A 57,671-nucleotide genomic window follows, 5' to 3' on the forward strand; every position below is an offset into this window, starting at 1 on the left:
TTCTTACCATCCTCAGGGGCCTCCGGCGGCGTCATGTTCATCAGAACCTTGTCGGTGGGCGGTTTATGCGCTCAGCGACTTGCGGCCGCGTGCGCGGCGTGCGTTCAGGATCTTGCGGCCGGCCTTGGTGGCCATGCGCGCGCGGAAACCGTGGCGGCGTTTGCGAACCAGGTTCGAAGGCTGATAGGTGCGTTTCATCGCTCCGTCTCCAATCTATATCGGTCGGGTGCGGCGCGGATTCGCCTGCCCGTAGTGTTCGAAGCCCGTCCTCTACTGCTAAGCGGGGGGTAAGTCAAACCCCAAGAGCCGGGTTTTCGCTGCTTTTGCAACAATTCTGTAGTCGAGGCTGACAAAAGGTTTCAAAAACCGGATTTGATGCGGAAAACTCTCACATTCACAGCCACAAACATCAAGGCCACGTGAGGTCCCTGTTGCCGACTGCCCCGGCAGCGCATGTTGTGGGCAGGATGATTCATAAGAAACCGGAAAGTCAGATGAGTGACACAACACCGGCGCCGCGGGGCGGGCTGGCGCGACATATACCATTGCTTGTGATCCTGGGCGTTGCTGCAGCAGGGTTCTTTACGCTTGGCGACTACCTGACTTTTGAGACTTTGCGCGACAATCGTGAGGCGCTGCTGGCATGGCGTGATGCGAACTACTGGGCGATGGCGGCAGCATTCATCGCGATCTACATCGTGATTGTTGCCTTTTCCCTGCCCGGTGCGGCCATCGCCTCGATGACCGGAGGATTTCTGTTCGGGTTGTTTGCCGGGACGGTTTTCAACGTTGTCGCGGCGACGATCGGAGCTTCGGCGATCTTTCTGGCAGCGCGCTGGGGCTTGGGAGAGACGCTGACCCGGCGGCTGGAATCATCTGAAGGGACGATCAAAAGGCTTAAGGATGGTTTACGCGAGAACGAGATTTCAGTGCTGTTCCTGTTGCGCCTTGTTCCGGTGGTGCCTTTCTTTGTGGCCAATCTGGTTCCGGCATTGGTTGGCGTGAAATTCCGCAACTTTCTGCTGACCACCGCGCTGGGCATAATCCCGGGTGGCATTGTCTACACATGGATAGGCGTTGGCTTGGGTGGTGTATTTGATCGCGGCGAAACCCCTGATGTATCGCTGCTGTGGGAACCGTTTGTGATCGGGCCGATCCTTGGCTTATGTGTTCTCGCGGCACTGCCCATCATCATCAAATCCCTGCGTGGCCGAAAGGACGTCTGACAGATGCAAGAGCTGAAAACCGACATCCTCGTGATCGGGGCCGGGTCCGGTGGTTTGTCCGTTGCCGCAGGTGCAAGTCAGATGGGGGCTGATGTCATCCTTCTGGAAGGGCACAAAATGGGTGGCGACTGCCTGAATTTCGGCTGCGTCCCTTCCAAGGCTTTGATTGCCAGCGGCAAGGCGGCATATGCGCAGGCGCATTCTTCGGCCTTTGGCGTCGCTGATGCTACCCCTCAGGTGAACTATGCCTCAGCAATGGAACATGTGCGGGATGTTATCGCGCAGATCGAACCGATGGACAGCCAGGAACGGTTTGAAGGGTTCGGCGTGCGAGTGATCCGGGAATACGGCACTTTCATATCGCCAACGCAGGTACAGGCGGGAAACAACGTGATCACCGCGCGGCGCGTTGTTGTTGCGACCGGGTCTTCACCGTTGGTGCCTCCGATCCCGGGACTGGATCAGGTGCCGCATTTCACCAACGAGACGATCTTTGATCTGCGGGACAAGCCTGAGCATCTGCTGATCATAGGTGCGGGCCCGATCGGGATGGAGATGGCGCAGGCGCATATCCGTCTCGGATGTAAGGTAACCGTGATCGAAGGCATGACTGCGCTAGGCAAGGATGACCCGGAAGCGGCAGCAATCGTGATCGATTCTCTGCGCGTCGAAGGTGTTGAAATTCACGAAAAGGAAATGGTTGCGCAAATTCGCGGCACTGCAGGGGCGGTTGAAGTTGTCACTGAAAATGGTGATATCTACGCGGGATCTCATTTGCTGATAGCAGCGGGCCGAAAGGCAAACATCGAACGCCTGAACCTCGAAGCGGCTGGGATTGACCGGACGCGGACAGGCATCAAAACGGATGCCTCATTGCGCACATCGAATCGCAGGGTCTATGCGATTGGCGATGTGGCGGGTGGAATGCAGTTCACCCATGTTGCGGGTTATCAGGCAGGGGTTATCATCCGCTCGGCGTTGTTTGGTTTGCCATCCAAGGCCAAAACCTCTCATATTCCGTGGGCCACATATACCGACCCCGAGTTGGCCCAGGTGGGTCTGACCGAAGCGCAGGCGCGTGAGCAGCACGGCGACAAGCTGGAAATTGCTCGCTTTGACTATCACCACAATGACCGTGCTGTGGCAGAACGAAAAACCAAAGGTTTCATTAAGGCTATGGTCGTAAAAGGCCGTCCCGTCGGCGTCACAATCGTGGGGCATCAGGCTGGGGAACTGATCAACTTGTGGTCGCTGGCATTGGCCAATAACCTGAAGATGGGCCAGATCGCTGCGATGGTATCGCCATATCCGACGATCGGAGAGCTTAACAAACGTGTGGCGGGAGCCTATTTCTCGCCAAGGCTGTTTGAGAATCAGACAGTTAAACGAGTGGTCAGGTTCGTCCAGCGCTGGATCCCCTGACCGGGAAAGGAGCGCCATTTGAACTCGCTGTCGGGCCGTTTCCTGATCCTGACGACGGTCTTCGTTATGTTGGCCGAAGTGCTGATCTTTGTTCCTTCGATCGCCCGCTTTCGTGAGGATTTCCTGTTGAACCGGCTGGAGCGTGCCCAGATCGCGTCCCTTGCCCTGTTGGCCGATGATATGCTGGCCGAGGATCTTGAAGCCGAGTTGTTGGCAAATGCAGGGGTCTACAACGTTGTGTTGCGTCGGGACGAAGTGCGCCAACTGATGTTGTCATCACCTATCCCCGAGCAAATCACCAAGACCTATGATTTGCGCGATGCAGGTCCGTGGATATTGATCCGGGATGCAATGATCCGGTTCTTCACTGTGGATGATGAAGTCATTCGCGTGATCGGCGAGCCGGTCAAAGGTGCTGGTCTGCTGATCGAAGTCACGATGGACAGCGCACCGCTGCGCATGGCGATGACAGACTATGGCCTGCGTATTCTAGGCCTGTCGTTTGTCATTTCGATCATCACCGCCTTTTTCCTGTTTCTGGCCGTGCGCGTGGTGCTTGTGCGCCCCATCAAGGGCGTTGTGGGATACATGCAGCGTTACGCCAGTGCCCCCGAGGATGCGCGCGGCATCATCTCGCCAAACTCCAAGGTAACGGAGTTGCGCGAGGCGGAAGAGGCGCTTCAGATGCTGCAGACCGATTTGACACAGGCGCTCAAGCAGCGGGAACGCCTTGCGCAGCTTGGAGGGGCCGTTGCCAAGGTCAGCCATGACCTGCGCAACATTCTGACGTCAGCACAGCTGTTCACTGACCGGATCGAGGTCAGCGACGATCCACTGGTCCGGCGCATGGCACCAAAGCTGGTGAATTCGATCACGCGTGCGGTTTCGTTGTGTGAAAGCACGCTCGCCTTTGGTCGTGCCGAGGAGCCTGCGCCAACACTGACAATGGTTAATCTGCGTGACATTGCGAGTGATGTTGCTGCCAGCGAGCAGTTGGCGGTAGCTGATGCTTGCGTCGAAATCGTCAACGAAGTGCCCGAGGATCTGGTCGCCCGCGCCGATCCGGAACAGATGTTTCGCGTCATCCTCAATCTCGTGCGCAACGCGCGCCAGGCTCTGGTGGCGTCGGGAAAACCTGGACGTATCACAATTGCAGGCGGTGAAAATGATGCGAACTGGTGCGTCGAGATTCGGGATACAGGCCCCGGCTTGCCGCCAAAGGCGCGCGAAAATCTCTTTACCCCTTTTCAGGGCGGTGTTCGCAAAGGCGGATCTGGCCTTGGTCTGGCAATTTCGCAGGAATTGGTGCGCGGTCATGGCGGGGAACTGGTGTTGAAGAACACCGGGTCTGACGGAACCACCTTTGAAATAAGGCTTCCGCGCGGAGATGGGACTTTTTGAATTTTTTTTGAAGAATCGCCTTGCACGTCCTCGGACCTGGGTCTAAATACCGCCTCACCAACGCGGACCGATAGCTCAGCTGGATAGAGTACTTGACTACGAATCAAGGGGTCGGGGGTTCGAATCCTCCTCGGTCCGCCATTGGTATCCTTGTAGGGCGACACATAGTTCTGCCACCAGCGACAGAACCTTGCCATTTTCGCCTTACTTCCTTCATCCAGCACCTAGACCGGTTTCAATGATCCTGACTTCTCCATTGGGAAAATCAGGGCTGATTAACAGATCAGACGCCGAAGGCGCTTGTTCCTGCTGATCTGCCACGTGGCGAACACGGATGGGGGCGAGGCAATGCTATTCGACAATAGTGGTGCGGCCCGCAGGCACAGCCGAGGACACGGTTTTGTCTAATAGGGTTGGGTCCGCTGGGACGCTGATCACTCAACCAGAGATCGCTTCACATAAAACCGCTTCTTAAGCGATGTTTGCAGTTGTGTCTGACGTCAGCACCTGTGTGCCTAATCTCATCAATACGGCCTCCACCTTTGGGTGGGCCATATTTGATCGAAGCGCTTACGTTGAATCAGAGGTGTTTCAGAGGAGTTCATGCATTTCCCTTCATTTGTGCACCCGAACAGTCACGGAGATTTCCGTGTCGAGTGCGAAAACAAGGAAAACGACTAAGGTACGGTAACAGCTGGCATGTCCGCTGGACGTCGTCAGTCCCGTCGTGGGCTTTACTTGCCCAAAATTCGATGTGGTTTTCGAATGTACTGAGGTCGTTTTTTGTTGTGAATATTCAAGTGTCCGTTGTAGCACGAAATCTAGCCATTTACGCGTTCCGTCCGATTTGATGAAGAAATCCATCACAGCGTACCCAATCGATGCGCAAGAATGGGGAAACAGCGAGCATCAGCCTTAACGTGCAGCTAGCTAATTTGCACTATTTTGTCTGCTCGGTAAAACCCAAGCCATATCGAATAGGACAACCCCGGTCGATATGTTGGGGAAATCTTGTTCCAATTCTTCAAAGTAACCTTCAAGGTCGGCGACTTTCACCACATGCACTCCATCTTCGATGGGTTTAAACAAATTGTCGTAGTGGATCGGCACTACGAAGCGCGGTTCCACCGTGTCCAGGACCTCGTAAATGTACCGCTCATTGCGGCCGACTAGCGATAGGATCACAACGTCAACCCTGCCTTTCAGATGATCAAAGGATTTGGGAACGATGGCAGCGGTACCAATGTGAAGCACGTTGCCTTGTTTATGTTCAACTAAAAATGTGACAACTTCTCCCAATCCAAAGTCGTTTACAGCGGCGGGTAAATTGAATTGATCTGCTACGACTTCTTCCAAAGGATCTATACAGAGAGAACCTAGACAGGCTGGCGGTTGACCATGTGCACCTGGTAAAACTGTTACCTTGAAACCGCCTTGGATGTGGTATGTTTGAAATTCTTTCTGCACGATAAATTCCAGATCTTGGCTGTTCCTGTGCGCCTTTAGGATTCTCTTCATACTAGGCGAGCCATAGATTGGAACCTGCAACAGATTGGCAAAATCTGAGACGTCCAAGCTGTGATCGTAGTGAGTGTGCCCTACAAAAATCGCTTTTGCCCGCGCGATTTCTGGTCGCTGAACTCGATTTGATATCGCCGCAACATTAACTTCGGCTTTTCTGCGTAATGCAATGTCCAAAGCGTTGTTCTCTTTCCGCGAGACGAAGGGATCAATAAGAATGGAGTTTTTTCCATCGTCAACAACAATAGACGCGGCACCCGACCAATATAGTGTCAGGCCAGTGGTCGGCATATTTTCCGATCTAAATATCTTGTTTGAGTAGCGCTTTTCGATTGGTTCTGAGCATCCAAATAGGAGCATTGGTCCGACCAGAACTAAGACTGACGAGAGTCGAAAGTTCATTTTTGTATTCCTCAGTTAGTCAGAAGGTCATATTGACAAATGACACAGCCAAAAGCGGATAGACGTGATGTCAATGAAACCGAAATAGCTTTCAGTGGTTTTCGCGACATGACCTAGTCAGGTTCGGGCAGTGATCGAAGTAGATACCCTGCTTCTGACAAATTGATGCCATGTCTTGAAAGATCTGAGAGAATGCTATCCATCCAAACGGCTTTGTTGTGGTTGCCTCTGGGTCCTGCGACCGGTGTACAATCGTGAGAGTTTAGATCGAATCCAAGATGGTGCAATGCACGTACATTTCCGTCATCATCCAAAAATGGTGCACCGGAGCTTCCCCCTTCTGTGTCGCAGCGATGCAGAAATTCGCTATCTGCGTGACCACCGACCCACCCTTCCACGGCCTCATCTGTAACCATTCTGCAGTCGAGGCTTATCTTCTTTGACATTGCTCGGGGATGGTGGATCAGGTGAATTGGTGCGTACTGCGGTAAGCGGTCAGGCACGATGCGCAGGGGTTGGACCGATGCAGTTCCATTCACACTTTCAATCTCAAGCAATGCGTAGTCGAGCGATTTGCTTTGTGCCGGTACGCTGACGCAACTGAAGTCATCGCTGATTGCATCATCGTCCCAGGAGAAATCAATCAGAGCATTATTGCAAACTGCGGCTTCGTCCCAATAGGCGTCTTCGATTGTGTCGCCGCCATGCGCAAGGGCACCACAGTGCCAGTTAGTTAGGAATAGACCTTCGCCGACCATCGCTCCTGTGCAGGTTGATGCCTTCCCTGCGGCGCGGCTGATCAAAATCCCAATCGAGTCTCCAAGATACCGCCACCGGTCCGATGGTGCCTGATCATGGAGATCGCCCCAGGCGGGACGATCGGGATCAACAGCGGAATAAAAATGGAACTCGCCAACGGTCGGCATGGCGAAGTATGACGTCACGATAACTTTGACGTCACCGGGGTCGGCATTTTCGGGGCCGATTGGCTCGAAGGTGACGAGTACTTCTGAAAGCTGCAACCGATCTGACCAAACAGATTTCCCGGGCTCCAGATCAGAAGGCCCAAACCGCTGCAGGACTCTTCCAGTGTTAGGCTCTCGAAGATGAACCCTCCAATCTGCAGGTTCGCTCCCATTTCGGGTCAGTTGTAATCGCATATAGCGCAACGTTCCAGCGGCAGCCGGATGACGCTTTACATCGGTTTTTGTTTGAGCAGAAACTTGGGTGTCGGTGACGGTATATACGGTTCCCAGTTCGGTGATGAGTGAACCGCTGCATTCCGCTCCTGCTAGCTCTGTTGGGTATGGCGCTAGCGTGACAAGTGCTGCCAAAATGCTCAAAGTTCGCATCGCTGTTCACCTTCCGGCAATACGTCCAAGGGAAGAAATGGCAGAATAACTTCCTCGATATCAGAGAGCGACAATGCGTTATCGCCGGTAAAGAACAGTGGTTCGGCAGCGACCGCGTCGTCGATCAGAACGGGCCCGACGATGTCGACATTCCAACTTGCCGCCTCACCGCTGCTGACATCGGGATCGATGGTATAGATATAGAAGCGGTCACCATCGAACGGCCCACCATCAAGAGCTTTGGGCACTCGTAATATTCGGCGGGTATTGGTCAGCGATACACTGCCTGACTTACGGCTTCCGCTAGCTTCGTCGAAAACGAAGAAGTGGAGCCTGGATGTGGGACAAATCTCTGGGTCTGCAAGTGATTGGTACCCTTCGCCGCGTTGGCCAACTGGCACTAACCAAGCTTTCTCGGGGTCCTTTAGGAGCGCAGATGGGTTAATCACACCGGGCACTTGTCCCGCCTGGTCTTCTGGGACAAGACGCGGCGTACTAGTGAGAATAATTCGACGCTTGACGCGCTCAACACGCACCACGTTTGTTTCGTCAACATAGGCTTCGGGATTGCAGCGTAGCATAGCGGTAGTCACACCACCGACAAAAGCAGTAGCCTGACTTGTACCGCCGTGAATACTTGAGAGGGTCGCTGCGTCCACATGATAGGTATAGCCGTCTCCGGGTGCTGCGATAGTTACCGCGCGACTGGAGTGGGGCGAGTCCTCGTCGCTTGCGCCGCGATTGGCAGTTTCACTAATCGTGATGTCGGGCCATTTGCATTTATCGCATGCTGTCACAACTATCACGTTTTCCTGGTCGCCCAAGTTCATTGGCGCTACGGGTGCCCGTGATGAAAGTGGCCAAGCTTTTTCGGGACTCGCTCCCTGTCCCGCCGCTGTTATCCACAACACAGGAGCACGTGCGACCTGCTGTGCCGGGGCCTGATCAACTCGTACATTTGGACTGCTTAGTTCATGTCGCTGCATCCATTTACCTGGATACGAATGCGCGTCGTGTCCACGAGGGTCGCCACCCTTACAGTCTTTGTGCGTTACTCCAATCTCGCAACGTGGAATTGGAAACTTGCTGGCGAACACAAACACCTGCGGACCGTTGAACTTCTGATATAGCTTGTTGGCGCGCTCAGTTATGAGCCGCGCCAATTCGCCCGAACTTGCATGTTCCCAGTCATAGACATTGATTGGTGCATTTGGAGAGAGACCTACCAAACCCAATTCATTTGCCTTCGAGGAGATAATGCTGGCCATGGAGGTTGTATGGTCGCACGTTGGGTTAAACTCGCGTACTTTACAGGATCCATCTGCTGGATTGGCGGCGGCCACTGAGTAAGGCTCGCATGCGTCGTAGCGCCCCAGAGCAGCCTCGTAGCTTATTTCGGCACCGGTTTTGTCGAGGAAAGTTAGGACTGAGTCGAGGTCTTGTTGCGGGTGTGCAATGGCATCGGGTAGCACGACCTGCGGGCAATTTGGACCACTACAGCTTTGCGCGCAACTTGGCCACTCGTTCGGGTCTCCAAGCATTGTCCAGTAAGAGCCGTCCAAGTTCATGGAAACCTGTTCTTCTTGGCAGCTGCTCACAACCTCTGGGATGGTGGCGAAGAAGTCAGAGTATTTTGGTTTGGGTATGAAGCTACGCTCTACGGCGATCGAAGCGTGCTCGAAGTTACTGCTTTCGAAAGTATCAAAAATGAGATTGGCGCGCTCTGGGTCACTGGCGTCTAGCTGGAGCCGCCGCCCGCGCAATGTGACGATGCTACGAGTACCGTCTTTCGCAATAACTGTTTCGTCCAAGACTGTATCGTTTTCGACATATGAGTTCAGTCCCTCAATCGAACCGTAGGGTGAGCGGTGGATATCCGCTTGATATTGAAAAGTTTCCACTTCCACATCGGGTAGCGCAAAATTCTTTCCTGTCACAAGCCGCACACCGTTGACGTTGTAGCTATCTGCCAGCAGACTGGCTGCCACTTCAGGGCATCCGTTCAAACCATAAGCTTCCCGAAAAAGCTTGCAGGCGAAATCGCCTTTCTGCACTCCAATTGTGCGTGCAGGCAACGCGGATTCACCCCCAGCCTTTCGAAGAGCATTGAGGAATGTGAACAGATCTTCTGTCATAGATGGGCCGACGAACTCGATAACGATTGCAGGTCCAGGTTCCGAGGCACCTGATGCCGACCTGTCCGCCTGGGCCGCGGTGGCCGCACTGGATTGCACAGCCATCGCAATCACGGGCGAATGATCTTGGAGTGCGGCACGATCTTCGCGCGCAGCCGGAGCCGCATTGCCAGTTTGGCTTGGTACAATCAGCGCGGCATTTGTACCGGAGCCATAAACTTTACGATGCGCTGCGCGATCTATTGCCGTTAGCTTAAAAGTTGTGCTGCCCTCGCCGCCGCAGGGATAAGACAGCGCTGAGATGGGATCGTGAGCTTCGAACCCTTCAATAGTCCGCCACCCCCCATCCTCTGCGTGAAAAATCATGCAAACGGCGTTGCGTGACCGTATATGTTCGTGTCGATATCCAAGGATATGACCGAGTTCGTGACGCATAACACCTGTGCGATCAAACTTCAGCGTAGCCGAGAAGAATTTGGGCGTAATATGTAAGATGCGCTCCGAGGGGTCGTCCGACGGAAAAAAGGCAAGCGCCACGACACCGTCAATGTCCGACTTGCGCACGATGAAGGTTACGGGAGCATCTTCGGTTTTAGCATCATACGCCGAGGCGTGCAGAAACTGTAGATCGCACGGCTGGCATGCCGCAACCCACTCACGCGCGGCACGCGACAGTGTCTGGCGAACGAGGCGGTATTCCGAATTCGAAAAGGTGCCCTTGTCGATCGCGTAGGTAAGTTGACGTTGTCCTTTGGGCCAAACACCTCCCGCATCTACGATTAGTTCAGGGACGAGATCCTTGGGATCTGTATTGCGAACTTCTTTCTGTTTCTTCAACCAAAGTCGGACTTCCAGCGCCGTCATCCGTTGGTCACCATCGACTACATAGCGCCCTGCTACTTTAGGTAGTATGCTGAGGTAAGCTGTGACCGCCGCGGGATCATCAGGGTTATCCAGAGCTTTTTGCGCTATAGCCTCGGGGCTATCCGCAAATGCCGATTCAAAGGAGCTAATGGCAAACAGAAAGGTCGCGAATGCTATTGAAACAAAACATTGGAAGCGCACGATACTCTCCCTTGTCAAAATCAATTTAAGGCATGAATCTGTCTAAACCGGGAAAATGCTAGCAGAAATAGCCCTAGTTGAATAGATGTTGTCTACAGTATTCATTAAGTTATTCATGGAGATAAGAATGATTGACCGTAGAACGTTTCTGTTCAATGCGCTAATTATTAACGGTTTTTTTGCAATGCCTGGATGCTGGAAGAAAGAGAACTTTTCTCGTCCAATTGCATCTGAAGGCGCCATCGATATTCACGCGCACATCTTCAACGCGAATGACGTTCCGATTGTAGGTTTCGCTCAGCAAGTTTTGATCCGTGATCCACACCGCCCTGTTGAAGATAATTTTCTGACAGAAGCTTTTCTACGACTAGTTGCAGGCGTTGCACGGTCGAATACGCCCACTGCAGCGGATGAGCTCAAAGAGCTGCGAGAGCGTGGGCTGCGCTCAGCCGATGCGTCGACTTTGCTGAAGGAAGACGAAGAAAATATGGCATCAGCGTTGGCTAACTATACCGATGAACTGCAAAGCCGGGGCGCAGGGCTGACTTCGCAGGATGAACAAGAACTGTTAGCTCGACTTGTTTCTGAAACGGGATTTGAGCCGACCCCTGGCGCATTGCTGGACGCTGACGAAGTCGGGTCAACAATGGCCGCGCGCGTTTTTGAACGGGAAGCGGCCGGTAGAACGGATAGCTTCCAGCGAAACTCGGACTTTGTACAGACCTTGAGATGGGCTGCACTCTTAACTCGGCGTCGCGGAGATTTGCTGGCTGAACTTGTCCGCCTTTATGGTGGCGAACAACAGATCAAAGTCTTTTCGCCATCTCTGGTAGATTTTCAGTATTGGTTTCGCACTCAGGAAACGGTGACCCCACGCCGAGAGCAAATTGAGTTGATGTCACTTTTGGCCAAACAGTCGCGAGATGCTGTTGTCTTGAACGTCGCACCATTCTGCCCGTTGCGCGCTGCGTTGGAGCGAGATGCCGATGCCAATGCGGATACGCTATCGGTAGTTCGTGATGCAGTGCAAAACAAGGGTTTTGTAGGTGTCAAGCTATATCCTCCGATGGGATTTCTTCCATGGCACAATGCCAACGTTTCGTTGGATGGCGCGTATAGACGGCCACGCCGTGGAGGGCAGGCGCTCGATGACGAACTAAAGTTACTCTATGAATGGTGTGTTGCAGAAGGTGTGCCAATCAAGGCGCATGCGAATAACTCAATTGCGGCCGATGTTTGTACTGGTCAATACGCTAACCCTGCCAATTGGCGTCCCGTCCTTGATCAGTACCCGGACTTGCGTTTGAACCTCGCCCACTTTGGGGGTTTTGACGAAGAACATGCAGGGGGTGATCACTGTGGCGATCATGGCGACAATTGGGAAGACGAGTTGGCAGACATGCTGGATTCCTATCCTAATCTTTACTTTGATGTTGGTTACTGGATCGAGGCTACAGACAACGACAGGGTAATAAACCGTACTCGAGCATTACTCGAGCGCCAGCCTCTGGCCTTAGAACGTATGATGTACGGTTCAGATTGGTCGATGATCGGACGGGTACCCGGACACCAAAGCTATTATGCAGATGTTCAGACCGCCTTGTTCAAGATCGGACTTGAAGATAGTGAAATAAATGCCGTTGAAGCAGGGAACGCGCGCAAGTATTTAGGGCTCGGACCGGGGGATCCTAACTACAACCGTTTGAGAGATTTTTTTGGGCCGAAGCATTTGTTTTCAGAGATATTCGTTTGATCTCAGTTAAGGCCTTCGTCCCCAACGGTCATTGTTAAGTGTTCGGGAGTGATCTGGATTGTCTCTACCGCAAAACGAGTGGGAAGTTTTGTTCGTTTTGAGGTCCAGCATTGCCTCGCTATAGGCTTTTTGCATGTCACGGAGTTGCTTTTCGTACTGCTGACGCACAGCCAGCATGTTGGTCTTCAGGGCGTTCTCTATGCCCTTACGCGCATCATCCACCCAGTTCTTGATCTCAAGGAGGTGCTAATCATACGACCGGCTGGCCACGGCAGCAATCGTCTTGCCCTGATTGATCTCAATGACGAGTGTTGACTTCTGCCTCGCCGCACACCTCTTAATATCTCTTTCCAAAGGTCTATTCATAGCTACGGCTTCCTCCTTGCAGCATGAGCAGGATTTCACTGGGTCGATACATAGATCTCTTCAGCGGCTCCGGTGCGATGGAAGGCCTTTGAGTCGCAAATGGTGAAACCCGTGCGCCCATGCAAAACCGAATGACTTAATATCAAGGGCTTGGCTGACATTGAATGGTAAATCTATGTGTCGCCCGACAATCCTGTTGAACGTCAGACGAAATTGACCTTTGCGTCATAAACTGACCCAACACCCCCTTTTTTCGTACTCCCGCAGACTGTTTCATTTAATCTGACTTCTCCTCTGGAAAATCAGAGCTGATTTGTAGGTCAGACAGCGAAACTGCCTGTTCCTGCTAATCTGCCACGTGGCGAACGCGAGAGGGGGAGGGTTGCGCCCTCACCCTGGCGGCCAAGGGCGTTTGACTTGTCTAAATCCCGCTGGTCCACGAAGGGAAAGTGAGAGGAAGAAGGCCCGCCGCCATTTGCGATTGTACAGTTCTGCCAAACTGCAAAAAGCAATAGGGCCACATAGCTGCCGTTCAGAGACGTTCGTGGTTTGTCGTTCCGGAGTGTTCATCTATAGGTTGGGTGCGCTTCGGTTTTTGGCAGATACCTGTGCTGCCTTCCAAGATTTCTGCCTTATGCCCACAACCAGATTTTAAGTTAAACTGACCCAAGCCGCATTCCTTGAAGAGCTTTGCACGCATGCGGCCACAAATTTAACACCATTGAGTCCGTCATGAACCGTTGGATAAACAACTGACACGTCAGGTGAAATCCCATTTCGGAAGGCATGGATTGCTTCTGCGGCCTCTCCATAGATATTCGCGAACCCCTCAAGATATCCCTCGGGATGTCCCGGAGGAACTCTACTCAACCGATTGGCTGCGTCACCAGCACCAGCTCCATTTCGGGTGATCAAACGCTTGGGTTCGTTGTATGGCGTAAACCAAAGATAATTGGGATCTTCCTGAGACCACTCAAACCCACCTTTTTCGCCATAGACGCGTAAACGAAGTGCGTTTTCATTGCCGGGGGCCACCTGAGACGACCACAGCATACCGCGCGCTCCACCTTCGAATCGAAGCAAAACGTGCGCGTTGTCATCGACTTTGCGCCCCGGCACAAAGGCCTGTAAGTCCGCCGCCAGGCTTTCCGCCTTCAGCCCGGTTACAAAGCAAGCGAGGTTGTAAGCATGAGTCCCGATGTCACCGGTTGATCCACCCGCGCCCGAGCGTTCGGGATCGGTTCGCCACTCAGCCTGTTTGAAATCCTGCTGCTCGGTCAGCCAGTCCTGGGGGTATTCAACCTGAACCACGCGGATCTTGCCGATATCTCCGTTAGCGACCATTTCACGCGCCTGCCGAACCATCGGATAGCCCGTGTAATTGTGGGTCAAAATGAATAGGGCATTCGCGCTTTCTGCTGCTTTGACCAGTTTTTTTGCATCGGCAAGGGTCGAGGTGAGTGGCTTGTCACAAATTACATGAATACCGCGTTTCAGGAACTCACGTGCGGCTGCATAGTGAACGTGATTTGGCGTGACAATTGAGACCGCCTCGATCCCAGATTTCAGCCGGGCCTCCCTGATCGCCATTTGTTTGAAATCTCCATAGACCCGTTCGAGCCCTAACGCCTGACCACTTTCAAGAGATTTCTCTGGCGTCGAAGACAAAGCACCGGCAACCAATTCAAACTTGTCATCCAGTCGCGCCGCTATTCGATGAACGCCACCTATGAAGGCGTCGTTCCCGCCGCCAACCATGCCAAGTCGAATGCGGCCTGAGGTTTCTTCATTACGTCCTGTGACCATCATTCAATCCCCAGCATTTTACGATTGGCTGCTTCGTCTGCGCCACCATCAGCGAAATCATCAAAGGCTTTCTCGGTCACACGTATAATGTGATCTGACACAAACTGAGCGCCTTCACGCGCTCCATCCTCAGGGTGTTTGAGGCAGCATTCCCATTCGACAACTGCCCACCCATCAAAGTCATTCGCCGCCATTTTTGAAAAGACCGCCCCGAAATCCACCTGGCCATCACCAAGCGACCGGAAGCGCCCGGCACGATCGACCCAGCTTTGATACCCGGAATAAACACCCTGCCGGCCGGTCGGGTTAAACTCGGCATCTTTGACATGGAACATCCGGATCCGATCTTTGTAGATGTCGATATTGTCCAGATAGTCGAGGCATTGCAGCACGTAGTGCGACGGGTCGTACAACATGCAAGCGCGTGGGTGATTGCCTGTCCGTTCAAGAAACATCTCGTACGTCACGCCGTCGTGGAGGTCCTCACCTGGGTGAATTTCGTAACAGACGTCAACGCCGCAGTCTTCGGCGTGATCCAGTATTGGCACCCAACGACGAGCAAGCTCCTCGAATGCCGTTTCGATCAAACCAGCAGGGCGCTGCGGCCAAGGATAGACATAGGGCCATGCCAACGCGCCAGAGAATGTCGCATGCGCTGTAATACCCAAGTTTTTCGAAGCAGATAGCGCTTTTTTAACTTGGTCTACCGCCCATTCTTGCCGGGCTTTCGGGTTTCCTCTGACGCTTTCGGCTGCAAAACCATCAAACGCACTGTCATAGGCCGGATGAACGGCCACAAGTTGGCCCTGAAGGTGGGTTGAAAGTTCAGTGACTTCGACGCCATTTTCCTTGGCTTTGCCTTTGAAGTCATCGCAATAACTGGCGCTGGATGCGGCTTGTTCCAGGTCGAACAACCGGCCATCCCAACTAGGAACCTGAACGCCCTTGTATCCACAGTCAGCCGCCCATTTAGTGATCGCGTCCCACGAATTGAACGGCGCTTCGTCCCCCGCGAATTGCGCAAGAAACAAAGCTGGACCTTTGATTGTTTTCATAAAATTTCCTCCCCAAAACCTGAGCCTCTATGGCGGTAAATTTTCCTTCAGATAGATGTCGATACGGATGCGTTCCTGGGCTTTGTTGAATGGCACTTTGTCCGAAGTTGCACGCAGCAGACGGACGGCTGAACGAACAATGTGCCCAGTGTCTTGCGAGATTAGCGCGTCAAATGTACCGAGCGTAAGCGCCTCACGACTAAGCGGTGTAAGCTCATGCGCTATGATCACCAGATCTTTGCTGAGCTTGTTTTCTGAAAGAAATTGAATCAGTCCTGCATTGCCTGCGGCGGAGGAATAAATTCCAACCAGATCCGGGTAGGTTTCAAAGATCTCGGGCATCATCTTGTAAATCAGATCCGGGTCATCCCGGCCCTCGACAGACGCTACGACTTCGAGGTTCGGAAATTCCTCAGCCACAACAAGGTCAAAGCCTTGACGACGCTCCAGGTGGTCACGCGCCAAACGGGATCCTGTAAGAACCAAGACCTTGCCTTCGCGATGGACAAATCTTCCCATCAGCTGAGCGGCGGTTCGTCCTGCCGAAACGTTATCAATTCCGACAAAGTGGTCTCGCTCAGAACTTGGCAAGTCAGACACCAAGGCAACAACCGGAACGCCTTTGTCCCTGAGCCTTTTTACGGCGTCGCGGACAGAAGGCGTTTCGGGCCCGAAAACGGCGACTCCGTCAATATCCAAACTGTCGACAGCATCCAGAATGTTGACGATATCTTGCGGCTCGAATGGAGCGACATTCCTAATCACAATGCGGGTCCGCTCGATGAATTGATCACGGGATTGTTCAGCGATCTGACTGCTGATTGCCTCCACAAACTCGTTGTCCGTGTCTGGTAAAACAAAGAGGAAATTGTAGAGGCGGTTCCGCGCCAGGTTGGCTGCGGCGGTGTCGCGCACATACCCCAGCTCATCAATCGCCTTCTGTACTTTCTGTACAGTCACTGCTCGCACGCCGGGGCGTCTGTTCAAGACCCGATCAACGGTCGCCAGGCTGACACCCGCCACGCGAGCGATGTCATTGACGGTTGGCTTTTTCACCAATTCTAGTTTTTGTTTTTGATCTTCCACGTGTTCTTCAGCCCTCAATCTCCCGTGCCAAGCCCTCAAACAACAAAGCAACAGCTTCAGCGCCGGGATCGTTATGTCCAACTAGGTTCTCTTCGGGAACATAGGCCGCGCGGCCCGCCTTCGCACGACGAATATTCGCGGTGTTGTTCGCGCCTTCGCGGGCAGCCTCGGCGGCATGCGTCAAACCAGATGGTAGTGCGGCAAGTGCTGGTGCCAGGGCGTCAATCATTGTCCTGTCACCGACCTTGGCACCCCCAACCTGGCTGACCCTATTCAGACCTTCGATCAAGGATTTCGGGACAGACGCGCCGCTCGCACAGGCATCTCCGGCTGCGTTGAAGAAAATTGCGAGTATCACGCCAGAAGAACCCCCCATTGTTTGGCTTAACTCATTCCCTAATGCCGGAAACAGTTGTGTCAGATCAGCGAGCGGCATTCGGTCGAGGCTACCTTGCAATGCTCTTGCGGCCGTCGCCAATGTGCTTCCTGTATCGCCATCTCCGGATTTCGCGTCCAGCTCGTTCAGGTTCTTCTCAGCGTTGATGAGCAGTTCAGACAACCGGGTGATTGTTTCCCTTGTGGCGGGATTGTTCGAAGGAATTGGATCGATAGGAGTCAGGCCGTCAGGCAAAGGTGCGACTTTTATTGGATCGATAGAATTGACACCGGGCCAAGCCGCCAGATCAACAGGCGCTTTAAGCGCCGATAAATCGTCGTGATCTACAGGCAGAATAGAAACAGAAAACCCATGCATATCCAGCGATGTCATCATTGGAGCCGGGCCTATGATGTGATGGGCAATACCAGTTTCGGACAAGGCATGCGTGAGGACAGCCATTTCCAACGGCGTTGTAGAACCCAGGTTGTTGACCAACGCCACACAATCCCCGGACCCCACTCGTTGTTTCAGCTTCTCCACAACTGTGGACATGGCCGATACAGCATTTGAGAATTCGACTTGCTGTACACCGGGCTCGCCATGAATACCCAAGCCGAGCTCCGCTTTCCCGGGGGCGATCCGGTCCTCTTTTGGAGATCCCGGAACGGTACAGGTGTCCAGGCTCATACCGATGCTGACGACCTTGGCTATGGTGCGTCTTGCTGCGGCGGTGACGGTGTCCAAGTCAGCACCGCCTTCAGCAAGCGCCCCGGCGATTTTGTGTACGAACAACGTGCCGGCTACGCCACGTGGTTGCGGAAGGTCGGGCAGGGCGATGTCATCGTCGACGACGACCATCTCTACCTTGCGACCCAATGCACGGGCGCGTTCAGCTGCTAGTCCAAAGTTTAACCGATCACCGGTGTAATTTTTGACAATAAGCAGGCACCCAGCCTCACCCGTGACCGCAAGAATGCCCGCCAAAACCGCCTCGACTGATGGGGATGCAAAGACTTCCCCGCAGACCGCGGCCGTAAGCATACCAGCACCAACAAAGCCCGCATGGGCGGGTTCATGGCCAGACCCACCACCGGAAACCAAGGCGACTTTCGACTTACCCCAATCCGACCGGTAGACAACCTTGATATGCGGGTATCCGTCCAATCGGGTAAGTTGCCCTCCGGAGGAGGCTAGAAGACCGTCAATGGCCTCTGTCACCAGGGTTTCTTTTGTGTTGAGGAACTGGGCCATGCTTTTGCTCCTTAATTCACTCGCGCGCCGGACGCGTCAAAATACAATGGGTTGTGTGGACGGATTTTTATAATTTTTCCAGATGGATAGTCCTGATGGACATCAATCAAGGTCACAACCGGGTGACCGTTTAAGTCCAGGTGCAACCGTGTTTGATCCCCAAGATGTTCAGCACGTATCACACGTGCTTCACTGCCTTCGCCTTCGATGATGTTTTCCGGGCGCAGGCCAATCTGCGGACCTTTGTGATCGCCTCCGAACAACTCGGACGGCAAGATGTTGATCCGAGGCAGACCCAACCGGCTGGCTACGTAAACACTACCCGGGTTTTCATAAATGTCCCGGGGTGTTCCGTACTGAACCAATTTGCCGTTTTCCAAAACGCCGATATGGGTCGCCATTGTCATCGCTTCGACCTGATCATGGGTCACGTACAGCAAAGTCGATCCCAGATCTGCCTGAATTCTCTTCAGTTCTAACCGCAAATCCGCCCGTAGCTTGGCGTCCAGAGAGCTGAGCGGTTCGTCCATCAGAAATATCTGGGGGTCGCGCACAAGCGCCCGTCCAATTGAAACGCGCTGCATTTCACCGCCAGACAATTCAGTGGCTTTGTTGTCCAGTTTTTGCGGAATCTGGAGGATCTCAGCGACTTCGTTTACCTTCCTCGTGATCTCATCCTCTGGTGTTTTCAGGATCGGAGAACGCAAAGGGAAAGACAGGTTTTCACGCACTGTCATATGCGGGTACAGCGAGTATTGCTGGAAGACCATGGCTATATCGCGCTGGGCTGGCGTTTCTATTCCAACGTCACGCCCGGCAATGCGCACCGTTCCTGAATCCAGTTTCTCAAGTCCGGATATCAATCTCAGCGTCGTTGTTTTTCCCGCTCCCGTCGGGCCCAACAACACCACAAAGGCCCCGTTGGGGATCGTCATTGAGATGTCATCCACCGCTTTAAGGTTGCCGAATGACTTCGAGATGTTCTCCAACACGACTTCAGCCATTGCTTAGTACCTCGTCGTTCAGAGCGGACCTCAACGCGCGCCCGGTAGATTTTTCAAACAAAGTTACTGCGGGAGAGCGGAACTCCAATCCTACTGTCTCACCGGGACTGACGACTTCGCGGGCATCAATCCGGGCTTTCAGCTCTCCGTTCGGGCTTTGCAACGTCACGATCTGAGTGGTTCCCAGGTATTCCGCTGCCAGAACCTTGGCCCGGTATGCGCTTGCATCCGACAGAAAGACATGTTCCGGACGGACACCAAAAACCAATTCACCCTCGGCCCCTTCCATCAGTCTGGGCACGGCTTCGTCATGGCCATTTAGTCGGACCATTTCCGAGCCGGGTTCGACCTTTCCCTGAAACGGCAGGAAGTTCATCGAAGGAGACCCAATAAAATCCGCCACGAACATCGTAGCCGGTTTGTCGTAGATTTCCTGAGGTGTGCCGAATTGCTCGATCACAGCGTTGTTCATCACTACGATCTTGTCGCCCATTTGCATGGCTTCCAACTGGTCGTGTGTAACGTAAACGGTGGTTGCGCCCATGCGATCATGAAGTGCGCGCAGTTCTTCGGCCATGTGCTCACGAAATTCGGCATCCAGGGCACCAAGAGGTTCGTCCATCATGAACGCCTTGGGCTCCCGAACAATCGCGCGACCCAGCGCTACGCGTTGCCTGTCGCCTCCTGAAAGCCCGCCTACCGGGCTATCGAGTATGTCGTTTATCCCCAGAATTCCGGCGACTTCCTCTACTTTGGCTTTGACAGCAGCACGCGGCATGCCCTGCGATATCAGGGGGTAGCTGATATTCTTGCGCACGTTCATGTGGGGATACAGTGCGAACATCTGGAACACGAAGGCAATGTCTCGCTCTGATGGCGGCCGCTGGCTGATTTCTTCACCGTCCAGATAGATTTCACCTGACGTTGGAAGTTCCAACCCTGCGATCATCCGCAGCGTCGTCGTCTTTCCGCAACCGGATGGCCCAAGCAGCATGAAAAACTCACCATCCTCGATCGTGAACGAGCTTTCGCGGACAGCCGTGAAATCGCCGAACATCTTCTTTACGTTTTTGACTACGATCTGGGCCATTTCTACTCCGGGAAATGGCTGACGATGATGAACATGACGGTTCCGATCAGCGTGACGATGAAGGAATAGGTGAAGGCCCAAAGGACAAAGGGCTGCATCAGCATGAAGACACCCAGTGCAATAAGGATGGTTGCGACCATCTCCCATGGGCCGCGGCGGAGCCGTAGTAATCCGGTAAGAAATTCGCTCATTTGCGCACGGCTCCGAATGTGATCCCGCGCAGCAAGTGTTTGCGCATCAGGATGGTGAAAATCATGACGGGGATGAGGAAGATCGTCGCGCCAGCTGCCACAGCAGGCCAGTCCAAGCCGCCAATACCGATGATGGTGGGAATGAAGGGCGGTGCAGTCTGCGCGTTCGCGGATGTCAGCAGCACGGCAAACGCGTACTCATTCCAGGCGAAGATCAGGCAGAAGATCGCAGTTGACGCGATGCCCGTGGCGGCTTGCGGCAGCACCACTTTGTAAAAGGCCTGAAACCTCGTGTAGCCATCTATGAGGGCGGCCTCTTCGTACTCTCTTGGGATTTCGTCGATGAAACCCTTCAGCAACCAGACCGCCAGGGAAATATTCACACCCGTATACAGCAGGATCATTCCCAGATGCGTGTCGCTTAACCCGAGGTTTCTGAACATCAAGAAGATCGGAATTGCGACCGCGACCGGGGGCATCATCCTTGTACTCAGGATGAAGAACAGAAGGTCGTCCTTAAGCGGTACTTTAAACCTGCTGAAGGCATAGGCGGCCAGTGTGCCAAGGAAGATACTCAAGAACGTCGAGCCGAACCCGATGATAACCGAATTCATAAAGCGCTCACCGAACTTGGATGGCCCCACAATCACCATGTCGTATTGGCGCACGATTTCATCGGCCCAGTTTTGTGGCGGGTTAGCTTCCAGGAACTCCTGCGTTTGCCGCGTGCGAGTGGTGAAGAGATTGACGTAGCCTTCAAGCGTTGGGTCAAAGACCACTTTGGGCGGGTAGCTGATCGCATCGGCCGGGGACTTGAAGCCTGTTAGCAAAATCCATACCAGTGGGATCATTGTGATCAGCGCATAAGTAATGACCAGGAATCCTGCGATCCACTTGGACCGTTTCGAAGGTTCAGTGACGGAAAAACTGCTCATCTCTGTTTCACCTTGTTCAGGGCTTTGACGTAGATCGACGCAAGGCCGAACACGGTGACGAATAGGATGATCGCATAGGCCGAGGCATAGCCCGTGCGCCATTTCTCAAACGCCTCCCGCTTGAGATTGATTGAAGTGAGTTCCGTAACAGAACCGGGCCCTCCACCGGTTAGCTGAACCACCAGGTCGAACATCTTGAAGTTCTCGATCCCTCGAAACAGCACAGCCAGCATCAGGAACGGCAACACCATCGGGATGGTGATCGTAAAGAACTGCCGCAGCTTGCTGGCTCGGTCGATCTCAGCCGCCTCGTAGATGTAGTCGGGAATGCTGCGCAGACCGGCCAGACAGATCAGCATCACGAAGGGGGTCCACATCCAGGTGTCGACAATCACGATCGCCCACGGGGCCAACGTGACTGATCCCAGCATTTCAAAGCTCGATGGGTCCTTGCCGGTAAACCAGGACACGATGTAGTTAAACAGGCCGATTTGAGGTTGATACAGGAACTTCCAGAAGTTCCCGACAACCGCCGGAGACAGCATCATCGGCAGCACGATAATCGTGGTCCAAAGATCGTTGCCCTTGAATTTTTTGTTGATCAGCCACGCCAGAGCAAACCCGATCAGGACCTGGAAAAAGATCGTCCAGAATAGGAAATGAGCCGTTGCTTGCATATTCAGCCAGGTGTCTGAGTCTGTCAGGATACGCTCGTAATTCCTGAGCCCGACATCTTTGACCTCACGCCCGATCCGGTTGGCCTTGTAGTTGGTAAAGCTCAGTTGGATGGTCCAAATCAACGGAAAGATGTTGATCGCCAGCAATAGAAAAATCGTTGGGGAGATGAATATCCAGGCGATCGCGCGGTCGGATAACCCTCGGATTTTTCGCGCAACTCGCTCGGGCGTTGCCTGCGCAACGCGATCTACGGTCCTGTCAGACATCTCTTTGCCAGTTCTTTTGGTTTCGGACTCACGGGTGAAGGTGGAGCGGGATTGCACCCGCTCCTGCCTGCCTCCGCACTACAGCTTGCCTTCGTCTTCGAAGACTTCCGTCCAATCTTGGATCAGAAGATCAAGCGCTTCTTGAGCTGTGCCTTGGTCGGCAACCACGTAGTCGTGGATGCGCTTCTGCATTGCCAGCAGCAGTTCCGCATAGGCAGGCTCTTGCCAGAAGTCCTGAACTCCAGCCATTGCTTCCAGGAAGTCACCGGCAAACGGTTGGCTGTCTACGAAACCGGGATCTTGCAGCACCGAGTTATGTGCCGAATAGCCTCCAAGTTCCCACCATTTTGCCTGAACTTCCGGCTGTGCAAACCATTTAATGTACTCAAGTGCGGCGTCCTGTTTGTCAGAGTAGCTGACGACAGAAATACCTTGTCCGCCGAGTGTCGAGCCTGGCTGATTTTGTGGTGGGTTCACGAAGAAGTCGATCTTGTCGCCGCCGGTATTAGGATCGGCATATAGACCAGGGAAGAACGCAAACCAGTTCATAGCCATAGCGACCTGACCGGACTTAAATGCATCCAAGCTCTCACCCATGTAAGAGTTGGTATATCCAGGAGGCGTCGCCGTTTTGTAGAATTCTTTATAGAACTCCAGAGCCTCAACCGCTTCCGGTGAGTTTACAGCGCCTTCCATGTCATATGAGCCCGGGGTGTTTTCGTATTTGAAGCCCCAAGGATACAGTGCTCCGGTCACACCCATGGTGATCCCTTCCGAGCCGCGCTCGGTAAAGATTGCTGCCCCATAGACGGTCTTGCCGTCGATCTCACGACCTTGGAAGAACTGCGCGATCTGCAACAACTCTTTCTGAGACTGCGGTTCACGTAGGTCCTGACCAGTCGCCTCTTTGTATGCAGCTTGAATTTCGGGGTTTTCAAACCAGTCCTTGCGATAGAACCAGCCATTCGCATCGCCCATCGCAGGCAGCGCGTAGTAATTTGGTGTGCCCTTGGGCCAAGTCGAATAAGCGTAGACCGTGGCCGGCGCGAAATCGTCCATGCTGATGCCTTCAGCATCGAAGAAGTCGTTCAGCTGGACATAGTGGCCGTTTTCGGCGCCACCGCCGATCCATTGGCTGTCACCGATCAACAGGTCGCAGAGCTTACCCCCAGAGTTCAGTTCATTCAGCATCCGGTCCGCAAAATTTGGCCAAGGAACAAATTCAAAGTTCATCGAGTGGCCAGACTCTGCTTCGAATTCCTTCGATAGCTCGACAAGCGCATTGGCCGGGTCCCATGCAGCCCAACAGAGCGTCAGATCTTCAGCATTTGCCTTGGTAGAAAGAGTAGTAGCGGCAAGGACTATTGCGCTGGCCGAGGCCAGTTTTGTGTAAGTCATCCATTCCTCCCTTTTTTGCGCCGTCAATCGAGGATGTGCGAATCGCGGCATACATCCAAGGCTATTTGAGGTACGCACCTCAAGTCCAGATATTTTTGAGGTTCGTACCTCAAGGGTCCGAAAGAGATCGCCAATTTAGTCTCTTAGTTATTGATTCTTAGAGAAATTGTTCTTTGAATCTGATGTGTATGTATTTTCGGCAGCGAGGTATTGAATGGTCATATCGACTTAAATGGGCGCAGCCGTCATGCGGCCGACAGGTTCAGTGAACCAGCTTCTGAAGCGCTCAAAAATTATTTGGTCGATACCTTTGAGAATTCGAGATAGCGTCAAACAGCGCGGACAACTCGGGGCCGTGCATAGTTCTTTTTGGTCGGGTGCAAACGTATGAACAATCTCTCCATCGTCCGATTGAACCGCTACCCTATAAAAGGCTTGAGTTCCGAGCCTATGAGAACTGTGACGCTGCGAGCAGGAGAGGGCATTCCAGGCGATCGCCTGTTCGGATTTGCTCGCTACAACTCCGGCTTCGACATGCAGAACCCAATGCCACTGCCGAAAGATCGTTTCGTCGTTTTGTTGAACGAGGCTGCACTGGCAGGCATTCAGACCAATTTTGAAATTGAGTCCCAGGCACTTGAGATCAATGCGAACGGAAAGACACGACGCTTTGATATGCGAGAGTCTGAAGATCGGGAGAAGGCGGCAGAGTTCCTTTCTTCAGAGATCGATTTAAAAGATCCGGAGCTGCCAAAGTTTGTCTCTGCTGCTCCTCATAGGTTTACAGATGTATCTGTCGTATCACCGCAAATGATGAACGCGATATCCGTTTTGAATCTGGCCTCTGTGAAAAAGTTGGGCGAACAACTGAACGCAGAAGTCCACCCGGCGCGCTTCCGAGCGAATATTGAGATAGACGGATTACCTTCGTTTGCTGAGCTGGAAGCAGTTGGATCAGTTTTAAGATTTGGCGATGTCGAGTTGAAGATACTCTCACGTACGAAAAGGTGTGCAGCAACTGAAGTGAACCCGAAAACGGCCGAGCGCGACTTGAAAATTCCCTACCTTATTCGGAAATTGATGGGCCATATGGATATGGGCGTCTATGTCGAAGTGGTTAATGGTGGAACGCTAACGGTCGGTCAAACTGGGGAAATACTCGCCTAGACCTTGCCGCCGCCAAAGTGGCTTTTCAAAGAGGTTTGAGCCATGTCCGGTCAGACGATTAAACTCAACTCTTGCTCTGTCTTTCTTTTGGCTAACGGGGGTATCGAAGGACGTTACGTTCGCGCTTTCTGATCAAGATATGATTAGAGGGAACTCCTTTGATGGAGCCTTGACAAGATTCCTGTTTCAAATAATTTTAATCATTAAAATATTTATGCAGGTGGTCCTCAATGTATCTGGGCTTAGATTTGGGAACGTCAGGTCTCCGCGGGATTCTGGTAGATGACACAGGACACGTCGTCGGTGATGCTGAAGTCAGCATTTCCACCTCAACGCCTAAGCCTGGCTGGTCTGAGCAGGATCCTTTGGATTGGACCAACGCTTGTGAAGAGGTTGTTGGAAAGCTTCGCGTCGGCAACCAGCAAGCATTCTCAAAATTGCGAGGTATTGGCCTAAGCGGACACATGCACGGCGCTACACTACTGGATTCTGATGGCGAAATATTGAGGCCCTGTATTCTTTGGAACGATACACGGTCAGCTGATGAGGCGAGGATACTGGATCAATCGCCAGAGATGCGCGCAATATCGGGAAACATCGTATTCCCCGGGTTTACATCGCCGAAACTCGAGTGGTTGCGCAGCCATGAGCCGGATGTGTTCTCAAAGGTGGGCAAGGTACTGCTGCCGAAAGATTATTTGCGGTTTTGGCTTACTGGCGAATATGTCTCAGACATGTCTGACAGCGCAGGGACATCGTGGTTGAACGTTGACACACGGCGGTGGTCAGAAAAGGCGTTAACGGTAGGTCACATGCGTGTCGAGCAGATGCCGCGCTTGGTTGAGGGCAGTGATCCGGGTGGAGAGTTGAGGGCCAATTTGAGGCAGGAGTGGGGGCTTTCGAATTCCGTCGTCGTGGCCGGCGGTGCTGGCGACAATGCTGCCGCTGCCTGCGGGATCGGGAGCATCAACGACGGCACCGGTTTTGTCTCAATCGGAACGTCTGGCGTGTTGCTTGTTGCGCGGGAAACCTATGCTCCTGATCCGGAATCTGCTGTGCACTGTTTTTGTCATGCGGTTCCTGATCGGTGGATACAGATGGGTGTCATGCTTTCAGCAACGAACAGCATGAACTGGCTTGCTCGCAACCTTGGCGAACCCGTGGAAAGACTCGCTTCAGCTATGCCTGAAAAACTGAACGGACCTTCAGCGATCACCTTCCTGCCATATCTGTCAGGAGAACGGACGCCGCATAACGATAGCCATATTCGAGGCGCGTTTTTGGGCGTAGACATCTCGTCGGAACCCGCTGAGTTGACCCAGTCCGTAATGGAGGGTGTTTCTTTCGGAATGAGAGATTGCCTGGAAGCACTGAAGAGCACCAGAACCCAGCCAGATAGCCTTATGGCAGTTGGAGGAGGTGCACGATCTCGGTTCTGGCTAGAAACTTTAGCTACTGTTTTGCAAGTTCCACTGGATTTGCCAAAAGGCAGCGAATTCGGTGCCGCAATGGGCGCTGCGCGCCTCGCGATATGTGCAGCCAACGATGCGGAACCAGCGCAAGTCATGACGCCGCCGGAAATTCAGGAACGCATCGAACCACGCGGCGATCTGATTGACGCCTACGAAAACGAATACCGGAGATACAAGCAATTCTATCAGGCGCTTGCGCCGCTGGCAGTAAGATGAAACCAGAAACGGGTAAAGCCTCTGGGATTGAAGCTGCAATTATCACGGACGGGGATATGCGTGTTTCGGTCCTGAACTATGGGGCTATTACGCTGGGGTGGTGGTACAAGGACGTCCCGCTCATCCTTGGGTTCGAGGACCCAAATGAGTATCTCACCGATACGCGTTACCTGGGCGCAATTGTTGGGCGCGTTGCCAACCGGATCAGCGGCGCGACGTTTGACTTGGATGGCACCAGTTTTGAATTGAACGCCAACGAGGGCAAAAACACCTTGCATGGCGGCGACGATGGGCTGTCTAAACAGTTTTGGGAACTCGAACAGATTGCACAGAACGAGGTTTTGCTGAGCTACGTTTCTCACGACGGAGAGGGAGGCTTTCCGGGGAATATCAGGTTCGAAGTCAGGATCCGCCTGCAGGGCTCACGCTTGGTCTATTCAATAACTGCACAGCCTGACCGGCCGACGCCGATAAGCATTACACAGCACAACTACTACACTTTGTGTGCTGCAGAAGGGGTAGACGAGCATAAGCTAAAACTCGCTTCAAATTGGTATCTGGAAATCGACGATCAGGGTATTCCGTCGGGCAGAGTGCTTCCGATCAACGGAAACGGGTTGGATTTTTCAACGCCCAATACGATTGGAAGTGCTTCCGAAGGGATTGATCACTTTTTTTGCTTTGATCATGATCGCGACCCAAATGCTCCGGTGGCGGAAATCACTTCACCCTCTGGCCTTGCGTTGACAGTGTACTCTGACCAGCCCGGAGCACAGGTTTATTCGGGCTATGAGCTGACGAAACCGCGTCGCGGCTCGCGTGGTGTGTGTATCGAGCCATCGGGTTATCCCAATGCACCGAATATCTCGTCGTTTCCCTCAATCATCTATACTCCGGAGAATCCGTATCGGCAGGAACTTATCCTAGAAGTTTCTGAGGAATGACATGAGAGCAGTTTCGCTATTCTTGATTATTGGCTCAACAATCTCAGCGGTGGGTGGTGCGCGTGCCCAATCGCTTGGTCCTCTGCCAGAGTTCCTCGAACCCGACTTTGCAAGTGCTGAGCTGGGGCGTTTGCTGTTCTATGACCCGATCTTGTCTGGCAACAAGAATATCAGCTGCGCGACCTGTCATCATCCCAGGCTTGGCACGTCCGACGGGGTTTCCCTTGGTATAGGGGAAGGGGGAATTGGGTTGGGGCCAGAGCGTACATTGGACCCAGAGAATACCCCGGAACAACGTATTCCTCGAAACTCACCGGGGCTTTGGAACCTCGGAGCCACTGAGTTCACGACGTTTTTCCACGATGGGCGACTAGAGGCAGACCCAACGCAACCTGATGGTATCAGAACCCCGTTGGGTACTCATATGCGGTCTGGTTTCAATTCAGCGCTGGCCGCACAGGCCATGTTCCCGGTTTTGTCGCCAGACGAAATGGCGGGTCACTACTCTGAGAATGACGTGAGCAAAGCGGTTCGCCTCGGATTTCTGACACAGCAAGGCGGTGCGTGGGATCTGATTGCAGAACGTGTTGCGGCCATTCCAGAGTATGAGCAGAGGTTTGAGGAATTAGCGCCGGAACATGGAGTTACGTTCACGGCAATTGCCAACGTAATCGCGGACTTTATCGCGTTCGAGTGGCGCGCGGATAACAGCCTGTTTGATCGTGCAATGCGAGGTGAGGCCGTGCTTTCAGAAGACGCCGAGATTGGCATGGGCCTGTTCTACGGAAAAGCTGGCTGCAGCAACTGCCACTCGGGCTGGTTCCAGACCGATCACAAGTTTCATTCGATCGCACTGCCGCAGATCGGCCCGGGAAAGGCGGCGCGATTTGAAAACCATGTCAGGGACGACGGGCGTCTTCGCGTGACCGGTGATCCCGACGACGCGTTTGCTTTCCGCACGCCATCTTTGCGCAACGTGACACTGACAGCTCCGTACGGACACAACGGAGCTTTTGCCGAACTTGAGGACGTCGTACGGCATCATCTGGACGCGGTTTCGTCCCTAAAAAACTACTCGATCGAGTTGGCCGCATTGCCGGACTTCCCGGGCCCCAAAGATCAAAGGGCAATGTCGGACAATCAGCACGTGGAGGCGATTGCCCAAAGCAACAGCTTGTCGAATGTTAAGCTAACGGATCAGGAAATCGACGCTCTTCTCAGATTTCTGGCAAGCCTTGAAGACCCGGCAGAGCGGCTAGGTGTGCCCGACCAAGTTCCAAGCGGGTTACCGGTTGATAAGTAATCAGCGGTGAAGACGTATGATTTGGTTGGGCTGATAGTCCAACCACTCGCTTTTCGCTCCATCCGGCCAGATCATGCGAACCTGCACGTGGTCCTCACTCCCAAGCCCAAAATGCTGAAACCCAGCGATACCACCAGCGTGACCGCCGCCGATTGTTAGCTCGCGGGTCTGAGCACCCAGCGAGGTTTTGACTTCAATAAATCCACCAATTGCTGCGTGATTGGATTGATCCTGAGTGACATCAATCAATAGCCAGTTGCCACCCTGAGAAGTGTTCTGGCTGACTTCGAGCTCAGAACCTCGGTTGACGACCACCAGATCCAGCTTCCCATCGTTGTTCAGGTCAGCAAGTGCCGCGCCACGAGACTTAGCCATCGAGGCAGCACCGGCATCTGCTGCAGCTTCAATAAACTGACCGTCGGGGTTCTGTAGTAGTAGGTTATTGGGGTCGTTCAGAGCCGCATCGGGCATTTGTTCTACGTTTCCCTTGGCCACGAATACATCGTCCCGGCCGTCGTTGTTGACATCGCCAAACTGTGCGTGCCACCCGGTGGATGGCCTTCCGTCTCCGCCGATGTGCGGTCTATGAGCGGTAGTACCCTTTTCGTAAGTTGCATCGCGCCAGGTCGGGCCGTTTGTCGCTGGGTCAAAAATCTGGAGTTTCTGATCCCCCATCGAGGTCAGATAAACTTCGGGAAATCCGTCTCCTGTAAGATCACGAGAGGCGATCCCCATTCCCCAGATCGAAAATGGAAGCCAGCCTTCGTCTTCCGAGTATTGCCGAGGCTCGGGTTCCATCGCCCATAACTGCTCGCGACCGCCGCGAACATAGTAGTGACGGTCGTTGCTGATGCGAAGATCAGCGCGGCCAGTTCGGGCCCAGTCCGAAAACAAAATGGAAAGTGAGCAGTAGCCGGGCTCAAGATGCAGCGGCTCGCGATACGAGTCGCCTTCTGGACGGTACAAAAGGGTTGGGCCGCAGGATTCAAAGGGACCTTCGGGATCAAACCGATCAACATAGGTGCCAAACGCCAAGGTCGGTAAAGTTTGCCCGCTTTCCCATGTTGCCGAGAACCCTGTGGTCCAGTGATCCTCGGACTGAAACCCGAGTTCAGTGAAAGGGCTGAATTGGCAGTCGGGATGGCCCCGAAGAAGCAGGTCTGGGCCAACACGCAAAATCGCCAGATCCATTACGCCGTCGCTATCAACGTCGAGAGGGTAGGCGCCGGTCACACCAGTCAGTGAAAGATCTTCAGGCGTCTTTGCCTGAAATGTTATCTGTTCCTTCGAGGTATTGATTAACAGTTGAGACCGGTTGGAACCACCAGCCAAAAAGAGTTCTGGCAGCGAGTCCCCATTGCAATCGAACACGGCCACGCCACCGCCGACAAAATGTTCCCACCCGCCATCATAGATATGTTTTGGTACATCTACGTTATTAAACTCAGGAGCATCTGCACCCGCATTCGCAACTGTGCCCAAAGTCGCAAATATCGCAAACTCAAGACGCATTCGCCGTCAGCTCCTTGACCTTGAGAATTGAGATTTGTTCAATTCCATAGGCTGCTGCCCCCTTGGCCCACATCATGTCACCCCAGTGATGAACTTTGATCTGGGGCAAAGGTGCATCGACATTCACAACGCCGTTTTGAATACGGGTCATAACTTCGTTGGAACACAAATGCTCAAAGCTTATTTGTGCCCCCGAGACGATGATGCACTCTGGGTCATACAAGTTGATCAGGTTGGAAATCCCGAGGCCAAACATCTGACCTGCGCGGGCAAGCACCGATGATGCTCTGTCGTCACCTGAGTTGGCGCGGTCATGTATGTCGGAGACGGTTTCCATGTCGTTGTTATGACCGGTGACTGTCATCTCGCGGATCAAAGCATAATCGCCCACATAGGCTTCTAGACATCCGCGTTGACCGCATTGGCAAAGGGCTCCGTCGAGTTGAACTTTGGTGTGCCCAAACTCAGCGCCGCAGCCTCGTTCTCCGCGATATAGTTTGCCATCCAATACGATGCCAAGGCCAACACCGTGTTCGATCGTAACAACGAGGAAGTTCTTTAGGCCCTTACCCAAGCCAAAAAGCTGTTCGGCCTTGGCGACAAGATTGGCGTCGTTGTCAACGAATGCGGGGCAGGGCAGCTCATTTGAAAGTAAGTGGCTAAAATCAATGTTTCTCTCAGTAATCGAAGAAGACCAGTGGACAAAATTCTTGTTTGCATCGACCAGTCCAGCGACCCCGATAGAAACACCTGCCAAATGAGCGACAGAACGATCGATCTGACTGCAGGTTTCTTCAAGAGCTTCGCGGATCGCCGATACAAATTCTTGCGGCGACATTCTGGCTTTATCCAGAGCATATTTATGGGATGCGAGTTCGTTACCTTCAAAGTCGACCAAGATAACTGAGATTACTTGCCGAGCCACCTTGAGGCCGGCCACAAGGTGCATCTGGCCGTCCAATTGCAGCAATACTCTGGGTCTGCCTCTCTTCCCCGACTTTGACTGTGCCTGGCTTTCAGTCTCTTTGACCAGCCCGGCCGAGATGAGATCAGCCGTGGCGGCGGTGACAGTCGCAGGGCTGGTTTGCAAGGCGGATGCAATATCGATCCGCGAAACGGATCCCTTTGCTCTGATGTGCTCCAATACCCGCAGGCGGGTCGTATTTCTTTGTTCCAAAGAAACCGGAGAGGCTTTGCTTTTCAGCATTTTGTCCTCGCGAATCTTGCTGTTGGCCCAATCTATTTGAATTTGAGTGCCTCTTGTAGAGTAAATATTTTACCGACTGAAATAAATATGGTATTCAAATCTGTGAGAGCCGCGAATCGAAAAGCGATGGCTCGGCAAATGGGAGGAAATCATGAAAAGAATTCTCAGCTTTTCGGCAGTGGCCACTTTGTTGGCTTCGACCGCATTCGCAGAGCCAGTGGTCGGCGTAAGCTGGTCGAACTTTCAGGAAGAGCGTTGGAAAACAGACGAAGCGGCCATCAAATCGGCGCTTGAAGCAGGGGGTGCTGAGTACATTTCGGCGGACGCGCAATCGTCTTCCGCAAAGCAGCTATCGGACATTGAAAGCCTGATCGCCCAGGGCGTAGATGCGCTTATCATTCTGGCGCAGGACGCGCAGGCAATCGGACCGGCTGTTCAGGCTGCGGCGGACGAAGGTATTCCGGTCATTGCCTATGATCGCCTGATTGAGGACGACCGTGCGTTCTATCTGACCTTCGACAATGTGGAAGTTGGCAGAATGCAGGCGCGCGCTGTTTTTGAGGCCATGCCCAAGGGCAATTATGTGATGATCAAGGGCTCTCCGACTGACCCGAACGCGGACTTCCTCCGCGGTGGACAGCAAGAGATTATCGGGGCAGCCGTCGACAGCGGTGACATTGTAATCGTTGGTGAGGCCTACACGGATGGTTGGTTGCCCGCGAACGCGCAGCGGAACATGGAACAAATCCTGACCGCGAACGAGAACAACGTGGATGCAGTCGTTGCGTCGAATGACGGTACTGCAGGCGGTGTTGTTGCTGCGCTGACCGCACAAGGCATGGAAGGCATTCCGGTTTCCGGTCAGGACGGCGACCACGCAGCATTGAACCGCGTTGCGCTGGGGACTCAGACGGTTTCTGTTTGGAAAGACGCGCGTGAGCTTGGAAAGGCCGCTGGCGAAATCGCTGTTGCGTTGAGCGGTGGAACAAGCCCTGCTGATGTCGAAGGTGCAGTAAGCTGGACGTCACCGGGTGGAACCGAGATGAACTCGGTTTTCCTAGCGCCTGTTCCAATCACTAAGGACAACTTGTCCGTGGTTGTAGATGCCGGATGGATCCCGCTGGAAGATCTTTGCCAAGGCGTTGAAAACGGACCTGCCCCTTGTAACTAAACCACTCAGCCCTGGGCCTCTTAGTCTGGGCCTGGGGCAAATGCTGAATATGAAAGATCGGAAATGACCGAAACTTCGTCTCAGCCGATACCTGAAAAAGCGAAACCCAGCCTGTTCCAGCAGTTGGAACTGGATATGCGGCTTTTGGGAATGATCGGCGCGTTTGTCATCCTGTGTATCGGGTTCAACATCTTCACGGACGGACGGTTCTTGACGCCTCGGAACCTGTTCAACCTCTCCATCCAGACGGTTTCAGTGGCCATTATGGCGTGCGGAATGGTGTTCATTATCGTCACGCGACACATCGACTTGTCGGTTGGCGCGCTATTGGCAACAACCTCGGCCGTGATGGCAATGACGCAAACCGAGCTTTTGCCGCAAATACTTGGGATGGGTTTGAACAATCCGGCAACCTGGGCGATCACAATTGTTGTTGGGCTGTTTGTCGGCACGCTGATTGGTGCGTTTCATGGCTGGATGGTTGGTTACCTGACGATACCAGCGTTCATCGTTACGCTTGGTGGATTTCTGGTTTGGCGAAACGTGGCGTGGTATTTGACCAGCGGCCAGACGATTGGTCCTCTGGATAGTACATTCCTGATGTTTGGCGGGACCAACGGAACATTGGGAACGACGACAAGCTGGCTGTTCGGCTTGTTTGCTACCGCAATCGCGATCTGGGCTTTGTGGAGTGGCCGCCGTGCAAAAGCGGCACATGGTTTCCCTGTCAAACCTGTCTGGGCCGAGGCCACTCTGGCCGGGATAATCGCAATCGCCATCCTTGGGTACGTTTACATCGTAAACAGCTACGCCATACCGACACGCCGGCTGCAACGTATGTTCGAAGCGCGCGGCGAGACAATGCCAGAAGGGCTGGTCGTCGGGTACGGTATACCGATTTCTGTCCTAATTCTCATCATAGTCGCGGTTACCCTGACGATCGTGGCACGGAAAACCCGGTTTGGTCGGTACATCTTTGCCACTGGCGGCAACCCGGATGCGGCAGAGCTTTCGGGTATCAACACTCGACTGCTGACTGTGAAAATCTTTGCTTTGATGGGTTTCTTGTGCGCTGTGTCCGCGGTGGTCGCCTCGGCCCGCCTGGCAAACCATTCGAACGACATTGGTACGCTCGACGAACTTCGGGTGATAGCCGCTGCAGTAATCGGAGGAACTGCATTGTCGGGTGGTATCGGAACCATCTATGGCGCAATCCTTGGTGCATTGATCATGCAGGCGCTGCAATCGGGCATGGCAATGGTTGGCGTCGACGCACCGTTTCAGAACATCGTGGTCGGCAGCGTCCTCGTGTTGGCTGTCTATATCGACATCGTTTACCGCAAGCGACTGGGGGCCAAGTGATGCAAGCTCAGGATACGCAAAAAAAACCTCTCGGTACTGGGCGCGGTTCAGGCGCGCCGCCATTGGTCGAGATGCGCGACATTTCGATTTCCTTCGGTGGGATCAAGGCCGTCGACCATGTGTCGGTCGATCTCTATCCGGGTGAAGTCGTTGGCCTGCTTGGCCACAACGGGGCCGGAAAATCCACGTTGATCAAGGTTCTGTCCGGCGCCTATCAGATGGATCACGGTGAGATTCTGATTGATGGCAAGCCAGTCGAGATTGGCAATCCCCGTGATGCCCGGGCGAATAATATCGAGACCATCTATCAGACGCTCGCCTTGGCCGACAATCTGGACGCGACATCGAACCTGTTCCTGGGGCGCGAGATGACGACGCCTTTTGGTTTGGTCAACGACGCAGCCATGGAAGCCGAGTGCCGAAAGATCATGGCGCAGCTCAACCCGAACTTTCAGAAGTTCAATGACCCGGTCTCCGCCTTGTCGGGTGGGCAAAGACAATCAGTGGCGATCGCTCGGGCTGTCTACTTCAACGCTCGTATTCTGATTATGGACGAGCCGACAGCAGCGCTTGGGCCGCATGAAACTCAGATGGTGGCGGATCTGATCCACCAGCTAAAGGCGCAGGGCATCGGGATATTTCTGATCGATCACGACGTGCATGCCGTCATGGAACTATGCGACCGCGCCTCGGTCATGAAGAACGGAAAACTGGTTGGGACGGTCGATATAGCAGACGTAACTGATGACGATCTTTTGTCGATGATCATTCTCGGCAAGCAGCCAGCACAAAAAGCAGAGTAGGGGGCAGAAATGCCAAGTGGATTTTTTGAAGGGATCGAGAAGGTCCAGTTTGAAGGCGTGGACAGCAAGAACCCGTTGGCCTTTCGTCACTACGACCCGGATGAAATCATCATGGGCAAGCGTATGGAGGACCATCTGCGGTTTGCGGTGGCCTGGTGGCATTCATTCGCGTGGGAGGGTGGAGACCCCTTTGGTGGACTTACGTTCGAACGCCCATGGCATCCTCAGGACGATATGGGCCGGGCCCGCCAGAAGGCAGATATTGCATTCGAATTGTTTGAGCTTTTGGGGCAGCCATTCTTTTGCTGGCACGACGCTGATATCCGACCCGAACAGGGAAACTTTGCCGATAACCTGTGCACATTAGAAGAAATCACCGATTATATCGGCGAAAAGATGCAGGTTTCTGGCACCAAACTGCTTTGGGGTACGGCCAATATGTTCAGTCATCGTCGCTGGATGTCTGGCGCCAGTACCAATCCTGATCCCGACGTTTTTGCGTTCGCTGCAGCGACAGTGAAATCCTGTATGGATGCAACTCACAAACTAGGCGGTGAAAACTATGTTCTGTGGGGTGGTCGTGAGGGCTACGAAACCCTTCTGAACACGGACCTGAAAACTGAATTGGACCACATGGGCCGTTTTCTGAACATGGTCGTAGAGTACAAACATAAGATCGGGTTCAAAGGCACCATTCTTGTGGAGCCGAAACCTCAGGAGCCTTCCAAGCACCAATACGACTATGACGCAGCTACTTGCATCGGTTTTCTCAGGAAGTATGGGTTGGAGAACGAAGTGAAACTAAATCTCGAGCAGGGCCACGCGATCCTTGCCGGGCATAGCTTTGAGCATGAAATTGCGGTTGCGGCTGCTGAAGGGATGCTGGGTTCGATTGATATGAACCGCAACGACTACCAATCCGGATGGGATACAGACCAGTTCCCGAACAATACACCGGAAGTTGCCTTAGCTTACTATTACATCCTGAAAGCTGGTGGATTTACCACCGGCGGCACAAATTTCGACGCCAAAATTCGCCGGCAATCCATTGACGCTGTCGATCTGGCGGCGGCTCATATTGGCGGAATGGACATATGCGCACGTGGTTTGAAAGCAGCGGCTGCAATGATTGAAGATGGAGGTTTGGAAAACGCGCTTTCGCAACGCTACTCCGGTTGGAAGTCTCCCAAAGCGGAGTCCATGTTAGGCAGTAGCCTGGATGAAATTTCCGCTCGCGTTTTAAATGAAGGAATAAACCCAGAACCGCAATCTGGACGCCAGGAAATACTAGAGAATTATGTGAACAGATTTGTCTAACTGCCAAACTTGGGTGTTTTCCACTGCTGTCAAAAGTCATGCCAAGCCGTCTTTGGTGCTGAGGGCACGAATGGAGGTTTTGTTCATAACCCGTCCATATAGACAAAACCCCTCCTTATTATGGTCGAATGGCCGCAATTCGCTTTGGGTCACAAATGCTTGACGTTTGGGTCGCAAATGAGTGACGTCATTGACCGACTTATTGAAGTTTTGGCCGTCGATTGAGTCAATTATCAGTGACGTTCCACAGTGCCCTTGTGAGACGACACATAGTTTTGCCACTAGCGACAGAACCTTACTATTTCCACCTTACTTCTTTCATCCAGCACCCAGACCGATTTGTTTGATCTTGGCTTCCTTTTGGGAAATCGGGGCTAATTTGCAGATCAGACGCCGAATGCGCCTGTTCCTGATGGTCTGTCACGTGACGAATCCCCTGCGAGACCGGGTTTGTTTTTAGATACCCAAAAGAGACATAGAATGTGGTTCGTGAACTGATGATGGCGGTAAAATGTCAAACCAAACTGAGTGTCTCTGCAACTGTTGAACCAAGAAAAGCAATTGGTGGAGCTAATCTGATGCTCGGCCGCACATGCTGATCAATGTTAGTGGCGGTCTCTCGATTGGGCCAACTACGTTGATTTACTGAATTGAGAGGTGAAGAAACATGACTGACACCGGTTCGACGAATATTGCAGTTTGTTCTGGTCCGGAGATTCAGCGGCAGGTAGCGAAGTCTGCTAAGAAAAGGTTTCAAACACCGTATATTTCACTGATTGCCAAATCGGCCGGATTTTCTTCGATTTCGATCTTTTGTCGCGCGTAGCGGTTTTAGCCGTTATTGTTAGAGGGCGCGGCGAAGACCGATCAACTCGTCCATAGCGTCAAATCGCATTAGGGAACCTCAGTTTCCCTTGCGGTTATTGAACTCTGGAGGTGACAGTTGGAGTTAGATGTTAGGGGCTATCAGGCCCTCGAAACGATATACGACACAGCGGTCAATCCCGGGCGCTGGCGCAGGGCTTTGGATGCAACGACCTCTGTCGTTGGAGCGAAGGCAATAGCCTTAGTGATCAGAGGACGTAAGGCGGGAGCAAAGGACCTGACGATGATGTCCAGTGTTTATCTGGATTTCTCCCGTACACCAGCAGGATGGTTCTATGGAGCTTGGCTCTCACGATTGCAAAATCAAGATTGGGATTTTCTTCGAACTCAACCAGCCCATCAGCCGATACCAGACCTTGAAACCGGACTTGCAGCCGAAGTCTTGGACGCCCGCAAGGATTATGCGTTTTTAAAGAGACGGACAGGTGTTGCCCGCCGAATTGGAATACGTCTCAACACTGATCCAATCTGGTTTGATGCGATGAGTCTAGGTTTCGACCAAAAAGACACCGAAGTACCTCAGTCAGCGTGTGAGAGATCTCTTGCATTGCTCCCACATTTAACGAAGGCTTTAGAGATAGGGCGCGTGTTTACCTTTTTGAAGGCGAGATACAAAGCCACTCTCACAGCGTTGGATCAAGTGCAGGCGGGCATTGCGATAGCGCTGCCGGATGGGCAGGTGATTGTCAAAAACGCAGAAGCAAAAAAGATTCTGAAAGCACAAGATGGAATAGCACTGGCCCGTGACGGAAGAATTGTAACTTCTGATCCGGATGTGACTTCGAAAATCAAAGCGCATATATTTGACATTGGATCCACAGCGCAGGGTCAAGCCAATCGCCATGAATCGCTTTTGTCCGTTTCGCGGCCATCTGGCCTGACGCCGTATCTTTTAGACATTGCCCCGCTGAGCGATAGCGATGCAGAGCTTGAGAACAACCTGGATGGAGCCTTAATCACAATAGTTGATCCAGAGCGAGTTCCGTATCTAAGACTAGAACGGTTCACGGCCCTTTATGGATTAACTCCAGCGGAAACCGAGGTTTGCCGATGGATTGCAGAAGGCGCAAGCGTTGCTGAGATTGCTGAGCATCGAAACACTAGTCCGACAACGGCAAAGAACCAAGTTGCAGCGGTGCTTGCAAAGACAGGTGTGAACGGCAGGCACGAACTGATACGCTTGATTCTTCGTGTTTTGCCTCCGGTAGCCTAACAACGCGTATGTGTGGTGTTTTGATTTTGAACGGAAACATCTGCATTAGGTCGTGCAGCGAATGAAGTGATCGCCTCCGCAATTTGCTCGTAGGTGATTCAAGGCCATCCAGCTTTTTCACATTTCACAATTAGTCGTCGTGTCATGATCTGTTTGGATCATGATCGCTGCGTTTGCTCTCATTAAGCTGCTCGACAATTGGCATTTTTTAGCTCGCAAACAAGTGCTTTTGAGAGACGATTTTGACCTTGCCTCCAACGGCCAAATTTTATTGGAAAAGGAGATTCTTATGACGAACTTCGCTTTGATCACCAACCCGGCAACCGCAGTCACGTCTATTCAGCAAGCGCTGAAGGCTCTGGGATACAACCCTGGTCCGATCGATGGTGACTTTGGTCGCCGGACCCGTGCGGCAGCTGAACTGTGGCTTGAAAACGATGGTGAACCGGCCGAGATGCAAAAAGTCGCCGCAGCCGTCAGTACAGGCGGGATGATTTATCAGGGTAGCGCCCGCCATGCCGTTGATGAAATCATTGTCCATTGCACAGCTACCCGTCCGGAATGGTATGCGGGACGATCTGTTGAAGAAAAGGCTGCTGAAATCCGCAGATGGCACGTGTCAGATCGCGGTTGGAAAGATATCGGCTATCATTACCTGATTGATCGTGATGGTGGCATCGCGAAAGGACGTGCTGAAAACGTTGTGGGCGCGCATGTGGCGGGCCGCAACGCCGGTACGATTGGTATCTCTTTGGTTGGCGGTTTCGGCTCATCTGAAAACGATGCCTTTTCTGACAACTTTACGGACGCCCAAGATTCCGCGTTGCGCAATCTGATCTCGGACATTCAGGGGCGGACGCTGGTCAAGAGGGTTAGCGGTCATAACGACTACGCAGCAAAAGCGTGTCCGGGCTTTAAGGTTGACCGGTGGCTCTAAGGGCTGCGAACCACCCACTTTGTCGCTTTTTGAATAGCTAGGGTGGTTCAATAGCGGACGCTTCGATGTTCAGAAATGATCCCTGAAACTCAGGAGATCGACTGAGCGCCTCTGACGTAAAACTGAAATTCAACGCTGGACTGCATCGCCGCTATATCCGCAGGCACAGCCCCGCCGGGCGAGGTTGTTCGGCAAGGCAAACGATACTTTTTTTCAATAAATTAGGCGCTTGAGAGAGTTTGGCGCCATTCGGAAACAGTTATTTAGAGGTGTCACATGGCTCAGATGTCAACAAACCTGCCTGCGCGAAAGGTTGTCTTCGGCTCTGTCGGGGCGGCAGTTGCGACGGTCTTTATTTATGTAGTCGAAGAGTTCCTCCTAGGTGCTACGTTGCCCGGTGCAGTGTCGGCTGCGCTGATCACAATTATCGTGTTTCTGGTCGGGTACTTTGTGCCCCCAAGTGCCAACGATGGCATCATCACCGATGACCAAGGGGTGAATGCCCATGGCACGTAATCGGATCAGTCAGTTTGGTGACGTCCCGCTGCTTTATGACCGGGATCCGGTAGCTAACTACGGCAAGTGCGGTTTTCGCACGCATCCTCATGTCGATACGGTCTTTGCGCTTCAAACGGACATCGCATTCGGCGAAATGTTCCTGGTGCTCGAGGCGATGGATCTTGGGCAGGTCACGGCCATCCTGTTTGGCGGCGTCGATCGAACTGGAGGTGGATCCAGTCTTCACCACAAGGGCCGAGCGTTCGATCTGGACGGTCTGGTGTTCGATAACGGCTTCATCTGGATGGCCGATACCTTTGCTACGCAACCGCATCAATATCTCGCGATCGAAGGCGTGCTGCGCCAGAATTTTGGAACAGTGCTAACCTCAGGCTACGACTCCGCCCATCGCGATCATATCCATTTTGATAATGGCGAGCCGGTTGGTTTTCAGCGGCATTCCAAAAGCCGAGTGCTTTACCTGCAAAACGCTCTGAAATTCCTGTTTGACCAAATGCTTACCATCGATGGGGTATGGGGGCCGGAAACGCAATCGATCGAGCGCGAAGTGCGCAAAGAGCTTGGGCTGGGTGGCCTGTCGATCCGATCGAACTGGGTCGGGTTTATCGAGGCCAGCATCGACATCGCGACGGATCGGGCTCGTGAGTTGAATCAAGGAGGGCTGATTGCATGACCTACTTTTCGAAGACAGCTTTTATTGTTGCCGGGATTGGCATTGCCCTCAGTGGATGCACCTATTTTGAACCTGCCTTTCCCGATCAGGTCACAAAATCTGCGGCGGATGGATTGCAGAGTGTTTCGTCGCTGGTGGCATCTGCGCAGCTGGGCGACTTCAAGGGGCCTGGCTCCTATAACGGTGCCGCCACGCGCTATGCCGATGCGCTTGCGCAGTTGGAGGTCACCCGAAGCTGGGTAAAAAACCGGGCAGAAAGCAACGACGGCAGGCCGGCGACCAAAGCGGCCACGCTGCTTGCGGCGGACCTGACGGAATGCGTCGACGGGGTCACTGAAATGGCTCAGCAGCATCGGACCGTTGGGCTCGGCCAGTCTCAAGCCTACACCTTGGTACAGGTGACCTGCGCCATCCCCATCAACAACATTTTGCAGTGAGGTTGCCATGGCATTTGATTATGAAAACTTCAAACCCAGCTCTGTAGATGATTTGCTAAATGGTTTAGGTGCCGCGATTTCTTCCGAAGCCCAAACCTGGTTCGCCGATAGCAAAGAGCAGGCGAGCGGCTATCTGAAAAGTATCTCGGAAGCCGTCATTCAAACACAGATCGACTTTGCCGCAAATCGGATCAGCAAGCAGAATGCTGAATTCCTAATGCGGTCACATAAGCGCGCTATGAAAGTGTATCTGAATGGTCTGAAATACGAGACTTTCGAATTTCGGCAAACCATTCTCAATACAGCTGTCCGTGCCCTTGGGTACGCTGTGCGAAATCTGACGGGTCTAAACATAGCGCCGCAACTCGTACGGTGAGGTTATGTCATGACAAAGAGAGTAAAAATCCCGCCCGATGGTCGCTGTGTGGTCGTCGACAAGGGCCAGCGTTGCCCGAAGGATGCCGTCGACGATGGTAAAGGGTTGCTGTGCGAAGGGCATCTGGCAGCTCTGGGAAAAGAAAAGATCTCTGTGCTGACCAGCCTGAAATCTGCTGAAATCTCAAAGCTCTTAGACCTGAGTGCAAAAGAACCCACCAAACCCCCCTCGCGTCTTGCCGACATGGTGTTTTCCACTCCGGGGCTTCTTGTGATAACGGGCACGACCATTGTCGCGCTTCTTGAACGAGTTTGGCGTCATGAACTTGGAATCGTACTGCCGATCGGCGACAACAGTTCGACCTTTGATCGGTTTCTTTCAGCTGAGTTTGTAATCTTAGTCCTTATTTTTGCTTCACTTTATCTGCTCGCCGCGCTTGCCGCTTGGGCGGTGCTCTATGTGGTTGGTGTAGTGATATCTCCTACACTTGTGACGTTGCTCAAAGGAGGGTGGCTTCAATTGGCAGTTTTGACGTTGAAGCACCGTATCAAGTTTCTCGCGGTTCAAATTGGCCTGCGGTTTGGACATGGCCGGGGAATGGAGCAGGCGGTGAAGATGCGCATCGAGCGCGAGTTTGAACGCAATAAGCAAGCAGAGCTCGCTTTGGCTCGCAGGATGCGAGACAGTTATGAGGCTACACGCAACATGTGGATCGGGAGAACCAACAATGCAGTTGGTTTTTGGGTCGGGGCACTTCTCAATAGCAAACAGAAGGGAATCAACCCTGTTCTGGTCAGAATGGGACTGATCGCAATACTGGCTGGCAGTCTGATACTGACTACCAAGAACATTGCAGGCGAAGTTAAGGGAAAAATCGAGACCGCTTCGAAGAACTGCACGTCGATTTCCGTTGGGCACTGGATCCTTGATAGGTTGGAAAAACTTGAGCTGCCAATTGCCGCGCGGATACCCTGCGGCAGGATTGTTATGTCGGCCCCACCTGCTTTGGAGAATTTTAGGATTGTTGATGCAGGTTTGTCCGCTGAGCGAGAGGGTCCGGTGGTGTCCAAACCAGTTTTCCATCTTGGCAAATATGGGGGATGGGCGGCGCTTGCTCCAGTTGATGAGCCCGGCCGGCTCGTATTCCTCAATGCTTCTACGATAAGACAGTTCCAACTTGAGGATGCAAAACCTAGCCTGTCACTTCCGCAACTGTACGCTCAAAAAACGCATCAACTAGCATCTTCGGCAATAGCACTTACTTCGAGGATACAGAATTTTTTGTCGGACCCGCGAGTTGATACCGAGGTGCAAATTGCGCGTCTGGAACAAGAGGTGAAGCTGCTGAGGGAACGACCGCCTCTTGTGGTGCTCCAACCGACGACTGTTAACGAAACCCAGAAGAACCTGACGGTTGAACTTGTAGCTGAGTTCGCTGGTGGAACTATCCTAGAAGACACGTTGGAGGATCTTGGCGGTGCTGCAAATTCTTTGGCCGTTGCTGCCGAAGCGTTGGCAGGATCGGGTGGCAAAGATCCGTTACGTCCTTTGCAGGTTTATTGGGGGCAACTAGCCAACCAATTGGGAACGGACGCTTTGGATGCGTGCCGACGGGAAAATGACGATAAAATGCCAACAACAATTTATTTTAACGAGGGCATGGTTGACCCGATAGACAACCAAAAGATTGTGGATTTTGCCAAAAAGATGAAGACGCATAATCCTGGCAAAGGTCGGCTGATCGTACAGTTGAAAGGACGTGCGAGCACCTCTGGTCTGCCTGAGGAAAACAGGAAACTAGCTGACAGACGCGCTGATCGGGTCAAGCATATGCTGATTGAGCACACGTTCGACCTTTCGTCGTCTAAAGCCAGTGCCGAAGGGCACAGCCGACTGGAAGAGGCTAAGATCACTATCCTGACCTATGAGCAAGGCGAGGCTATAGATCCGGTGGAGTCACAGAAATTCGAATCTGCCAGACGGGTGGAGGTTGAGTATTGCCTCATACCGGCAATAGCCCCTGCGAACACCGATTCCGCTCAATTGGCGAACAAATAGCGGTCGATTTCGAAGGGAAGCCTTTGAGTCGCAAATGGCAAATCTTAAGCGCCTATTAGGAATAGAATGTTTCAGTCTCAAAGACATAGTTTTCGCTGGTGGCAGAACCTTGCCATTTTCGCCCCACTTCTTTTGTCCAGCACCCAGTCTGATTTCATTGATCCTGGCTTCCTTTTGGGAAAATCAGGCCTGATTTGCAGATCAGTAACGTGGCGAACGCGGAGGTCTGTGGCCCTTCATGCAGTTTCAGGACTACATGGCATCCTCAAACAGTTGGTTCGTCGCTCTTGGGCTGGATTTAGTTTTGACACCAAAAAAACGCAGCAGGACCGGATATCGGATTGGGGTTATTAACCAATGGGGCTAGCAAAAGGCGGACTTTCAGCAGTCGTTCGCGGTGCAACGCCTCTATGACCGCAGTTAGCGGATCATTCGCCATACGCGGCGGCGATACAAGGCCCATGCTCCTGCCCCCAAAACGATCACGCATAGTGCCCCTTTCGTCACGTTCTCCATCGCACCCTGGATTAGCCATGCGTGTACGACCGTGCCCGTGACGATCACGACCGCCGCCACGCTATGGCCGAAGCGCCAGATGCGCAGTCCCAGTTGCTTTCTCACGGCAGCAAGGATGGCGGTAGCGAAGAGAGCCCACATTGCCACTGCACCCCAGACGGAAAACGGGGTCGGAGAGCGGAACAGCAAGACGTCCACCACGTCCGGCGGGCTCGTGACCCAAAGACCCGCCACGTGGACAACCACCGCGAAAACCAGTGCCGTTCCGGTCCAGATATGGATGCGCCGCGCCGGGATCCCCGGAAGAACGCCGATGATTAGAAGAGGCTGAACAAGCAAAAGCGCCAATCCGATGATCCCGGAAAATCCGGCAATGACATAGAGCGGCTCGCGCCATTGCAGAAGCGGGCTTTGCGCTGCGGCGATCAAGGGAACGGCAATTGCCAAGGCTAGAGCCCCCCATGCGACCACGCCGCGCAACAAGCTCATCAGACAGGACGCAGAACGAACTCAACATGCAGGCTCGTGTCCGATGCCTGCTCCATCACAGGCCGCAAAAATACCGTCTCGAAGCCGCCATCATCGTATTCTGCATCGTAAGCCAGATGCGCATGCGGCTGACCGAAGGCAGGTACAATCTGTGGCATCTCGATGCGGAATACGCCGTCGGCGTCGGTGAGCGTCGCGCCATGAGACCGCGCGTCCCGTTCGTGACCTTCGGTCGTATGGGCCCACACCTGAATGCGCCGGCCAGCAAGGGGTGCACCGTCGCCTGCGCGTCTCACGGTTCCAGTGGTCCAGAAGCCGCCACCGCCGATCCTTTCCATGATCGGGGCGCCGGGGCGGTAATTGTTGGCTCCTCCCCGCATCGTCGGAGTGGCTGCAACAGTTTGTGCGCTTGCCGGCAAGGTCAGGCCGGAGGCCCCAATGAGAAGCGCGGCCCCCGCGGTTGAAACGACAGCTCTCCGGGTCAGGTTTGGGGTTGTCATGTCGATCTCTCCCAACTGCAGTATTCAATAGGTACTTCTGCAATCTGTTATATGTATACAGGTGGAAGGAGCCATTCAAGCACAGCACCCGTCGGTCCGGGCTCGTTGCGGACTTTCTCTGCCAACAGGATCAATGTTTGCTACCAGATAGAAATAGGTGATGGTGTGTCGGATCCGCAGGTGAAATACTCACTCAACCAGAGATCGCTTCACATAAATCCGCTCAGTGGAGTTCACGGTTTGTTATGGTGCTATCAATCATTCGATGGTTGCGGGAATGTGACATGCGAGGTTCCGTTCTGCGACGACCGCAATGCGGACAAACCGGATTTATAAAGTGATATTGGTTTCAGTCTTTTGCAGCCTCTGAATTCACGTATCACTGAACCGCTTCAGAAAGGCATCTGCCGTCGCTAAATGCTTGGCTTTGATATCGGGCGACATACGCTGCGCTGTACGGCACATCATCGCCCACCTTGGGTTCCCGGCCAGCCTTTCCGAGTGTTTCAAGATAAAGCGCCAATAGAGGCCGTCCCAAATCTCAGCCCAAGGCCCTTTGCTCCAATGGCTCATTTTGCGAATGTAGTTTGAGCCGGAAAAATACGGCTTCGTGGTGATGAGGCCGCCATCGGCGTGCTGACTCATCCCATAAACATTGGGGACCATCACCCAATCATAGCTGTCCACGAACATCTCCATGAACCAAAAGTAAACCTCATCGGGGTCAATCTCACATAAGAACATAAAACCGCCCAGCACCATGAGCCGTTCGATATGGTGGCAATATCCGGTTTTGAGAACCCGGCGGATCGTATCGTCGAGGGGATCAATCCCAGTTGTCCCATCATAAAACGCGCGGGGCATGGGACGATGATGCCCCCAATGATTGGCCCCTCGCATCTTGACGCCAAGGTCCTCGTAAGTTGCGCGCATGAACTCGCGCCATCCGATGATTTGGCGGATAAATCCCTCGACCGCGTTCAAGGGAATGGACTTGCGCTCAGCGTGGGCCAAGGTCGCATCAACGACCTGTTGCGGTGTTAAAAGGCCAATATTCAAGGCGGGCGTCAGAACAGCATGCCAGAGCCAGTTTTCGCCTTGAACAATCGCGTCTTCGAAATCGCCAAAGCGATCAAAGCGCCGCTCCAGAAACTGCGTCAGCCATGCGGAAGCGGCGTGGTGGGATGTCGGATAATAAAGCGTATCCAACGACCCTAAGGCATCGGGAAATTCGTTCAGAACGCTTGTCTTTGCGGCATGGTCAACCGCGTCATGGCTGGGCCAGTCGATCCAGGGTAGGCTGTTCAGAAGCGCCTTTGGGATCTTTTTGCGGTTGTCCTCGTCAAAGCTCCACCGCCCACCTGTCGGTTGATCCGCTTCCATCAGAACATTCAAACGGCGACGTTGGCTTTTGTAGAACTCCGCCATGAACCACCGTTTTCGTCCCGCAAACCACGACAGGTTGTCCGCTCGCGTATTCAGAAAACCGGGTGTTGGGAGGAGATTGAGCGCGATCCCGGTCTCTTGTGCCGCCGCGCGCAGGCGCTTTTCGGAAATAAAATCAACCGGGTCCGTCATCGTGACGCTGCGGGTGCCATCATCTCGAAGCCCCTGGAACAAGCGCAGGTAGGCATCAGCCCGCCGCTCGTAGGCAAAGATCTTAGCATTGATCCCTCTGGTCACCAGATCATCGCAATACCGTCTCATTGAGGCCCGGTGCAGCCAGAGCTTTTGTTTGTGCATCTTGGCCGGATAGACGGCGTCGCCGAAAAAGAGCGGATCCTCAAAAAGCACAACGCGGTCCGGTTGGTTGGCGAGCCCAGGATGATCGGCAAAAAGCTGGTTGGGGAGAAGGATGGTGGTTGAGGACAAGAGGTAAGCTCTGATTTGTTTAACGGATGAGTGATAAGTTGCTCAGGATCCCGGGTATCTTTTTCTTAAGGCCAAAGAACCCTGTCTTTGTGTGAGGCCACGCTTCGCGGTCATAGGGACGCAGGACACGAGCGAGAGTGATGCCCGCACCCTTAAGTTGGGGTTCTGCCCGATCCAGCCGTGATCTGACTGGCCCAATCGGCGCGTGAGCCGTTGCGATGGTTGTGACGCCAGCTTGTCGCGCGGCTTCAATCAACGCATCGCACCAATTGTCGCGCGCCTCCAGTATATTGGTGTGTTGCCCCAGCGCGCTCTTCATTGCGCCACAGGCGAAATCTTGTGCAACTTTCCCGATCGGATTTGGGGATCGACCGTGGGTGGCTAAGACGCCGACCACCGCAACGGGCGAGACCGGCATAATGCCAGCGCCCGAAAGATCATCCTCTGTCAAAAGCAACAAATATGGGCTGCCCACATGTTGTTGGGGAAATGCAATCGGAATGCGCGGATGTTCTGACTCTTCGACAAGCGGCTGCGCATGAGTGGCCAGACCTTTGGGCTGAAACCGACCTTCGGTGTATTTGGCGATGTTTTCTGCGCGCGCCAAGTAGGTCTTTCCTCTCGTGTGCAATCCTCCAACCCAACGCCAGCTCAGTGTGTTGGAGGCCGGATCGCCATCCAGAAGATGTCGCAAAAAGAAGTCCGCGCCCAGTTGCCAGGGCAGCCGCAGTGTGAATATCCAGATCGACGCGAACCACATGCGTGCGTGATTGTGCAAATACCCGGTTTCGACCAATTCGCGCGCCCAATGGTCAAAACACGGAAAGCCGGTATTGCCACACACCGCATCCTTGAATCGGGCCGCTAAGGAGGCATCACCGTCAAGGTCTTCAAGGGTGCGCATCAGATCGCGTTGGTAGTGCACCCAGACGCTTGGCCTTTGTTCCAACCAGCCTTTGAAATAGGTACGCCAAAACACTTCTTGGACAAATTTCTCTGACATGCTGGGGCTGTGCGTAGCCAGCACCCGCGTCAGCACCTCTTGTTCTGTCACCAAACGATGCCGCAGCCATGGCGACAGACCAGAGACATTGTTGCGCCTGTGTTTGCCGAAGTCGTAGTTGCGCGTGCGCGCATAGTGCCGCCCGGTGCGTGCCACGAACTGCTCCAGCCTTTTTAGGCCAGCCGCACGCGTTGGTTGAAAATCAAAGGTTACTTGCAGGGTCTCAAGGTCTGAAGATGTATCGGTCACGTGGCAGACCTGCATTTTTTCGAGCAGTATTTGACTTCGTCCCATACTCTTTCCCATTTCTTGCGCCACGCAAACGGGCGTTGGCACACCGGGCAGATTTTCTGAGGCAGATTGGCCTTTTTGCGCATCTTCATGTTGGATCTCCGAAGGGCAGGTTCAGCTGCGCGGGATCGGTAGGCGCGCGGAGGGGCTTCTGGATGCTCCGCCAGGTTTTTCGGCTGGCATGTGTGCGGGCGATGGCCCGGGCCTCATTGCGAAAGTCATCGCCTCGACGAATGCCCCAAACCCGTTCGCGCGCGGCTTTGGCCGCTGCCAAGTGATCAAATATCCGCTCTGGATAGGCGATCCCGATGATCTGCGTGGCATTTCCTGCCTTCCAGGGTTCATGGATATACCGATTCGCAATCGGAGTCAGTTCAGGTAGCCATGTCCGAATAAACTGCCCCTTGGGGTCCTGATCATACCCTTGTTTCACCGGGTTGTAGATGCGGACAGTGTTGATCCCCGTTGTTCCCGATTGCATCTGTACCTGGTTCCAATGGATTCCGGGTTCATAGTCGGTGAACATCCGCGCCAGATGCAGTCCGGGTGCGCGCCAATCCAGCCAAAGGTGATAGCTGGCCGTGGCCATCACCATCGCCCGCATCCGAAAATTCAGCCAGCCAGTGGTTCGCAGCGACCGCATGCAGGCATCCAAGAATGGATAACCCGTCTCACCGTTCGACCAGGCGACCAAGAGATTGGCATCGGGCGTTTTGGGCCGGAGTCCGTCATAGAGCCGGTGTAAGTTCTCAAATTCGATACGCGGCTCATCCTCAAGCTTTTGGATGAAGTGGCAATGCCAGTGCAGTCGGCCCGAAAACGACCGTAAGGATTTGTGCCAATCCTTTGCCCTGGGTGGCAATGCGCGTCTCTGCCGTCGTGACGTTTGGGCCACCTCGCGCATCGAAAGGGCACCCCAGGCAAGATAGGGTGATAGCCGCGAACACGCCTCGGCCCCCTCGACGGGGCTCGACATGGCTCGCTGATATTGCTCGCCGCGGTGGGTCAAAAAGCTGTTTAGCCTTTCCAGACCCGCACGCCTTCCCCCAGTTTGGCGCCCATTGCACCTATCATCCAGCAAACCAAGGTCGCGCCTTGTTGGAAACGGGCCAAGATCAACTTCGATCGGGGCCAGCGGCGTGGGCGACGTGGTGGGCAGGTCCATAAATTTGTCCCAACGCGCCGCCCAACCGTCACGCGATTTGAGCTTACGAAATACGCCATGATTTTGCACTTCGACCCACGGAATGCCATGATCCCGGCACCACGCAGCAACTTGAAGATCGCGTTGATAGGTCCAGTGATTGCCGGTTTCTTCATGCGACCAAAGCGCCTCGATCAGGCCTTGTTCCTTTAGCGCAGAAAAAACCGATTGGATTTGACCCACGCGTATAACAAGCGGCTGTCCTAGTGCCCCTAGGTCCTTCCGCAATTCGGCAAGCGTTTCCGCTACAAAGTTCCATTGACGCGCTGAGGCATCAGCCTGTTGCCATAGCTCGGTTTCAACAACGTAGAGCGGTAACACCGGCCCAACGCGCGAGGCCTGCTCCAATGCAGAATTGTCCTGCACCCTCAGATCGCGTTTGAACCAGACAACCTGCATGATCTCTCCAACAGTCCTTGACTGGTGGTACGGAGAACGCTCGGGAGCAGATCATTTTCTAGGCTGATTTCGCTCTGCGTCAGCGGCGGAATACGAAGCGTGAAAATAATGACACCGTATCCGATCTCGAATGGCAGTTATTGTCGCCTCACTCTGTGCGAATACCCGTCACTTGTAACTTCGCCTTGAATGTCAGGAATATGCGGTTCGTGACGCGCCGCGCACGCAAAGAAAGGAAGCTTGGCCGACCGCGGCTGTGACCTCTTCGTCTCGGGGGCTAATTCGCTTCTGAAATACTTAAACCCCCTCCTTTCACAAGTAGATCCACAATTGCGTCGACCCCGCTTCTGTGACGAAGTGACGAGAACAAGAAGGGCCGTCCTTTGCGCATTTTTTTCGCATCACGTTCCATAACCTCCAACGAAGCGCCAACATGCGGCGCAAGGTCGGTCTTGTTGATTACAAGGATGTCCGATTTCGTAATCGCTGGCCCGCCTTTCCTGGGGATTTCTTCGCCTGCGGCGACATCAATCACATAGATGGTCAGATCCGCCAATTCCGGGCTGAATGTGGCCGACAGATTGTCGCCACCGCTTTCAATCAACACCACGTCGAGGTCAGGATGACGTGTCTGCATTTCAGCGACAGCCGCCAAATTGATTGAGGCGTCTTCGCGAATTGCTGTGTGCGGGCAGCCACCGGTTTCAACGCCAATGATCCTGTCGCGCGGCAGGATCTGCATGCGCATGAGCGCCTCGGCATCCTCCTGCGTATAGATGTCATTGGTAATAACACCTACTGAGCAGACATCGCGCAGTGCTTCGGACAAAGCAGCGGTCAAAGTGGTTTTTCCGGCTCCTACAGGGCCTCCGATGCCCACGCGAAGCGGTCCGTTCATACTCGTCATGTGCGGAAAATCCTCGAATATTGAGTTTCGTGCTTCATCGATGCGATGTCCGACAGAAACGCCGTTGAACTCAGCTGATCCAAATCAGCCTCTTGGGCGCTCAGGGCAATCCGCTCGCACAATGGCGTTAGGGTTCGGATTAGCCTTTGCGCGTCAGTCTGGCCCAAGGGTACAAGGCGCGTTGCGCAGGCAACAAGATTACTTGCAAACGCCTGCAGAAACATCTTAGTCGTCAACAATATGGGAAGGCTCTGCAACCTGGCTGCTTGGCCTAAGCTGACAGGATAGGAGAATTGGCTCAGATCCAATTCCCAGACATCTCCCGTGACGGTTCCAAAGGCCTGACCCAGCAACTTGGTTTCCATGAGCCTTTCGGATGACGCACAAAAAGCCCGAGCGATAACATCGACGTTGGTCAGTTCATCTCTATCCTGCGCATTGTATGCCGCCACAACGAACACAGCATCATTCCATCCGGATCCGTGTTCCAGCACGTCCGAAATCCATGCTTCGGTGTCTTGTGAACTTGTGACAGTTCCCTCGTCAATTGCAGCCCCCAACCCGTGAGAATAGGCGAACCCCCCTACAGGATATGCAGGGGACAACCATTGGGTCAGCGTCAGGATATCGGCGTCAGTGGGTATGACCATGGGTCCTGCCGTGGCCATAGGCTCCGCCTTCTGGGGTGAACGGTTCTCGCACCTCTCGCAGCGTGGCGCCAATTTTGAGCAGCATGTCTCGGATGACGTGATCGACCTGGATCAACAGGCGATCCTTTTCGATCTGACAAGGCGTATGGCGATTGCCGATATGCCATGCGATGCGCGTCAGGTCTGGGGCGGTGACCTCTAGCAACGCTTCGGGTGCAGCCTGTATTTCCACTTCGCGACCATCGTCCAGAACCAACGCGCCGCCGTGGTTCAACGAAGTCGTCTGCGCCAGATCGATGAGAATCTGTTCGCCACTTTCGCAGGTCAGAACCTTGCGACGCAAAAAACGGTCATCATAGGTTAGCGACAGGCAGTCTGCAGGATCGCTGTGCGTGTGATCCGAATACTTACGTGCAGTACAGAGCAGGGCGGTCATACCGTCACCTCCTCTGCAGCGGGAATGGTCAGAGCCAGATTGAGTCCGAAAATACGCGATGCACGATCCGTTCGCGCGTCAGGCCGCGCTTTTTCAACTCTTCGTCGCTGAGCGATTGCAGGAATTCGACTTGCCGGACGCGTGATTGAGCTTCGGCCACGCTGATTAGGGCCGAGTAGACTGATGACCCGATTGATGCGATCAAACCGGGCAACGAAAAGCGTGCGTGTGTTTGTGCTGTTGAGTGTGCCATTTGGACCCTCGTAAATGTTGGTCCTCCCATTGGATTTAATATTTGTCATAGTGGCCTCAGTTAGAAGAGCGTGTTAGGTCATTCCTGCCTTGCACGAGTCGCAACGCAGCACATTTTTTGATCAGAACAAAAAGTATCGTTGCGCCATTGGTAGCGTTTCGGCGGGTTGGCAGGTTAGCAGTTCGCCATCTGCCCGAACCTCGTAGGTTTCCGGGTCAACCTCGACTTGCGGCGTCGCGTTGTTCAGCAGAAGATCCTGCTTGCCGATCTCTCGCGTGTTCTGGACGGCGACGGTCTGTTTTGCCAATCCCAGTGTATCACCGATCCCATCCGCACAGGCGGCCTGCGAGACAAATGTGATCGCCGAGTTTTCCACCGACCGTCCGTAGGCGCCAAACATGGGGCGACTATAAACGGGCTGCGGTGTAGGGATCGAAGCGTTGGGATCACCCATCTGTGCACAAGCAATCGTGCCGCCCAGCAACACCATCTCGGGCTTCACTCCGAAAAAGGCAGGGTTCCACAGGACTAAGTCAGCGCGCTTACCTTCTTCGATGCTACCGATCTCATGGCTTAGGCCGTGGGCGATGGCTGGGTTGATGGTGTATTTCGCGATGTAGCGGCGGACGCGAAAGTTGTCGTTCTCACCGGTTTCTTCGGGTAGACGTCCGCGCTGTTTTTTCATTTTGTCAGCGGTTTGCCAGGTGCGGATCAAAACTTCGCCTACGCGCCCCATGGCCTGGCTGTCAGACGCGATGATGCTGAAGGCGCCCATGTCATGCAGGAGGTCCTCGGCTGCGATGGTCTCTCGCCGGATGCGGCTCTCGGCAAAGGCGACGTCCTCGGGGATGGACTTGTCGAGGTGATGACAGACCATCAGCATGTCTAGGTGCTCTTCGACCGTGTTCACAGTGAAAGGCCGCGTCGGGTTGGTCGAGGACGGCAACACGTGGTTCTCGCCGCAGATCTTGATGATGTCCGGGGCGTGGCCACCACCTGCACCCTCGGTGTGGAAGGCGTGGATTGTACGGCCTTTCATGGCTGCCACAGTGTTTTCGACAAAGCCGGATTCGTTCAGCGTGTCCGTGTGGATCATCACCTGCACATCCATCGCGTCAGCCACCGATAGGCAGCAGTCGATGGCGGCAGGAGTTGTGCCCCAATCCTCGTGCAGCTTCAGCGCGCAGGCACCGGCTTTGACCTGCTCTTCGAGCGCGGCAGGCAGCGAAGCGTTGCCCTTACCCGCAAAGGCCAGATTCATCGGGAAAGCATCCGCCGCCTGCAACATCCGCCCGATATGCCACGGACCGGGGGTGCAAGTGGTGGCCAGAGTCCCATGCGCCGGGCCGGTGCCGCCGCCAAGCATGGTGGTCAGGCCGGAATGCAGCGCGTCTTCGATCTGTTGCGGGCAGATGAAGTGAATATGACTGTCGAACCCACCTGCCGTCAGGATACGACCCTCGCCAGCAATGGCCTCGGTTCCGGGTCCTATGACGATGTCGACACTGGGTTGTGTATCGGGGTTTCCCGCCTTGCCGATCTTTGCGATCCGCCCGTCTTTCAGGCCGATATCAGCCTTGTAGATGCCCGAGTGATCAACGATCAGAGCATTGGTGATGACCGTATCCACAGCGCCTTCGGCGCGCGTGGTCTGAGATTGCCCCATCCCGTCGCGGATTACCTTGCCGCCGCCAAATTTGACCTCTTCGCCATAGCTGGTCAGATCACGTTCGACCTCGATCACAAGATCGGTGTCGGCCAGCCGCAGCTTATCCCCGGTAGTAGGGCCGAACATCGCGGCATAGTCTGAGCGCTTGATTTTTGCTGGCATCAGAGTGCCCCCATGACCTTTTGATTGAAGCCGTAGACCCTGCGCGCACCGCTGATCGGGATCAGTGAAACTTCGCGGGCCTGACCCGGTTCGAACCGCACAGCGGTGCCTGGAGCAATGTCCAGACGCAGGCCATGCGCAGCAGCGCGATCGAAGTCGAGCGCGGGGTTGGTTTCGGCGAAATGGTAGTGTGAGCCGACCTGAACCGGGCGGTCGCCGGTATTGGCGACCATCAAAGTGATCGCATCAGTGTCGGGGTTCAGGGTAATTTCACCATCAGCCGGGAACAGCTCCCCGGGGATCATTTGTTCGGCTTTGTGATCAGCGCGACAGCAGCCAGCGCAACAACTGCCAGCCCAACGCCCATCGCGGCGTAATCGGTGCCGTGCGCGTGGATATGCGTTCCGTTATGGGCTGCTGCGGGGCCAGCGAAGATCAGGGCGGGGAAAAGCATGCGGGTCATTTTGGTTTCCTTTTCAGCGAATGGGATTGTGGACGGTCACCAGCTTGGTGCCATCTGGAAAGGTGGCTTCGACCTGAACCTCGTGGATCATTTCGGGCACACCTTCCATGCATTGCTCTCGAGTGATCACCTCGGCCCCGGCTTGCATCATGTCAGCAACTGAACGTCCATCGCGCGCACCTTCGACCACGGCGTCGGTGATCAGAGCGATCGCCTCTGGGTGGTTCAGTTTGACGCCGCGTGACAGTCGCTTTCGGGCGACCTCGGCGGCCATGGCGACCAGAAGTTTGTCTTTTTCACGAGGTGTCAGATTCATTTCAGAGCATCCAGCATCGGGGTAATGTGTCTTTGTTCAACCGGCGCAAAACCGGCATCAGTGTGCGGCGAAGAGCCAAGCTGTTGTCGGCCAGAATACGGATAGCCAGAAGGCCGTCTTGGATTAGTGTTGCCCCTGCGTCCTCGGGCAGCATTTTGCGAATGGAATCCAGATGACCTTCAGCCGACTCCGAAGCAAAGACGATCAGCGCCATCGCTCCTGCACCGTTTGCAATATGCGGCTTGGACAGATGCTTGTGCCAATCACCAGAGAACCGGATCGCGTCAAGGAACACCGTTTTTCCTTGGCGTTGAATCTCGATCCGATCGTTCAGGCGGATATCGGTAAGCGTCTCGCCCATAGCGATGCGCCCGAAGATCAAAGGCTCTACCATGAGCAACTCGGCATCCGGTGCGATCTCGATTTTCAGGCGTCGGTCCAGAGCGCTGCCGTTGAACAGAATGGTCTCTTGCGGCAACCAGTTCAGCCGGGCTTCAGTCTCAACAGACAGATGATTGGTAATCTGGCCACATTCTTGCGGCTTGGCCTTGTAGGCGCGCTCGCAGGCTTGTGTTGTCAAAGTCAGCGCGGTTCCTTTCGCCGCCTTGCCGGAAAATCGAAATGAATCACCCCCGGTTATGCCGCCGGCCGTGTTTAGGAGAACCGCGTCAAGAGCAGGTGTATTGGTTCTGGGGAACAGGCACTTAAAAGACCCGGACTGGCGAAACTTGTTCAGCACCGTCCTGGCGCCCAATTGCTTGGTGCTCAAGCTGACGGCACCTGCAGCACGCGGTGGAACAGCACTGTGCGTGGGCAATATGGCTGTAACTTGGGTAATAAGGCACCTATAGAGCTTGGTTTGGTGGCACCTGTTTCTCTGTTGAAGGGGCGGAACACTAATCTACAGTGTCGAAATCTGCTTATTTCGACATCGCGCGTCTAAATTTTAGACAGCGACCCCGGTCTTGGATGAAAAAATAGGCGCATCTCGCCGATTTCCCAAATTGGGTTAATGGTAAGTTGCCAAGCTTGCTGCGATGCAGAAACCGTATGGGTGCCACCGCGGAAACGACCCGGGGGTGTGTGACGGCTGCGCGAATTGGACCTCGAACACAACCGCCACACGGAACGCAACAACAGTTGCGGGGATCAGGTAGAAGAAGAGTGTGCCTTTGCGCAAGCCCTCTCTCCCGGCCCCGCCAGGAGGATTACATGAAATCGCTCAAATCCACGCTCGCCGGATCACTTGTCTTTGCTGCCATGGCCACCGCCGCACTGTCGGCTGAAGACACGATCAAGGTTGGCGTGCTGCATTCGCTGTCCGGCACGATGGCGATCTCGGAAACCACGCTGAAAGACACGATGCTGATGCTGATCGATCAGCAAAACGCGAAGGGCGGCCTGCTGGGTAAGCAGCTTGAGGCGGTTGTGGTCGACCCCGCATCCGACTGGCCGCTATTTGCTGAAAAAGCGCGCGAGTTGCTGACCGTGCATGAGGTGGACGTGATCTTTGGCAACTGGACCTCGGTTAGCCGGAAATCGGTGCTGCCGGTCATCGAAGAGCTGAACGGCCTGCTGTTCTACCCGGTTCAGTATGAGGGTGAGGAAAGCTCGAAGAACGTGTTCTACACCGGTGCCGCTCCTAACCAACAGGCCATTCCCGCCACGGATTATTTCCTGGAGGAACTGGGGGTCGAGAAATTTGCTCTGCTCGGCACGGACTATGTCTATCCCAGAACCACCAACAATATTCTTGAAAGCTATCTGAAGCAGAACGGCATCGCGGATGACGATATTTTCGTCAATTACACGCCTTTCGGCCATTCCGACTGGTCCAAGATCGTGGCTGACGTAGTCGCGCTGGGCGCGGATGGCAAGAAAGTCGGTGTGATCTCGACCATTAACGGTGACGCCAATATCGGTTTCTACAAGGAACTGGCCGCCGCTGGCGTTACGGCGGACGATATTCCAGTCGTAGCCTTCTCGGTCGGCGAGGAAGAACTGTCCGGTTTGGATACCACCAACCTCGTCGGTCACCTTGCCGCTTGGAACTACTTCCAGTCGGCGGATACTGAAGCCAACGCGGAATTCGTGGACACCTGGAAAGCCACCATGGGCGACGAGCGTGTGACCAATGACCCGATGGAGGCGCATTACATCGGCTTCAACATGTGGGTGAACGCCGCGACCGAGGCCGGTTCGACCGAAGTCGACGCAGTACGCGCCGCGATGTACGGGCAGGAGTTCCCGAACTTGACCGGTGGTACTGCTGTGATGTTGCCGAACCACCACCTGGCGAAACCGGTTCTGATCGGTGAGATTCAGGAAGACGGCCAGTTCGATATCATCAGCGAAACTGATGTCGTGCCGGGTGACGCGTGGACTGACTTCCTTCCGGAGTCGGCTGTGCTGGTCTCTGATTGGAAAGAGTTGGGTTGCGGTATGTACAACACCGAGACCAAGACCTGCGTTCAGACCCTATCGAACTACTAACCGACCACGCAAGGCGGGTTTGTTTGCCCGCCTTGCCACAAAAGACATTCGGGTTTCACCACATGGTACGACTTTTCCTTGCGGGCCTCGCAATCCTGTGCGCCTGCCTGACTGCCAACGCTCAAGAGGTCGGTCTGCAACCGATCTTGCAAGAGCATCAGGAGATCATCACCAAAAGCTCGCGTAAGACGATCAAACCGGCGATTGATGCTATTGCGTCGAGCGGTTTGCCTCAGGCGCAAGTAATGCTTGAGACCTGGGCCGCCAAGAACATGTGGATGCGCAAGTCTGACGGTCTGTTCTTTTCTGGCCAGAAAGGTGAGGGGCGGTCGTATGAACTGACCGATTTCGATACAGGTGAGATCGTCGGCACCTTCGAGAAGTCCGAGCTTAAGCAGTTGAAGCCCAACAGCGGTATCCGCGCGATGATTGGGACAGCGTTGGTGCAGTTCCAACTGACCGATCCCAACCGCGCGAAGCGGCTGGCGGCCCTGCAATCCATTCAGCGTGATCCCGAAAGTGCACTATTAGAGCCGCTGCGGGCTTCGATAGACGATGAACCGGACACGGAATTGAAAGCGCAAAAACAGCGGCTTGAACGATTGCTGACGATTGGATTTGACGAAGATACCACAGCCCGCGTAGCCGCGATCGAAGAAATGTCTGGCGATCTGGGCGTAGATGTTCGCGCCGC

General features: G+C 53.9%; 53 protein-coding genes and 1 tRNA gene (1 of these 54 only partly in view). 23 read left to right on the forward strand and 31 right to left on the reverse strand.

The features are described from left to right. Nucleotides 1–63 precede the first annotated feature (63 nt). Nucleotides 64–198: a 50S ribosomal protein L34 gene (gene rpmH, locus E1297_RS45035; protein WP_005980833.1), complete on the reverse strand. Its 135-nt coding sequence runs from the start codon at nt 196–198 to the stop codon at nt 64–66. A 296-nt stretch (nt 199–494) separates the two neighbouring features. Here rpmH and E1297_RS45040 point away from each other — a divergent pair, with 296 nt between their 5' ends. The 4 genes from E1297_RS45040 to E1297_RS45055 all read left to right on the forward strand — a co-directional run bounded on the left by E1297_RS45040 (nt 495) and on the right by E1297_RS45055 (nt 4,190). Then, nucleotides 495–1,226 carry a TVP38/TMEM64 family protein gene (locus E1297_RS45040; RefSeq protein ID WP_155150090.1) on the forward strand — a complete coding sequence of 244 codons (732 nt, stop codon included), beginning with the start codon at nt 495–497 and terminating at the stop codon, nt 1,224–1,226. A gap of 3 nt (nt 1,227–1,229) precedes the next feature. Next, the gene (locus tag E1297_RS45045) at nt 1,230–2,648 is read left to right on the forward strand and encodes an NAD(P)/FAD-dependent oxidoreductase (protein WP_155150092.1); all 1,419 of its coding nucleotides are present in this window, start codon (nt 1,230–1,232) and stop codon (nt 2,646–2,648) included. A gap of 18 nt (nt 2,649–2,666) precedes the next feature. Then, the gene (locus tag E1297_RS45050) at nt 2,667–4,049 is read left to right on the forward strand and encodes an ATP-binding protein (RefSeq protein ID WP_155150095.1); all 1,383 of its coding nucleotides are present in this window, start codon (nt 2,667–2,669) and stop codon (nt 4,047–4,049) included. A 64-nt stretch (nt 4,050–4,113) separates the two neighbouring features. Beyond that, nucleotides 4,114–4,190 (forward strand) — tRNA-Arg (locus E1297_RS45055). A gap of 789 nt (nt 4,191–4,979) precedes the next feature. Here the strand turns inward: E1297_RS45055 and E1297_RS45060 are convergent. The 3 genes from E1297_RS45060 to E1297_RS51480 all read right to left on the reverse strand — a co-directional run bounded on the left by E1297_RS45060 (nt 4,980) and on the right by E1297_RS51480 (nt 10,524). Then, nucleotides 4,980–5,972 carry an MBL fold metallo-hydrolase gene (locus E1297_RS45060; RefSeq protein WP_155150097.1) on the reverse strand — a complete coding sequence of 331 codons (993 nt, stop codon included), beginning with the start codon at nt 5,970–5,972 and terminating at the stop codon, nt 4,980–4,982. 113 nt (nt 5,973–6,085) lie between these two features. After that, nucleotides 6,086–7,324, reverse strand: a complete 1,239-nt coding sequence (locus E1297_RS45065; protein WP_155150099.1) for a serine protease — start codon at nt 7,322–7,324, stop codon at nt 6,086–6,088. Beyond that, the gene (locus E1297_RS51480) at nt 7,312–10,524 is read right to left on the reverse strand and encodes a S8 family serine peptidase (RefSeq protein ID WP_155150101.1); all 3,213 of its coding nucleotides are present in this window, start codon (nt 10,522–10,524) and stop codon (nt 7,312–7,314) included. Before E1297_RS51480 ends, E1297_RS45065 begins: the two co-directional genes overlap by 13 nt. Nucleotides 10,525–10,651: 127 nt before the next feature. Between E1297_RS51480 and E1297_RS45075 the strand changes: the two genes are divergently transcribed. Then, nucleotides 10,652–12,277 carry an amidohydrolase family protein gene (locus E1297_RS45075; RefSeq protein WP_196223562.1) on the forward strand — a complete coding sequence of 542 codons (1,626 nt, stop codon included), beginning with the start codon at nt 10,652–10,654 and terminating at the stop codon, nt 12,275–12,277. A gap of 48 nt (nt 12,278–12,325) precedes the next feature. After that, a complete protein-coding gene (locus tag E1297_RS45080) occupies nt 12,326–12,592 on the forward strand; it encodes a hypothetical protein (RefSeq protein ID WP_155150105.1) in 267 nt (88 codons plus the stop codon). A gap of 702 nt (nt 12,593–13,294) precedes the next feature. Here the strand turns inward: E1297_RS45080 and E1297_RS45085 are convergent. The 10 genes from E1297_RS45085 to E1297_RS45130 all read right to left on the reverse strand — a co-directional run bounded on the left by E1297_RS45085 (nt 13,295) and on the right by E1297_RS45130 (nt 23,782). Then, nucleotides 13,295–14,452, reverse strand: a complete 1,158-nt coding sequence (locus E1297_RS45085; RefSeq protein WP_155150107.1) for a Gfo/Idh/MocA family protein — start codon at nt 14,450–14,452, stop codon at nt 13,295–13,297. After that, nucleotides 14,449–15,504, reverse strand: coding sequence for a sugar phosphate isomerase/epimerase (locus E1297_RS45090; RefSeq protein ID WP_155150109.1), 1,056 nt, complete (start codon nt 15,502–15,504; stop codon nt 14,449–14,451). Before E1297_RS45090 ends, E1297_RS45085 begins: the two co-directional genes overlap by 4 nt. A 27-nt stretch (nt 15,505–15,531) precedes the next feature. Further along, entirely contained in the window at nt 15,532–16,590 is a 1,059-nt protein-coding gene (locus E1297_RS45095) for a LacI family DNA-binding transcriptional regulator (protein WP_368669858.1), read from the reverse strand. Nucleotides 16,591–16,597: 7 nt separating this feature from the next. Beyond that, entirely contained in the window at nt 16,598–18,220 is a 1,623-nt protein-coding gene (locus tag E1297_RS45100; protein WP_155150113.1) for a dihydroxyacetone kinase subunit DhaK, read from the reverse strand. 11 nt (nt 18,221–18,231) lie between these two features. After that, entirely contained in the window at nt 18,232–19,224 is a 993-nt protein-coding gene (locus E1297_RS45105) for an ABC transporter ATP-binding protein (protein WP_155150115.1), read from the reverse strand. Then, nucleotides 19,217–20,314 (reverse strand): ABC transporter ATP-binding protein, encoded by a 1,098-nt coding sequence (locus tag E1297_RS45110; protein ID WP_155150117.1) that lies wholly within the window; start codon nt 20,312–20,314, stop codon nt 19,217–19,219. The genes E1297_RS45105 and E1297_RS45110 overlap by 8 nt, the downstream gene beginning before the upstream one ends. A 2-nt stretch (nt 20,315–20,316) precedes the next feature. After that, nucleotides 20,317–20,505, reverse strand: a complete 189-nt coding sequence (locus tag E1297_RS45115) for a hypothetical protein (RefSeq protein WP_155150119.1) — start codon at nt 20,503–20,505, stop codon at nt 20,317–20,319. Beyond that, entirely contained in the window at nt 20,502–21,440 is a 939-nt protein-coding gene (locus E1297_RS45120; RefSeq protein WP_155150121.1) for a carbohydrate ABC transporter permease, read from the reverse strand. The genes E1297_RS45115 and E1297_RS45120 overlap by 4 nt, the downstream gene beginning before the upstream one ends. Further along, complete coding sequence (locus tag E1297_RS45125) at nt 21,437–22,384, reverse strand: carbohydrate ABC transporter permease (protein ID WP_155150124.1); 948 nt, start codon at nt 22,382–22,384, stop codon at nt 21,437–21,439. The genes E1297_RS45120 and E1297_RS45125 overlap by 4 nt, the downstream gene beginning before the upstream one ends. Nucleotides 22,385–22,462: 78 nt before the next feature. Further along, complete coding sequence (locus E1297_RS45130; protein ID WP_155150126.1) at nt 22,463–23,782, reverse strand: ABC transporter substrate-binding protein; 1,320 nt, start codon at nt 23,780–23,782, stop codon at nt 22,463–22,465. A 387-nt stretch (nt 23,783–24,169) separates the two neighbouring features. Here E1297_RS45130 and E1297_RS45135 point away from each other — a divergent pair, with 387 nt between their 5' ends. The 4 genes from E1297_RS45135 to E1297_RS45150 all read left to right on the forward strand — a co-directional run bounded on the left by E1297_RS45135 (nt 24,170) and on the right by E1297_RS45150 (nt 28,884). Then, nucleotides 24,170–24,949, forward strand: coding sequence for an MOSC domain-containing protein (locus E1297_RS45135; protein ID WP_209016375.1), 780 nt, complete (start codon nt 24,170–24,172; stop codon nt 24,947–24,949). A 230-nt stretch (nt 24,950–25,179) separates the two neighbouring features. Further along, nucleotides 25,180–26,637: a xylulokinase gene (gene xylB / locus E1297_RS45140; RefSeq protein WP_155150128.1), complete on the forward strand. Its 1,458-nt coding sequence runs from the start codon at nt 25,180–25,182 to the stop codon at nt 26,635–26,637. Continuing rightward, on the forward strand, nt 26,634–27,581 hold the full coding sequence (locus tag E1297_RS45145) for an aldose epimerase family protein (RefSeq protein ID WP_155150131.1): 948 nt from the start codon (nt 26,634–26,636) through the stop codon (nt 27,579–27,581). The genes xylB and E1297_RS45145 overlap by 4 nt, the downstream gene beginning before the upstream one ends. A 1-nt stretch (nt 27,582) precedes the next feature. Further along, nucleotides 27,583–28,884, forward strand: a complete 1,302-nt coding sequence (locus E1297_RS45150) for a cytochrome-c peroxidase (protein WP_155150133.1) — start codon at nt 27,583–27,585, stop codon at nt 28,882–28,884. On the opposite strand, the gene E1297_RS45155 is transcribed toward E1297_RS45150, so the two are convergent. Continuing rightward, a complete protein-coding gene (locus E1297_RS45155) occupies nt 28,885–30,396 on the reverse strand; it encodes a CRTAC1 family protein (protein ID WP_155150135.1) in 1,512 nt (503 codons plus the stop codon). It lies immediately after the preceding gene. After that, a complete protein-coding gene (locus tag E1297_RS45160; protein WP_155150137.1) occupies nt 30,386–31,603 on the reverse strand; it encodes an ROK family transcriptional regulator in 1,218 nt (405 codons plus the stop codon). Before E1297_RS45160 ends, E1297_RS45155 begins: the two co-directional genes overlap by 11 nt. A gap of 151 nt (nt 31,604–31,754) precedes the next feature. Here E1297_RS45160 and xylF point away from each other — a divergent pair, with 151 nt between their 5' ends. The 11 genes from xylF (at nt 31,755) to E1297_RS45215 (ending at nt 43,354) form a co-directional block, all read left to right on the forward strand. Beyond that, on the forward strand, nt 31,755–32,774 hold the full coding sequence (gene xylF, locus E1297_RS45165) for a D-xylose ABC transporter substrate-binding protein (protein WP_155150139.1): 1,020 nt from the start codon (nt 31,755–31,757) through the stop codon (nt 32,772–32,774). 63 nt (nt 32,775–32,837) lie between these two features. Further along, nucleotides 32,838–34,136 (forward strand): sugar ABC transporter permease, encoded by a 1,299-nt coding sequence (locus E1297_RS45170; RefSeq protein ID WP_155150141.1) that lies wholly within the window; start codon nt 32,838–32,840, stop codon nt 34,134–34,136. A gap of 71 nt (nt 34,137–34,207) precedes the next feature. After that, the gene (locus tag E1297_RS45175; RefSeq protein ID WP_368669861.1) at nt 34,208–34,939 is read left to right on the forward strand and encodes an ATP-binding cassette domain-containing protein; all 732 of its coding nucleotides are present in this window, start codon (nt 34,208–34,210) and stop codon (nt 34,937–34,939) included. Nucleotides 34,940–34,948: 9 nt separating this feature from the next. Then, a complete protein-coding gene (gene xylA / locus E1297_RS45180) occupies nt 34,949–36,256 on the forward strand; it encodes a xylose isomerase (protein ID WP_155150144.1) in 1,308 nt (435 codons plus the stop codon). A gap of 943 nt (nt 36,257–37,199) precedes the next feature. Further along, on the forward strand, nt 37,200–38,354 hold the full coding sequence (locus tag E1297_RS45185; RefSeq protein WP_155150146.1) for a helix-turn-helix transcriptional regulator: 1,155 nt from the start codon (nt 37,200–37,202) through the stop codon (nt 38,352–38,354). A 160-nt stretch (nt 38,355–38,514) separates the two neighbouring features. Then, on the forward strand, nt 38,515–39,291 hold the full coding sequence (locus E1297_RS45190) for an N-acetylmuramoyl-L-alanine amidase (protein ID WP_155150147.1): 777 nt from the start codon (nt 38,515–38,517) through the stop codon (nt 39,289–39,291). Nucleotides 39,292–39,567: 276 nt separating this feature from the next. Beyond that, on the forward strand, nt 39,568–39,807 hold the full coding sequence (locus tag E1297_RS45195; protein WP_155150149.1) for a hypothetical protein: 240 nt from the start codon (nt 39,568–39,570) through the stop codon (nt 39,805–39,807). Continuing rightward, entirely contained in the window at nt 39,797–40,483 is a 687-nt protein-coding gene (locus E1297_RS45200) for an extensin family protein (RefSeq protein WP_196223563.1), read from the forward strand. Before E1297_RS45195 ends, E1297_RS45200 begins: the two co-directional genes overlap by 11 nt. Then, complete coding sequence (locus tag E1297_RS45205) at nt 40,480–40,920, forward strand: hypothetical protein (protein ID WP_155150154.1); 441 nt, start codon at nt 40,480–40,482, stop codon at nt 40,918–40,920. Before E1297_RS45200 ends, E1297_RS45205 begins: the two co-directional genes overlap by 4 nt. Nucleotides 40,921–40,927: 7 nt before the next feature. Continuing rightward, complete coding sequence (locus E1297_RS45210; protein ID WP_155150156.1) at nt 40,928–41,296, forward strand: hypothetical protein; 369 nt, start codon at nt 40,928–40,930, stop codon at nt 41,294–41,296. A gap of 9 nt (nt 41,297–41,305) precedes the next feature. Further along, nucleotides 41,306–43,354 carry an OmpA family protein gene (locus E1297_RS45215; RefSeq protein WP_155150158.1) on the forward strand — a complete coding sequence of 683 codons (2,049 nt, stop codon included), beginning with the start codon at nt 41,306–41,308 and terminating at the stop codon, nt 43,352–43,354. Between the two features lie 420 nt (nt 43,355–43,774). Here E1297_RS45215 and E1297_RS45220 read toward each other — a convergent pair whose 3' ends face one another. The 15 genes from E1297_RS45220 to E1297_RS45290 all read right to left on the reverse strand — a co-directional run bounded on the left by E1297_RS45220 (nt 43,775) and on the right by E1297_RS45290 (nt 55,223). Continuing rightward, a complete protein-coding gene (locus E1297_RS45220) occupies nt 43,775–44,359 on the reverse strand; it encodes a ferric reductase-like transmembrane domain-containing protein (protein ID WP_155150160.1) in 585 nt (194 codons plus the stop codon). Beyond that, nucleotides 44,359–44,859 carry a twin-arginine translocation pathway signal gene (locus E1297_RS45225; protein ID WP_155150162.1) on the reverse strand — a complete coding sequence of 167 codons (501 nt, stop codon included), beginning with the start codon at nt 44,857–44,859 and terminating at the stop codon, nt 44,359–44,361. Before E1297_RS45225 ends, E1297_RS45220 begins: the two co-directional genes overlap by 1 nt. 372 nt (nt 44,860–45,231) lie before the next feature. Next, nucleotides 45,232–46,731 carry a cryptochrome/photolyase family protein gene (locus E1297_RS45230; protein ID WP_155150163.1) on the reverse strand — a complete coding sequence of 500 codons (1,500 nt, stop codon included), beginning with the start codon at nt 46,729–46,731 and terminating at the stop codon, nt 45,232–45,234. A 19-nt stretch (nt 46,732–46,750) separates the two neighbouring features. Then, nucleotides 46,751–48,028 carry an FAD-binding domain-containing protein gene (locus tag E1297_RS45235; RefSeq protein ID WP_244328117.1) on the reverse strand — a complete coding sequence of 426 codons (1,278 nt, stop codon included), beginning with the start codon at nt 48,026–48,028 and terminating at the stop codon, nt 46,751–46,753. Beyond that, a complete protein-coding gene (locus tag E1297_RS45240; protein WP_155150167.1) occupies nt 47,980–48,117 on the reverse strand; it encodes a DUF2256 domain-containing protein in 138 nt (45 codons plus the stop codon). The genes E1297_RS45235 and E1297_RS45240 overlap by 49 nt, the downstream gene beginning before the upstream one ends. Then, a complete protein-coding gene (locus tag E1297_RS45245) occupies nt 48,114–49,628 on the reverse strand; it encodes an FAD-binding domain-containing protein (protein WP_155150170.1) in 1,515 nt (504 codons plus the stop codon). The genes E1297_RS45240 and E1297_RS45245 overlap by 4 nt, the downstream gene beginning before the upstream one ends. A 277-nt stretch (nt 49,629–49,905) precedes the next feature. Next, complete coding sequence (gene ureG / locus E1297_RS45250; RefSeq protein WP_155150172.1) at nt 49,906–50,535, reverse strand: urease accessory protein UreG; 630 nt, start codon at nt 50,533–50,535, stop codon at nt 49,906–49,908. Continuing rightward, entirely contained in the window at nt 50,532–51,185 is a 654-nt protein-coding gene (locus E1297_RS45255) for an urease accessory protein UreF (RefSeq protein ID WP_155150175.1), read from the reverse strand. Before E1297_RS45255 ends, ureG begins: the two co-directional genes overlap by 4 nt. Next, nucleotides 51,169–51,621: an urease accessory protein UreE gene (gene ureE, locus E1297_RS45260; RefSeq protein ID WP_155150177.1), complete on the reverse strand. Its 453-nt coding sequence runs from the start codon at nt 51,619–51,621 to the stop codon at nt 51,169–51,171. The genes E1297_RS45255 and ureE overlap by 17 nt, the downstream gene beginning before the upstream one ends. Before the next feature lie 28 nt (nt 51,622–51,649). Further along, nucleotides 51,650–51,874, reverse strand: a complete 225-nt coding sequence (locus tag E1297_RS45265; protein ID WP_155150179.1) for a DUF1127 domain-containing protein — start codon at nt 51,872–51,874, stop codon at nt 51,650–51,652. Between the two features lie 121 nt (nt 51,875–51,995). Next, nucleotides 51,996–53,705, reverse strand: a complete 1,710-nt coding sequence (ureC, locus tag E1297_RS45270; protein WP_155150181.1) for an urease subunit alpha — start codon at nt 53,703–53,705, stop codon at nt 51,996–51,998. Then, the gene (locus E1297_RS45275; RefSeq protein WP_155150183.1) at nt 53,705–54,010 is read right to left on the reverse strand and encodes an urease subunit beta; all 306 of its coding nucleotides are present in this window, start codon (nt 54,008–54,010) and stop codon (nt 53,705–53,707) included. Before E1297_RS45275 ends, ureC begins: the two co-directional genes overlap by 1 nt. Beyond that, on the reverse strand, nt 54,007–54,168 hold the full coding sequence (locus E1297_RS45280; RefSeq protein WP_155150185.1) for a peptidase M23: 162 nt from the start codon (nt 54,166–54,168) through the stop codon (nt 54,007–54,009). Before E1297_RS45280 ends, E1297_RS45275 begins: the two co-directional genes overlap by 4 nt. Nucleotides 54,169–54,181: 13 nt before the next feature. Further along, nucleotides 54,182–54,484: an urease subunit gamma gene (locus E1297_RS45285; protein WP_155150188.1), complete on the reverse strand. Its 303-nt coding sequence runs from the start codon at nt 54,482–54,484 to the stop codon at nt 54,182–54,184. 1 nt (nt 54,485) lies between these two features. Beyond that, nucleotides 54,486–55,223, reverse strand: coding sequence for an urease accessory protein UreD (locus tag E1297_RS45290; RefSeq protein WP_368669862.1), 738 nt, complete (start codon nt 55,221–55,223; stop codon nt 54,486–54,488). A 521-nt stretch (nt 55,224–55,744) separates the two neighbouring features. Between E1297_RS45290 and urtA the strand changes: the two genes are divergently transcribed. Then, entirely contained in the window at nt 55,745–56,977 is a 1,233-nt protein-coding gene (urtA, locus tag E1297_RS45295) for an urea ABC transporter substrate-binding protein (RefSeq protein ID WP_244328130.1), read from the forward strand. 62 nt (nt 56,978–57,039) lie between these two features. Beyond that, on the forward strand, nt 57,040–57,671 hold the 5' end (the start) of the coding sequence (gene urtB, locus E1297_RS45300; protein WP_155150193.1) for an urea ABC transporter permease subunit UrtB. Its footprint extends 1,321 nt past the window's final position; the window shows 632 of its 1,953 coding nt (coding positions 1–632); its start codon is at nt 57,040–57,042; the stop codon falls past the right edge of the window.

The sequence above is a fragment of the Roseibium sp. RKSG952 genome, assembly GCF_009711355.1.

Coding starts and splice junctions, on each gene's coding strand:
- rpmH (WP_005980833.1), bottom strand. CDS start 198: ATGAAACGCACCTATCAGCCTTCGAACCTGGTTCGCAAACGCCGCCAC.
- E1297_RS45040 (WP_155150090.1), top strand. CDS start 495: ATGAGTGACACAACACCGGCGCCGCGGGGCGGGCTGGCGCGACATATA.
- E1297_RS45045 (WP_155150092.1), top strand. CDS start 1,230: ATGCAAGAGCTGAAAACCGACATCCTCGTGATCGGGGCCGGGTCCGGT.
- E1297_RS45060 (WP_155150097.1), bottom strand. CDS start 5,972: ATGAACTTTCGACTCTCGTCAGTCTTAGTTCTGGTCGGACCAATGCTC.
- E1297_RS45065 (WP_155150099.1), bottom strand. CDS start 7,324: ATGCGAACTTTGAGCATTTTGGCAGCACTTGTCACGCTAGCGCCATAC.
- E1297_RS45075 (WP_196223562.1), top strand. CDS start 10,652: ATGATTGACCGTAGAACGTTTCTGTTCAATGCGCTAATTATTAACGGT.
- E1297_RS45085 (WP_155150107.1), bottom strand. CDS start 14,452: ATGATGGTCACAGGACGTAATGAAGAAACCTCAGGCCGCATTCGACTT.
- E1297_RS45090 (WP_155150109.1), bottom strand. CDS start 15,504: ATGAAAACAATCAAAGGTCCAGCTTTGTTTCTTGCGCAATTCGCGGGG.
- E1297_RS45100 (WP_155150113.1), bottom strand. CDS start 18,220: ATGGCCCAGTTCCTCAACACAAAAGAAACCCTGGTGACAGAGGCCATT.
- E1297_RS45105 (WP_155150115.1), bottom strand. CDS start 19,224: ATGGCTGAAGTCGTGTTGGAGAACATCTCGAAGTCATTCGGCAACCTT.
- E1297_RS45110 (WP_155150117.1), bottom strand. CDS start 20,314: ATGGCCCAGATCGTAGTCAAAAACGTAAAGAAGATGTTCGGCGATTTC.
- E1297_RS45115 (WP_155150119.1), bottom strand. CDS start 20,505: ATGAGCGAATTTCTTACCGGATTACTACGGCTCCGCCGCGGCCCATGG.
- E1297_RS45120 (WP_155150121.1), bottom strand. CDS start 21,440: ATGAGCAGTTTTTCCGTCACTGAACCTTCGAAACGGTCCAAGTGGATC.
- E1297_RS45125 (WP_155150124.1), bottom strand. CDS start 22,384: ATGTCTGACAGGACCGTAGATCGCGTTGCGCAGGCAACGCCCGAGCGA.
- E1297_RS45130 (WP_155150126.1), bottom strand. CDS start 23,782: ATGACTTACACAAAACTGGCCTCGGCCAGCGCAATAGTCCTTGCCGCT.
- E1297_RS45135 (WP_209016375.1), top strand. CDS start 24,170: ATGAACAATCTCTCCATCGTCCGATTGAACCGCTACCCTATAAAAGGC.
- xylB (WP_155150128.1), top strand. CDS start 25,180: ATGTATCTGGGCTTAGATTTGGGAACGTCAGGTCTCCGCGGGATTCTG.
- E1297_RS45145 (WP_155150131.1), top strand. CDS start 26,634: ATGAAACCAGAAACGGGTAAAGCCTCTGGGATTGAAGCTGCAATTATC.
- E1297_RS45150 (WP_155150133.1), top strand. CDS start 27,583: ATGAGAGCAGTTTCGCTATTCTTGATTATTGGCTCAACAATCTCAGCG.
- E1297_RS45155 (WP_155150135.1), bottom strand. CDS start 30,396: ATGCGTCTTGAGTTTGCGATATTTGCGACTTTGGGCACAGTTGCGAAT.
- E1297_RS45160 (WP_155150137.1), bottom strand. CDS start 31,603: ATGCTGAAAAGCAAAGCCTCTCCGGTTTCTTTGGAACAAAGAAATACG.
- xylF (WP_155150139.1), top strand. CDS start 31,755: ATGAAAAGAATTCTCAGCTTTTCGGCAGTGGCCACTTTGTTGGCTTCG.
- E1297_RS45170 (WP_155150141.1), top strand. CDS start 32,838: ATGACCGAAACTTCGTCTCAGCCGATACCTGAAAAAGCGAAACCCAGC.
- E1297_RS45175 (WP_368669861.1), top strand. CDS start 34,208: ATGCGCGACATTTCGATTTCCTTCGGTGGGATCAAGGCCGTCGACCAT.
- xylA (WP_155150144.1), top strand. CDS start 34,949: ATGCCAAGTGGATTTTTTGAAGGGATCGAGAAGGTCCAGTTTGAAGGC.
- E1297_RS45190 (WP_155150147.1), top strand. CDS start 38,515: ATGATCGCTGCGTTTGCTCTCATTAAGCTGCTCGACAATTGGCATTTT.
- E1297_RS45195 (WP_155150149.1), top strand. CDS start 39,568: ATGGCTCAGATGTCAACAAACCTGCCTGCGCGAAAGGTTGTCTTCGGC.
- E1297_RS45200 (WP_196223563.1), top strand. CDS start 39,797: ATGGCACGTAATCGGATCAGTCAGTTTGGTGACGTCCCGCTGCTTTAT.
- E1297_RS45205 (WP_155150154.1), top strand. CDS start 40,480: ATGACCTACTTTTCGAAGACAGCTTTTATTGTTGCCGGGATTGGCATT.
- E1297_RS45210 (WP_155150156.1), top strand. CDS start 40,928: ATGGCATTTGATTATGAAAACTTCAAACCCAGCTCTGTAGATGATTTG.
- E1297_RS45215 (WP_155150158.1), top strand. CDS start 41,306: ATGACAAAGAGAGTAAAAATCCCGCCCGATGGTCGCTGTGTGGTCGTC.
- E1297_RS45220 (WP_155150160.1), bottom strand. CDS start 44,359: ATGAGCTTGTTGCGCGGCGTGGTCGCATGGGGGGCTCTAGCCTTGGCA.
- E1297_RS45225 (WP_155150162.1), bottom strand. CDS start 44,859: ATGACAACCCCAAACCTGACCCGGAGAGCTGTCGTTTCAACCGCGGGG.
- E1297_RS45235 (WP_244328117.1), bottom strand. CDS start 48,028: ATGGGACGAAGTCAAATACTGCTCGAAAAAATGCAGGTCTGCCACGTG.
- E1297_RS45240 (WP_155150167.1), bottom strand. CDS start 48,117: ATGAAGATGCGCAAAAAGGCCAATCTGCCTCAGAAAATCTGCCCGGTG.
- E1297_RS45245 (WP_155150170.1), bottom strand. CDS start 49,628: ATGCAGGTTGTCTGGTTCAAACGCGATCTGAGGGTGCAGGACAATTCT.
- ureG (WP_155150172.1), bottom strand. CDS start 50,535: ATGACGAGTATGAACGGACCGCTTCGCGTGGGCATCGGAGGCCCTGTA.
- E1297_RS45255 (WP_155150175.1), bottom strand. CDS start 51,185: ATGGTCATACCCACTGACGCCGATATCCTGACGCTGACCCAATGGTTG.
- ureE (WP_155150177.1), bottom strand. CDS start 51,621: ATGACCGCCCTGCTCTGTACTGCACGTAAGTATTCGGATCACACGCAC.
- E1297_RS45265 (WP_155150179.1), bottom strand. CDS start 51,874: ATGGCACACTCAACAGCACAAACACACGCACGCTTTTCGTTGCCCGGT.
- ureC (WP_155150181.1), bottom strand. CDS start 53,705: ATGCCAGCAAAAATCAAGCGCTCAGACTATGCCGCGATGTTCGGCCCT.
- E1297_RS45275 (WP_155150183.1), bottom strand. CDS start 54,010: ATGATCCCCGGGGAGCTGTTCCCGGCTGATGGTGAAATTACCCTGAAC.
- E1297_RS45280 (WP_155150185.1), bottom strand. CDS start 54,168: ATGACCCGCATGCTTTTCCCCGCCCTGATCTTCGCTGGCCCCGCAGCA.
- E1297_RS45285 (WP_155150188.1), bottom strand. CDS start 54,484: ATGAATCTGACACCTCGTGAAAAAGACAAACTTCTGGTCGCCATGGCC.
- urtA (WP_244328130.1), top strand. CDS start 55,745: ATGGCCACCGCCGCACTGTCGGCTGAAGACACGATCAAGGTTGGCGTG.